Source organism: Limnohabitans planktonicus II-D5, from assembly GCF_001270065.2.
Lineage (GTDB): Bacteria > Pseudomonadota > Gammaproteobacteria > Burkholderiales > Burkholderiaceae_C > Limnohabitans_A > Limnohabitans_A planktonicus.
The window spans coordinates 1-57,380 of sequence record NZ_LFYT02000002.1 but is presented as its reverse complement, the minus strand read 5'-3'; the positions used below and the strand labels follow the sequence as shown (position 1 = coordinate 57,380).

Sequence of the window (57,380 nt, the reverse complement as noted above, 5' to 3'; positions counted from 1 at the left end):
CATGATGGGCGTGCTCAACTTTGCGCACGCCAGTTTTTACATGATCGGGGCCTATTTCGGCTACACCCTCACCGGGTGGATCGGCTTTTGGCCTGCATTGGTCGTGGCCCCCCTTTTGGTCGGGGCATGCGGTGCCCTGTTTGAGCGCCTGACGCTGCGCAAAGTCCATCCTTTTGGCCATGTGCCTGAATTGCTGGTCACTTTTGGTTTGTCTTATGTGGTGCTGGAGTTGGTGCAACTGGTATGGGGTCGCACGGCAGTGGAGTTTCCGCCGCCCGAGATCTTGCGCAGCTCGGCGTTCACGCTGATCAACCACTCGGTCAATGGCCTGAGCGTGGTCTGGGGGGCGGCACCTGCAGAGATGTGCAGTGCAGCCGATGCGGCCATCCGTGTGGTGTGCTCGCCGTTTCCGGCCACACGCGGCTTCATGATGCTGGTGGCGCTTCTGATGCTGATGTCTTTGTGGCTTTTGCTCACCCGCACCCGCATCGGTTTGGTCATTCAGGCTGCGCTGACCCACCCCGAAATGGTGGAGTCACTCGGCCACAACGTGCCACGCGTGTTCATGCTGGTGTTTGGTGCGGGCACGGGCCTCGCCGGGCTGGCGGGCGTGATTGGCGGCAGCACCTTCGTGACAGAACCTGCCATGGCTGCCACCGTGGGCTCGGTCATCTTCGTGGTCGTGGTGGTGGGGGGCATGGGTTCGCTGTCGGGGGCCTTTTTGGCGTCCATCCTGATCGGCGTCATCCAGACTTTTGCTGTGGCCATTGACTATTCCTTCTTGACGCTGGCCAAAGACATGGGCTGGGCCTTGTCGGCTGCCACACAGGAAAACTCCTTTGCCAAGCTCACGCTGTCGCAGGTCGCGCCCATCTTGCCCTACCTGTTTTTGGTACTGATCCTGATCTTCCGGCCCAAGGGTCTTTTGGGCACACGCGAGGGTTAAGACATGGCTGCTGTTTACAAATTCAAACCTTACAACGTGGGCCGCTGGGTCATCTGGAGCCTGTTCGCCCTGGTCTTGCTGGCTGCGCCGCTGGTCTTTACCAGCAACCTGTCCGTGACCATGCTGGCTCAAATGGGCATCGCCATCATTGCCTGCTTGTCTTACAACATCTTGTTGGGGCAAGGCGGCATGTTGAGCTTTGGCCATGCGGTCTACACCGGCCTGGGCTCTTACATGGCCATCCACGCGCTCAATGCCGTGAGCGGCGGCAAGCTGCACATTCCGGTCAGCCTGCTGCCCATCGTGGGCGGCGTGGCGGGCATGGGCTTTGCCATCTTGCTGGGCTGGGTGACCACGCGCAAATCGGGCACCCCGTTTGCCATGATCACGCTGGGCGTGGCCGAGCTGGTGTTTGCCATGTCGCTCATGTTCTCCGAGTTTTTTGGCGGCGAGGCAGGCGTGTCGGGCAACCGGGTGGCGGGCGAGGCCTTTTTTGGCCTCACTTACGGCCCTCAAATTCAGGTGTACTACCTGATCGCCATCTACACCTTTGTGTGTGTGGCGCTCATGTATGCCTTCACGCAAACGCCGCTGGGCCGCATTTTGAACGCCGTGCGCGACAACCCCGAGCGCGTGGAATTCATTGGCTACAACACCCAACGCGTGCGCTACATGGCCTTCATCATTGCAGGCTTTTTTGCAGGCATTGCCGGGGGCTTGGGCGCACTCAACTTCGAGATCGTGACCGCAGAAGTGGTGGGGGCAGGGCGCTCGGGCGCTTATTTGCTCTTCACCTTTTTGGGCGGAGCCACCTTCTTTTTTGGTCCCATCATCGGCGCGATTTTGATGATCATTGCCTTTGTGCTGCTGTCCGAGCTGACCAAGGCCTGGCTTTTGTACCTGGGTCTGGTGTTCTTGTTCATGGTCATGTACGCACCTGGCGGCATTGCCAGCTTGATCATGATGAACCTGCGGGTGGCCAAGTTTGGCAAGCTTCGCCAAATTTGGGCCAGTTACCTGGGCCTGGGCTTGACGGCGATCGTCATGCTGGCGGGTGCCGGGGCCATGATCGAGATGGTCTACCACCTGCAGCTCAATTCGGCCTTGGGAGACACGGTCAAGTTCATGGGGGCCACGCTGAACGCCAAAAGCCTGGACAGCTGGTTCGGTTCGGCGTTTGTCATGCTGACAGGCTTGGGCTTGTTTGAGTTGGCCCGCCGTCAGTTTGCGCGTGACTGGGGCGAGATTCAGACCGACATCGAAAAAGAAATCAAGCGCCGGGAGAACGCAGCATGAGCACCTATGCACTTGAACTCAAAGACCTTCGCAAGAACTTCGGCAAGACCGAAATCATCCGGGGTGTGAACCTGGCGGTTTCGCCTGGCGAGCGTGTGGCCGTGATTGGCCCCAACGGCGCGGGCAAGTCCACCCTGTTCAACCTGATCAGCGGCCGCTTTGGGCCGACGAGCGGCGAGATTTTGCTGGGTGGCCAAGCTATTCAGCACAAAACGCCTTACGAGATCAACCGCATGGGGCTGTCGCGCAGCTTTCAGATCACCAACATCTTTCCCAAGCTGAGTGTGTTCGAGAACCTGCGCTGCGCGGTCCTCTGGAGTCTGGGCTACAAATACACCTTCTTCAAGTTCCTGTCGGGTCTGAAAGACGCCAACGAACGCACCGACCAGCTGTTGGAGATGATTCGCTTGAACAAAAAACGCGATGTGCTCGCCATTAATCTGACCTATGCCGAGCAAAGGGCGCTGGAGATTGGTGTGACCATTGCCGGAGGCTCGGATGTGATCTTGCTGGACGAACCGACGGCGGGCATGAGCAAGAGCGAGACCTCGCGTTTCATTCAGCTCATCAAGGAGGTCACGGTGGGCAAAACCTTGCTCACGGTGGAGCACGACATGGGTGTGGTGTTCGGTTTGGCCGACAAAATTGCGGTGGTGGTGTATGGTGAGGTGATTGCTTTTGACACGCCCCAAGCCGTGCGAGCCAACGCCAAAGTTCAAGAGGCTTATCTGGGCTCCAGTGTGGCCGACAGCCAGGTAGGAGGCCACTGACATGCTTAAAGTAGACAACCTGCACGCCTATTACGGCAAGAGCCATGTGCTGCATGGCGTGAATTTTGAGGTGGGCCAGGGCGAGATCGTGGCTTTGCTCGGGCGCAACGGCTCGGGCCGTTCGACCACGGCCAAAGCCATCATGGGCCTGGTCGACTGCGAGGGCCAGATTGAGTGGCAAGGGCAGCCGATTCAAGGCAAAAAAGCTTACGAAGTGGCGCACTTGGGTCTGGGCTATGTGCCCGAAAACCGCGACATCTTTCCCAAATTGACGGTTTCACAAAACCTGCAACTGGGGCAGAAATCGGGTGCCAAAAACAGCCGTTGGTCATTTGATGACATGTATGCCCTGTTTCCCCGCCTCAAAGAGCGAGAGCACACAGAAGCGGGGGTTTTGTCGGGAGGCGAACAGCAAATGTTGACGCTTTGCCGCACCCTCATGGGCGATCCTCAACTCATCATCATTGACGAGCCCACCGAAGGCCTTGCCCCCAAAATTGTCGAACTGGTGGGGCAGTACCTTCAGGAACTCAAAAATCGCGGCATTTCTGTACTCTTGATCGAGCAAAAGCTCACCATTGCCATGAACATTTCTGACCGAACATTGGTCATGGGCCACGGCAGCATCGTCTTTGATGGCACCCCCGCTGAGTTGCGGCAAAACGCCTACATTCGCAAGGAATGGCTGGAAGTCTGAAATTCGTCCCGATTGAGACAAAGGGCTCGCCATTTTGATCGTTCAGCCCCTACAATCACAGTCAAAATAGAACGACCGTTCTTTTTTGTCCAAAGCTTTACTTTACGCAAAGGAAATCCAGCATGACAGCTGAATACAAAGTCCACGGCGATGTCGCGGTCATCACACTGACGAACCCGCCGGTCAACGGTTTGGGTCTGTCCACCCGCATCGGCATCACGGAGGGACTGGAAAAAGCCAACAACGACACCACCGTCAAAGCCATCGTCATCACCGGCGGCGGCAAAGCTTTTTCGGGCGGTGCGGACATCCGTGAGTTTGGCTCGCCTAAAGCCATTCAGGAACCGAATTTGCTGAGCGTGATCCGCGCTTGCGAAAACTCGGCCAAGCCGGTTGTGGCGGCCATCCACTCTGTCGCCATGGGCGGCGGGCTGGAGCTGGCCCTGGGTTGCCACTACCGCATCGCAGCGCCCGGCACCTCCATTGCCTTGCCCGAAGTCAAGCTGGGTCTCATCCCCGGCGCGGGCGGCACGCAGCGCCTGCCCCGTGTGATCGGTGTCGAGCCCGCGCTCAACATGATCGTCAGCGGCGAAGCCATCAAAAGCGAAATGCTGGCCATGTTGCCCGGCCAAAAGCTATTTGATGCCATGGCCCAATCGGCCGAGAGCCTGCCTGAAGAAGCCTTGGGCCTGGCACGCAAAGTGGCCGCAGCCCACGCCGATGGCAGCCCGTTGCCGCTGGTGCGCAACCTGCCTTGCAAGCACCCACAAGGTGATGCGTACTTCCAGTTCACCCGCAACATGGTCAAAGGCATGGCCAAAAACCTGCCCGCACCCGTCAAGTGCGTGGACGCCGTTGAGGCCGCCACGAAGAAGAAGTTTGAAGACGGCATGCTCGTTGAGCGTGACATCTTCATGAACCTGATGCTCACCCCTGAAAGCCGTGCTTTGCGTCACATCTTCATGGCCGACCGTGCAGCCAGCAAGATCCCCGATGTGCCCGCCGACACCCCCAAGCGAGACATCCAGAGCATCGCCGTCATTGGTGCAGGCACCATGGGTGGCGGCATTTCGATGAACTTCCTGAACGCGGGCATCCCGGTCAAGATTCTGGAAATGAAACAAGACGCGTTGGACCGTGGCGTGGCCACCATCCGCAAGAACTACGAAGCTCAGGTCAAAAAAGGCAAGCTCAAACAAGAAAAATACGACGAGCGCATGGCGCTGTTGTCGACCACGCTGAGCTACGACGACATCGGCCAGGCTGATTTGGTGATCGAAGCCGTGTTCGAAGAAATGGGCGTGAAAGAAGCCGTCTTCAAGAAGCTCGACGAAGTGATGAAGCCTGGCGCGATTTTGGCGTCCAACACCTCCACCTTGGATGTGAACAAGATCGCCAGCTTCACCAAGCGTCCACAAGACGTGATCGGCATGCACTTCTTCAGCCCGGCCAATGTGATGAAGCTGCTCGAAGTGGTGCGCGGTGCCCAAACCGGCAAAGACGTGCTGGCCACCGTGATGGCCATTGGCAAGAAGATCAGGAAGACCTCGGTGGTCTCGGGCGTGTGCGATGGCTTCATCGGCAACCGCATGATCGAGCAATACAGTCGCCAAGCTGGCTTTTTGATCGAAGAAGGCTGCACCCCCGCGCAGGTCGACAAGGCGGTCGAGAAATTCGGCTTTGCCATGGGACCATTTCGCATGGGCGACTTGGCGGGCAACGACATTGGCTGGGCGATCCGCAAGCGTCGCTACACAGAAAAGCCCGACCTCAAGTACAGCAAAACCGCTGACTTGCTCTGCGAGATGGGCCGTTACGGCCAAAAAACCGGTGCAGGCTGGTACGACTACCAAGCCGGCAAACGCGACGCGATCCCCAGCCCCGTGGTGGTCGAGATGATCGAAAAGCACCGCGCCGCTTTGGGCATCACGGCCCGCAAGATTTCCGACGAAGAAATTGTGCAGCGCCTGGTGTTCTCGCTGGTCAACGAAGCTGCCCACATTCTGGAAGAGGGCATTGCCAGCAAGGCCAGCGACATCGACATGGTCTACATCACCGGTTATGGCTTCCCGTTCTGGCGCGGTGGCCCCATGAACTACGCCGATACCGTGGGCCTGTTCAACGTGGCCGAAGCCATGAAGCGCTTTGCCAAGAACCCGCACGACGACGCCCAATTCTGGCAGCCCGCGCCCCTGTTGGCACGCTTGGTGGCCGAAGGCAAGACATTCAACTGACCGTTTTGAGTTCAGCGTTGGGCGTTGAGCGTTGAGCGTGAAAAGACTTGAAACAGCTGTTCACCGCACATCGCTCCACGCACATGAGCGGACGCTCATCCACATCCCCCAACGCTCAACGCTCAACGCTCAACGCTCAACGCTCAACGCTCAACGAGCCAATACAAGGATTCAAAATGACCAATGCCGTTATCGTATCGACCGCCCGCACCCCTCTGGCCAAGAGCTGGAAGGGCGCTTTCAACATGACCCACGGTGCCACTTTGGGTGGCCACGCGGTGCAACACGCCGTGGCCCGCGCTGGCATTGATGCCGCCGAAGTCGAAGACGTGATCATGGGCTGCGCCAACCCCGAAGGGGCCACAGGCGCCAACATCGCACGCCAGATCGCCCTCAAGGCCGGTTTGCCCATCTCGGTCTCGGGCATGACGGTCAACCGTTTTTGTTCCTCTGGCCTGCAAACCATTGCCTTGGCTGCGCAACGCATCATCGCGGGCGAAGGCCAGGTCTATGTGGCCGGTGGCGTGGAAAGCATTTCTTGCGTGCAGCAAGAGATGAACACCCACATGCTGCAAGACTTGGCCCTGGCCAAGATGAAGCCCGAGATTTACTGGAACATGCTGCAAACCGCCGAGCAAGTGGCCAAGCGCTACAAAATCGGTCGCGATGTGATGGACGCATATGGCGCGGCCAGCCAGCAAAAAGCTTGCGCTGCCCAAGCCGCTGGTTTGTTCAACGATGAAATCGCTCCCATCACCGTCACGCAAGGCGTGATCGACAAGGTCATGGGCATGACCACCAAGCAAGTGACCGTGAGCGTGGACGAAGGCCTGCGCGAAGGCACCACCGTAGAAGCCATCAGCGGCCTGCGTTCTGCGCTGCCAGGTGGTCTGGTGTCGGCAGGCAATGCCAGCCAGTTCTCGGACGGCGCTGGCGCTTGCGTGCTGATGGACGAAAAGCTGGCCGAACAACGTGGCCTGAAGCCCCTGGGCCGGTTCCTCGGTTTTGCCGTGGCCGGTTGCGAGCCCGACGAAATGGGTATTGGCCCCGTCTACGCCGTGCCCAAAGCCTTGGCGCGTTTGGGCCTCACAGTGCAAGACATTGACCTGTGGGAACTGAACGAAGCCTTTGCCGTGCAGGTGCTGTACTGCCGCGACAAACTGGGCATCCCGGCTGACCGCCTGAACGTCAACGGTGGCGCGATTGCCGTGGGTCACCCCTACGGTGTGTCGGGCCAGCGCCTGACAGGCCATGCCTTGATTGAAGGCAAACGCCGTGGTGCCAAGCGCGTGGCGGTGACCATGTGCATCGGTGGCGGCATGGGCGCATGCGGTATTTTTGAAGTGCTGTGATTGGGCGTTGAGCGTTGAGCGTTGGGCGTTGGGCGTTGGGCGTTGGGCGTTGGGCGTTGGGCGTTGAGCGTTGGGCGTTGGGCGTTGAGCGTTTGATGGTCTGCCTTGTGCCCATGGCACTGCATTCACGCTGAACGCTCAACGCCAAACTCTCAACTCGATAACTTAACCTCAACGTTCAACCCCATATGTCACTTCGTCCCACCGTTGATTTCCTGCTGCACGACTGGCTGAAGGTCGAAAACCTGCAGTCCCGCGAACGCTTTGCCGACCACTCGCGCGAAACCTTTGACGCCGTGCTCGACACCTGCGAGCGCATCGCCCGCGAAAAATACGCCCCCTTCAACCGTCTGGTAGACACCCAGGAGCCGCACTTTGACGGCGAAAAAGTCATCTTGCCCCAGGCCACGCACGATGCGTACAAGGCCTATGCCGAGTCGGGCATGCTGAGCGCCGCGCAAGACTACGACATCGGCGGCATGCAGCTGCCCTACACGGTCGAAGCGGCTGCCAATGCCTTTTTTGCGATGGCCTCCGTCAGCATCGGCTCGGGCATGCTCACCAGTGGTAACGCCAATTTGCTCATGGTGCACGGCACCGATCTGCAAAAGCAGGTGTTTGCCGCCAACGAATTTTCAGGGCGCTTTTCAGGCACCATGTGCCTGTCCGAGCCGCAAGCGGGCTCGTCGCTCAGCGATGTCACGACCCGCGCCACGCCCGACGGCGATGGTTTTGAGGCCGATGCTTTAGGCGCACGCTACCGCCTCAAGGGCAACAAGATGTGGATCTCTTCGGGCGAGCACGAACTCTCCGAGAACATCATCCATCTGGTGTTGGCCAAAATTCCCGATGCAAATGGCCAGCTGGTGCCGGGCGTCAAAGGCATCTCGCTGTTCATCGTCCCCAAAAAGATGGTGGACACAAATGGACAGCTGACGGGCGAACGCAACGATGTGGCGTTGGCGGGCCTGAATCACAAATGCGGCTGGCGCGGCACGACCAATACGCTGCTGAACTTTGGCGAGGGCAAGTACCCGGTGAGGGGCCATACAGGTGCCGTGGGCTATTTGGTCGGCAAGCCCGGCGAAGGCCTGCGCTGCATGTTCCACATGATGAATGAGGCCCGCATTGGCGTGGGCATGGCCGCCACCATGCTCGGCATGGCCGGTTATTACGCCAGCCTCGACTACGCCAAAAACCGCCCACAAGGCAGACCGACTGGGGCAGGGGGCAAGGACGCGAGCCAGCCCCAGGTGCGCATCATTGAGCACGCCGACATCAAGCGCATGCTGCTGGCGCAAAAGGCCTACAGCGAAGGTGCTTTGGCCCTGGCCTTGTACTGCGCCCGTCTGGTGGACGAGCAACACACGGGCACATCTGACGATGCCGATGTGGCGCGTTTGCTGCTCGAAGTGCTCACGCCCATCGTTAAAAGTTTCCCCAGTGAATGGTGCCTGGAGGCCAACAGCCTGGCGATCCAGATCCACGGCGGCTATGGTTACACACGCGACTTTCCGGTGGAGCAGTACTGGCGTGACAACCGCTTGAACATGATCCACGAAGGCACCCACGGCATCCAGGCCATGGACTTGCTGGGCCGCAAGGTGCTGATGGAAAACGGCCGCGGCCTGCAACTGCTGGCCGACCGCATGTTGGCCACGGCGGCCAAGGCCGAAGGCAGCTGGGGGCCTGAAGCTGCGGCTTTGCGCGATGCTCTGCAGCAAGTCGGCCAAGCCACACAGCAAGCCTGGGACGGTGCACAACCCGCCCAGGCCCTGGCCAATGCCGTGCCGTATTTGCAGGCCTTTGGCCATACCGTGATCGCCTGGATCTGGCTCGATGTCGCGGCCAGCCTGGGCCAGGACGACACACCGGCAGCGCAGGGTCGCCGTGCGGCCTGCCGTTATTTCTACCGTTATGAATTGCCCAAGATCGGGGCCTGGCTGAACGTGGTCAGCAGCCGCGACCCGACTTGTGCCGAACTGCCTGAGGAGGCTTTTTGATGATCCGACACATTGTGATGTGGAACCTGCACGAGCAGGCCGAAGGAGCTGACAAGGCCGCCAACCTGGAAAAAGCCAAAGCCCTGTTGCTGTCGTGTGCGCAAGTGGTGCCCGGCATCCGCGCCTTTGAAGTGGCCACCGCCACCCCCGGCATGGACTGCACGAACGATTTGGTGCTGCACATGCTGCTGGATGACGCGAAGGTGCTAGCGGATTACCAGAATCACCCGCAACATGTGGCCATCAAACCTTTCATGAAGTCGGTCGTCAAAGAACGCCGCTGCATGGATTACACCGTCTGAATTCACATTGATTTTCCAGGAGACCCGCACATGGCACGCACTGTTCAACAACTTTTTGACTTGACCGGCCAGGTGGCCCTGGTCACCGGTGGCTCGCGCGGCCTGGGCCTGCAAATGGCCCATGCGCTGGGTGAAGCCGGCGCCAAGATCATGCTCAGCTCGCGCAAGGCGGCTGACCTGGAAGAAGCGGCCGCCGAGTTGCAGGCCGCAGGCATCGACGCCCGCTGGATTGCCGCCGACTGCGGCAAGGAAGAAGACATCCGCCGCCTGGCCACTGAAACCATGGAGCGCATGGGCCCCATCGACATCCTGGTCAACAACGCTGGTGCCACATGGGGAGCCCCGGCCGAAGACCACCCCGTGGCCGCCTGGGACAAGGTCATGAACCTGAATGTGCGCGGCTATTTTCTGCTGTCACAAGAGGTGGCCAAACAAAGCTTCATCCCGCGTGGCAAGGGCCGCATTTTGAATGTGGCATCCATCGCCGGTCTGGCCGGCAACCCGTCCGAGATGAAGACCATCGCCTACAACACCTCCAAGGGCGCGGTCATCAACTTCACCCGCGCCTTGGCGGGCGAGTGGGGCGAGCACGGCATCACCGTCAACGCCATTTGCCCAGGGTTCTTTCCCAGCAAAATGAGCCAAGGCCTTTTGGACACCATCGGGGCCGACAATATGGCGCAAGCCGCCCCGCTGCGCCGCTTGGGTGACGACGAAGACCTCAAAGGTCTGGCACTTTTGTTCGCCTCCGACGCAGGCAAGCACATCACCGGTCAATGGCTGGCGGTCGACGGTGGCGTCAGCGCCATCATCGGCGGATGAGCTCCAAGGCCTGACATGAGCATTCCTTTTGGCGTTCCGATTCCGTTTGTGGACCACTTGGGCATCACGCTGGAAAAATTTGAAGACGGCCAATCCGAACTGTACTTCCCGATGCGCCCTGAAATACTCAACTCTTTTGATGTGGTTCATGGGGGCGCCATCATGACTTTTTTGGACGTCGTCCTGGCAGCAGCCGCCCGCAGCGTGGAGCCCAGCAACGGCGTGTTCACGATTGAAATGAAGACCAGTTTCATGCAAGCCGCATCAGCCCCCCTGGGGGGCCGACTGATTGGCCGCGGCCGCTTGCTGCACCGCACGCGCAAACTCGCCTTCACTGAAGGTGGGGTTTATGACCCACAGGGGCGTTTGTGTGCACATGCCACCGGCACATTCAAATATGTTCCCCGCCGTGGCATCGAAGATCTTCAAACCGATTGATTTTTTTAGTTTTTTCAACGACCACACTGCAAAGAACGGAAACACAGATGACTCTCAACCACCAAATCGTGCTCGACAACCGCCCCCAAGGCGAAGCCACTGTGGCCAACTTCAAACTGATTGAAACCCCCATTGCCGCTTTGCAAGACGGTCAAGTACTGGTCAAGCACCACTTCATGAGTCTGGACCCTTACATGCGCGGTCGCATGAACGAGAGCAAGAGCTACGCTGTGCCTCAACCCTTGGGCCAAGTCATGCTTGGTGGCACGGTGGGTGAGGTGGTGGACAGCCAGCACCCCAAGTTCAAAGTGGGTGACCAAGTGGTCGGCATGGGCGGCTGGCAAGAATACAGCGTGGTCGATGCCAACGTGTTGGGCGCACTGCGCAAGGTCGACACCACCCATGTGCCGCTGTCGCATTACCTGGGCGCTGTGGGCATGCCCGGCGTGACTGCCTGGTATGGCCTGTGCAAAATCATCGCCCCCAAAGCGGGCGAAACCGTGACCGTGAGCGCTGCCAGTGGCGCGGTGGGCAGTGCCTATGGCGCTTTGGCCAAGGCCCGGGGTTGCCGCGTGGTCGGCATTGCCGGTGGCAAAGACAAGTGCGACTACGTGGTCAACGAGTTGGGCTTTGACGCCTGCATTGACTACAAAGAGCACAAGGACTACCTGAGCCTGTCCAAAGCACTGCGCGAAGCCTGTCCGAACGGCATCGACGGCCACTTTGAAAACGTGGGCGGCATGGTGTTGGATGCGGTGATGCTGCGCACCAACGCGTTTGCACGCATTGCGGTGTGCGGCATGATCGCCGGCTACGACGGCGCGCCGCTGCCCATGGCCAACCCGGCGCTGATCCTGATCAACCGCATGAAGATCGAAGGCTTCATCGTCAGCGAACACATGGAAATCTGGCCCGAAGCCCTGCAAGAACTCGGCACCTTGGTAGGCACCGGCAAGCTGCGCCCCCGCGAATCGGTGGCTCAGGGCCTGGCCGCTGCGCCCGAGGCCTTCCTCGGTCTGCTCAAAGGCAAGAACTTTGGCAAGCAATTGGTCAAACTGATCTGAGCATCGTCATGTCTGATCTGATCTTGCACCACTACCCGACTTCGCCGTTCGCTGAAAAGGTCCGGCTGATCCTGGGCTACAAACAGCTGGCCTGGAAAAGCGTGTTCATTCCGATGATCATGCCCAAGCCCGATCTGACAGCGCTCACGGGCGGTTACCGCAAAACGCCGGTGTTGCAGATCGGCGCTGACATTTACTGCGACACCGCCTTGATCTGCGATGTTCTGGAGCAATTGGCCCCAACACCCACGCTGTTCCCCGACGCCGTCAAAGGCGCAGCGCGCATCGTGGCGCAGTGGGCCGACAGTGCCTTGTTCACCGCGGCCATGGCCTACAACTTCCAGCCTGCGGGCGTGGCGCAGGTCTTTGCGGGCGCGCCCGCTGAAGGCGTGCAGGCATTTGTGGCCGATCGCACGGCCATGCGCGGCGGCGCAGGCCGAATGGCGTCCGCAGACGCCACCGCCACTTACAAAAGCTACCTGCGCCGCATTGCCAGCATGCTGCACGGGCAAGACTTTGTGTTCGGCACCCAGCCTTGCGTGGCCGATTTTGCGGCCTACCACCCGCTGTGGTTCACCCAAGAGCGCACGCCCGCATTGGCGGGCATTCTGGACGCCACGCCCGAAGTCAAAACCTGGATGGCCCGCATGAAGGCCATCGGCCACGGCACGCCGGGCAAGGTCAGTGCCCCAGAAGCCTTGGAGGTGGCCCACAGTTCAACGCCTGCCGCAGTGCAGGGCGATGTCTTCCAGGATGAGCACGGCATTGCGCTGGGCAGCCATGTGGTGATTGCAGCCGACAACTTTGGTCTGGAGCCCACCGAAGGTGAGCTGATCGCCGCTACCCGCACCCGATACACCTTGCGCCGCTCGGATGACCGAGCGGGCACCATCCATGTCCATTTCCCGCGTGTCGGGTTCACACTCAAAAAGGCATCTGCATGATCAACAACTTCAAAGGCAAAACCGCTGTCCTGACGGGCGCTGGTTCGGGCTTTGGTCTGGAATGCGCCCGCATCGGTGCCAAGCTGGGCATGAACCTGGTGCTGGTGGACGTGCAGCAAGACGCACTGGACAAAGCCGAGGCCGAAATGACCGCCCAAGGCGTGCAGGTACTTTCGCGCAAAGTCGACGTGTCGAACGCGCAGGCCATGGAACAACTGGCCATGGACGTGAAAGCACGCTTTGGTGCACCGCACTTGGTGTTCAACAACGCGGGCGTGGGGGCAGGGGGCTTGGTTTGGGAAAACTCGGTGGCTGATTGGGAATGGGTGCTGGGCGTCAACCTCTGGGGCGTGGTGCATGGCGTGCGCCTGTTCACGCCCATGATGCTCGAGGCCGCCCAGGCCGACCCGAGTTACCAAGGTCACATCGTCAACACCGCCAGCATGGCCGGTTTGCTCACCCCCCCCAACATGGGCATTTACAACGTGAGCAAACACGCGGTGGTGTCACTGACCGAAACCCTGTACCAGGACCTGCATCTGGTGTCTGACCAGGTCAGCGCCAGCGTGCTGTGCCCTTATTTTGTGGCCACGGGCATCAGCCACAGCGAACGCAACAGACCTTCAACGCTGGCGGCAAATCAGCCCACGGCCAGCCAGCTGATCGGTCAGGCGCAGACCGACAAAGCGGTCGGCAGCGGCAAAGTGTCGGCAGCCGATGTGGCGCAAAAGGTGTTTGATGCGGTCGCGGCCGACCAGTTTTATATCTTCAGCCACCCGCACGCCTTGGGCAACGTGCAAAGCCGCATGGAAGCAATTGTTCAGGGTATCAACCCGCCTGACCCATTTGCGGCGCGCCCCGAAGTGGGTGAAGGTTTGCGCAAAGCCTTGCGCGAGGCCAGCGCCTGAGCGAAGCGGGCGAAAAGCCCGCGGCGCTCATTCACCGGTGAAAGTGCCCCTCAAAGCAGTGGCGCACTTCATGGCCCAGCAAGGCATGGGAGACTTTCTTGCTGGTGATCACCGTGCATTCCTTGCCCGGCACATACCAGATCGCGCAAGCCATGGGCGGTGTGGTGAACGCCAGTTCTCGACCGGGTTGTAGAGAGCGCACCCGCATGCTTTTGGCACAAAACTCTGCCGCATCCTCGCGCACGTCCCATTTGATGGTCACCGTGTTCATGATTCGTTGTTCTGGACTCAGTGGGGTGAACGTGGGGTGCTGGGCTTGGTCACTTTGTTCCACGGTCATGGTTTGACATGCGCTCAGAAAAAGAGCGACCAAGAGCAGCAGCGAACCCTTGATGAATGTCAGGACACCTTGATGCCCCTCGCTTTGAATTTTCATTTTTAGTGACCTTTCTTGCGAATTTTGTGAAAATCGCTTTATGTCAATATTATTTGTTAATTCAAATTCATTGTCAATATTGTTGATTTGGCTTTTTAAGAAAATTTAACTTTGCGGGATGACCACTTTATAAATCAAAACCGATGCATTTGTAAAATAAATTTAAGAAATAGACGCTTGCCAGCGGGTCTGAACAGGCCTATGCCTTGTGGCAAACTCGCCCGTCTCGCTCCGTACACGATCAAAAGCATGCAAAAAATCCTGGCCCAACTGGCCGCAGAAATCCGTATCCGCCCCGAGCAAGTCAAGACCGCCGTGGAATTGCTCGACGGTGGTGCCACCGTCCCCTTCATCGCCCGTTACCGCAAAGAAGTGACCGGCGGCCTGGACGACATCCAGCTGCGCGAGCTGGAGTCGCGTCTGGGTTATTTGCGCGAACTCGAAGACCGCCGTGCCGCCGTGATCAAGAGCATCACCGAGCAGGGCAAGATGACGCCCGACTTGCTGGCCGCCATCGACGCTGCGCCCACCAAACAAGAGCTGGAAGACCTGTATTTGCCCTTCAAGCCCAAGCGCCGCACCAAAGGCATGATTGCCCGCGAAGCCGGGCTGGAACCCTTGGCAGACAAGCTGTTTGCAGACCCGAGGCTCGACCCGCACGCCGAGGCGCAAGCCTTTGTGCTGCCTGCAGGCGCGATTGAAGGCGCGGACTTCACCACCATCGCCGCTGTGCTGGACAGCGTGCGTGATTTGCTGAGCGAGCGCTGGGCTGAAGACGCGTCTTTGGTACAAGCCCTGCGCGAATGGCTGTGGAACGAAGGCCTTTTCAAAAGCAAGCTGGCCGACGGCAAAGACGAGAACAACGCCGATGTGTCCAAGTTCCGTGACTACTTTGACTACGACGAGCCGATTGGCCGCGTGCCCAGCCACCGCGCTTTGGCCGTGTTCCGTGGCCGTGCACTTGAAATGCTGGATGCCAAACTGGTTCTTCCTGTTGAGCCCGAGCCCGGCAAACCCAGCATCGCCGAAGGCAAGATCGCCATGCACCTGGGCTGGAGCCATGCGGCGCGCCCATCGGACGACCTGATCCGCAAATGCGTGGCCTGGACTTGGCGGGTGAAACTGAGCCTCTCGACCGAGCGTGATTTGTTCACCCGCCTGCGCGAAGAAGCCGAAAAAGTCGCCATCAAGGTCTTCAGCGACAACCTGCGCGACCTGCTGCTGGCCGCACCCGCAGGCCCGCGCGTGGTCATGGGCCTGGACCCGGGCATCCGCACCGGCGTGAAAGTGGCTGTGGTGGATGCCACCGGCAAATTGGTCGACACGTCAACGGTGTATCCGCACGAGCCCCGCAAAGACTGGGAAGGATCGCTTTTCACCCTGGCCAAGCTCTGTGAAAAGCACAACGTGAACCTGATCGCGATTGGCAACGGCACCGCCAGCCGCGAGACCGACAAGTTGGCGGGGGACCTGATCAAGCAGCTGGCACGCCTGCGGGATGGCGTGGAAATTCAGAAAGTGGTGGTCAGCGAGGCGGGCGCTTCGGTGTATTCGGCCAGCGAATTTGCATCACAAGAAATGCCCGATGTGGACGTCAGCCTGCGCGGCGCGGCATCCATTGCCCGCCGCCTGCAAGACCCCTTGTCTGAATTGGTCAAGATCGACCCCAAAGCCATTGGCGTGGGCCAGTACCAGCACGACGTGAACCAAAGCGAGTTGGCCAAAACGCTGGACGCGGTGGTCGAAGACTGCGTGAACTCCGTGGGTGTGGACCTGAACACAGCCAGCGTGCCTCTGCTCACCCGCGTGTCGGGTTTGTCGGCCAGCGTGGCCAAGTCGGTCGTGCGCTGGCGCGATGCCAATGGTGTGTTCAAAACCCGCCAGGATTTGCTGAAAGTGACCGGCTTGGGTGCCAAGACCTTCGAGCAAAGCGCTGGCTTTTTGCGCATTCGCGGTGGCGACAACCCGCTGGACATGACGGGCGTGCACCCCGAAACCTACCCGGTGGTTGAGCAGATCATTGTCAAAACCGCCAAGCCCATTCAAGAGATCATGGGCCGCTCGGATGTGCTCAAAACGCTCAAGCCCGAACTGTTTGCCAACGACAAATTTGGCGCGATCACCATCAAGGACATCTTGGGCGAGCTGGAAAAACCCGGCCGCGATCCGCGCCCCGACTTCAAGGTGGCGCGTCTGGCCGATGGTGTGGAAGACATCAAGGACCTGAAAGAAGGCATGACCCTGGAAGGCACCGTGAGCAACGTGGCCCAGTTTGGCGCTTTTGTCGATTTGGGCGTGCACCAGGACGGCTTGGTCCATGTGAGTCAGCTGGCCAACAAATTCGTGACCGACGCCCGCGAAGTGGTCAAGACCGGCGACATCGTCAAAGTGAAGGTGCTCGAAGTCGATGTGGCCCGCAAGCGCATCAGCTTGACCATGAAGCTCGACGCCGCGCCTGCCAGACGTGATGGCCCCCGTGACAACAAGTTTGAAGGGGCAGGGCGCGACAACCGCCAGCGCGGCGGCGGTGGCTACACCTCCCCCCCCGCAGCCGGTGCAGGTTCTGCCATGGCCAGCGCCTTTGCCAAACTGCAGGGCTTGAAGAAATAAGCGCCTTCACTCTGATCCCACCAAGTCATCCACCAAGATGCATAATTGCACCTTGTTTGATGCTTGGAGCCTGTGATGCGAACCACCGTGACCATTGACGACCAGCTCTACCAAAGGGCTTTGGAAGTGGCCGACCCGTCCATGGACAAGGCCGATTTGTTTCGCGAGGCCATCAAGGCCTTTGTCCGCACGCAAGCGGCCAAACGCTTGGCCGCACTGGGCGGCACCCAAGTCGATATGCCCGACATTCCCCGACGTGCGCAGGACTTGCCCGCATGACGCCGGTTTTGGTGGACACCTCGGTGTGGGTGGACCACTTCAGGCGCGGCAATGAGGCCTTGGTGCAGTTGCTCGTGCAGGATCGCGTGTTGATCCATCCCTGCATTCTGGGCGAAATCGCTTGCGGCACGCCGCCTCGGCGTGCGCAAACGCTGGCCGATCTGGCATCGCTGCAAGCAGCCCAACAAGCCAGCTTGCCGGAGATGCTGGATTTTTTAGAGCGCGAACAGCTTTTTGGGCGCGGTTGCGGCTGGGTTGACTTGCAACTGTTGGCCGCCACCTGCCTGAGTCAAGGGGCCGTGCTGTGGTCGCTTGACTTGCGTCTGCAAACCTTGGCTGAGCGCTTGGGCCGCGCCTACCGCAGCCCCGTGCACTGAACACCACCGTGAGCCACTGACCCCACCATGCAAGCCCTTCACATTCACGCCGGCCCCAAGGCCTTGGCCCACATCCGCGAACACGGCCTGCGGCCCGAGCACATCGGCGTCATTCCGGGCGCTGCCGGTGGCCCCAAAGGCCTGATCCTGGGGCCACTGGACCGCTTCATCTTTGGCGAGTGGTTGAGCCAAAGCCAGCAGCCGGTGGACCTGGTTGGCGCATCCATTGGCGCTTGGCGCATGGCCACCGCTTGCCTGAATGAGCCGGTGGCCGCGTTTGAGCGGCTGGAGCACGACTACATCCACCAGCACTACGAACCGCTGCCCGGTCAAAAGCGCGTGAGCGCCGAGCAAGTGAGCGAAGCGTTTGGACACAGCCTGCAAGCCTTTTACGGTGGCCGTATCTCAGAGGTGCTGAGCCACCCACGTTACCGCCTGCACATCGTCACCTCACGCGGGCGGCACATCCTGCACCGCGAACACCCTCTGGCCACGCCACTGGGCTATGCGGGGGCATTTTTGAGCAACGCCGTGCACCGCCGGGCCTTGGGCGGCTGGCTGGAGCGGGTGGTGTTTTCAGGGCAGGGCGCGGCTTTGCCGTTTGACGCCCAAGACTTTCGCACCCGCGCCGTGGGCCTGACCGAAGGCAACTTCATGCCCGTACTGCAAGCCAGCTGCTCGATTCCGTTTGCCCTGAAAGCCGTGCACGACATCCCCGGCGCACCGGCTGGCGCGTACTGGGACGGTGGCATCACCGACTACCACCTGCACCTGAACTGGACCGCGCCCACCCAAGGCCCCGAACGCGCCATCGCGCTGTACCCGCACTTCCAGCAAAACGTGGTGCCCGGCTGGCTCGACAAAGCGCTCAAGTGGCGGCACGGCGCAACGCCGTTTCTGGAAAGCACCATCGTTCTGGCCCCCAACCCCGAATGGGTCAAAACCCTGCCGAACGGCAAATTGCCCGACCGCAAGGACTTCATGACCTACGACCGCGATTTGGCGGGGCGGGTGAAGGTGTGGAATGCGGGTGCGCGTGCAAGCCAGCAATTGGCGGATGAGTTCAGCCACTGGTTGCAAAACCCCAACTCTTCCATGGTTCAGCCCTTGTAAGGATTTCTCATGTCTCAAGCCTATGTCGTCGGTCAAATGACCGTGAAACACTCCGAAAAATGGGGCCAATACCGATCGCAAGTATTGGCGACCTTGCTGCCTTTTGGAGGGGAGCTGGTTTTTCGGGGGGAGCAGGTCAAGGCCTTTTCGGGTGTTTGCCCACACCCCGACATCGTGGTGATTCGTTTCCCCTCACTGCAAGAGGCCGAGGGCTGGCATGGGTCTGCAGCCTACCAAGCCCTGATTCCTTTGCGCCAAGAGGCGGCTGACGTTGTTTTGGTCACTTATGAGGCATGACCCTTCTCACAAACTCGGGTGAGAACGAGCAAGTCAATCATTTTCTACCTGTTCGGCTGACGCAGCGCTGGTTTGCCGAGAACTCGGGCGTCCGAGGAGTTCGCCCATATGGGGTGATTGGCAGGCGGTGAAAATGCTGTTGACGACTATAGCTTACATGTGGCGGCACGAGCCGTGTTGCAAAGCCAATTCAAAGCTTGAAGCGGAATAATTGATTACCCAAGTCAACACATCCACCATGAAGCTATTTCTTTTTGCATTTTCTGCCGCTGCACTGGCAGGATGCTCGGTGCCCCCGACTCGCCCGGCCAACGTCGCTCGCGACGATCTTGTATCCACCCAAGCCTATGTCACACGCTTGGTGCAGCACGAAATGGCCCTCAACAAAGTGCCCGGCCTGAGTCTTGCCTTGGTGGATGACCAGCGCATCGTTTGGGCGCAAGGTTTTGGTTTTGCCGACGTTGAGCGCGGTATTCCTGCAAGTGCCGAAACGCTTTACCGGGTTGGTTCCATCTCCAAATTGTTCACCGCGACCGGTGCCATGCAATTGGCAGAACGTGGCAGGCTCGACATCGATACACCGATTCAACGCTACTTACCGACTCTTCTATCCAAGACACAGCAGTTGCCAGCCACGATCACGCCTCGCCAGCTCATGAGTCACCATTCTGGCTTGCCGCGTGACCTGCTCAAAGGTTTTCAAACTCCAACGCCCCAGCCGTTTTCTTCGTTGGTGGAGGACCTCGCGGGGCAGCCTTTGGCTTATGAGCCTGATGTTGTTTTTTCCTATTCCAATGTTGGCGTTTCGCTGCTCGGAACGGTGGTGCAGACTCTCAGTGCGCAACCTTTTGCAGAATATATGCAGCAAAGCGTTTTGGCTCCATTGGGCATGGCGCATTCCGCATTCGAAACCGGTGTTTCAAACTCGCCCCTGATGGCCAAGGGTTACCGTGGGCGTGAGGCCATCCCAGAAATACCTTTACGTGACGTTCCAGCCGGAGGGCTCAATTCGAGTGTCATGGACATGAGTCGATTCATGTCCATGGTGTTTGCCAAAGGAAGTTATGGCGCACACCAAGTTGTTAAGCCTGAGACGCTTCATGAAATGTTGCGGTCACAAAACAACGTCGTACCGCTTGACTTCAATTTTCGGGTCGGTCTAGGCTGGATGCTGAGCACCTTAGGCAAGTCAACGATCGAGAACGCTGGCACAGTTGCCCATCATGGAGGTGGCATCGGTATGTTTCGCAGTCAGATGTACCTATTGCCCCAGCACAAACTCGGGGTTGTCGTACTGGCCAATTCTGGTTCCGCAACCCATGTTGTTGACCACATTGCCACCGAAACACTGGCGCTGGCACTCGAAGCCAAAACCGGCATTCAGCAACCGATACGCAGCAAATCCGCATGGGCAGACACGCCACTTTCAGAAGATGTGCGAAATGCCTATGCAGGAGACTACACCACCATGGTCGGCCCGGTCCACATCAACGCTGATGGCAATGGTTTGCATGTGAATGCATTGGGGCATGACTTCAAGCTGCGCCCGCGTAAAGACGGTTTACTCGGACTTGACTACAAACTGTTGGGTATCGTGTCTGTACAGATGGGCACTTTGAGTGATATTGGTTTTTCGCTCCGAACGGTGGATGGCCGCAAGCTATTGGTTGCTCAAGCGGGCAAGCAAGCCATGCTGGTTGGTCAGCGCATCGAAGCACCCGTCAGCTTGGGTGCCTGGCAACAACGACTGGGTGACTATGAAATCAGTAACCTGGGTGATGATCCTAAATTGGTAAAACGCATTCGCCTGATTAAAGAACGGGGTTTTCTGGTTCTTGAAACAACCATGCTCGACGAGCCAGATCAAACCGCTCGCGCTGTGCTCAGGCCTAGGTCTGACACACAGGCGTTGTTATTGGGGCCACTGGCTGATAGTGGCGAAACGGTGCGCAGCGTCATCGTTGATGGTGTAGAGCATCTGGAATACTCCGGTTATCAGGCGAAAAAAATTGTCAACCGCAATCCATGACGCCTGTGAAACATGTGTCTCCAAGTAGCTCGTGTGATCGGTATCTGCTTGTTTTTGCGCCGGACAATGGCACAGCAGAACCTGATTGGGGCGGTGGTCGCGTCCGTCGCTGTACATGTTGTGTTGCTGTGTCTGCTTTTATTGGGAAGTCGGCACCGACCACAAGCAGATGTTGCGCCTGCTGTTTTGGTGGTCAAACTGTGGATGCCCGCGCCGTTATTGAAGCCACCGTCACCGGTCATACCCATCACAAGCGCTGAGCCCGCTACTGCCCATAAAAGCTACGAGCGTAGCGCAGTACGTCAGCCACATGTCAGCGTGGCTAATCTACCGTCCGACGTCGCGACGCCAGCGGATACACAGAACCGTGAGCCGATTGATCTCCCGCCAGCTTCTGCCCAGACCAATTTTCATGCAGATCGCCCGTTGGACCTGTCACCGCAGGCGATCATTCAGGCTAAGCGTCACAACGCCAATCCCAGCCTGGCACAAGCTGTCAGAGAACAGCTGGGTATTAAGCCAGTTAATGCGGATGTCAAATTAGGTCAATACATCGCATCCGGGGCCGTGCCTGACTGCCTTCACAATGCCCCCGATGGGGAGGTCAAATCCAGCCAAGGGGGTCTCGGCGGGTTGCTGGCTTTACCTTTTGTGGCCTACGCCGCCATGACGGGCAAGTGCAAATAGGTCATGTGGCCGTTGACCTCATTAGGGCTAAAAATCAAATCATGAAAATATTGCTCATTGAAGATGACTTGGACTTGGGAGCTGCTTTGCAGCGAGCGCTGGATCAAGCTAACCTTCCGACGAAGTGGGTGCGTCGCCTGTCCGAAGGTGTGGCGCACTTGCAAAGCAATGATTTGAGCTGCGTGTTACTTGACATCAACCTGCCCGACGGAGAGGGATTTACTTTGCTGGAGCAGCTACGCCGCAAGAACAATTCTGTACCGGTCTTGGTCATGACCGCTCGCGACGCGCTGGATGATCGATTGCGGGCGCTCAACGGTGGCGCGGACGACTACGTTATCAAACCATTCATGCTGCCGGAACTGATTGCCCGTATCAACGTGGCTATTCGACGCTCTGCCGGGCAGACCACCAACGCCTGGCAAGTTGGCACCCTGGTGATTGACCCACAGCAGCAAAGCGTCTCGCTGGGAGACCGTGTTTTGGCCGTGACACCACGCGAGTTCAGCATCCTGTGTGAGCTTGCCCGCCAGGCTGGACGTGTGGTGCGGCGTGAACAACTGTTGCAACGGGTTTGGTCTGGAGACGAGCTGCCCAGTGCCGGAGCGCTGGAATTCCAAATTCATGCCCTGCGGCGCAAGCTCGGGGTCGAGACCATCCGCACCGTGCGGGGTGTCGGTTACCTGATGCCGCGATCATGATCAGCCTTCGAAAGTTGCGACAACCTTCCTTGTTCAAGCGCTTATTGGTCTGGCAAACGCTGGTGATGTTGTTGGCCGTTGGTGCCAGTTTTGGCTGGAGCATCTGGCTTGCCTACCAACCCAAAACAGGAAGTATTGACCGTAACATGTACCTGCTGGCTGAGGCGGTGGCACGTTTTTCGGCGCTCAACCTGAGTACGGAACATGCTGGGGCCGTGGCACGCGTGGTGCAACAACTCGACAAGGACAACGCCACATTACCGACCAAAGACACCGATTTTGCTTGGCAAGTTTGGAGCACAACAGGGCTATTGCTGTCGAGCGACGGGATGATTAATACGTTTGCCATGACCCCTCCGGGAAGTCTGGAGATCGGCATACGACATGACCAAGGTGACTGGCGACTGATGGCAGCCCTTAGTCCGGATGAAAAAGTGTGGGCCGTTGTGGGGCAGACGCGCGCCTTTTACAGCCAACTCGATGTTCTGGTGCTGCGGCAGATGGTCACCACCCCACTCGTTTATATGACGGTGTTGGTCATTGCTTTGTGGCTGGCCACATGGCGTGGTCTGAAACCTCTGCAGCAGTTGGGTCAACGCATTGCAATGCGTGACGCTGGTAGCCGTGAGCCCCTTACAGATGTCGTACATGACCCACTGGAGCTGCAACCCCTCACGACCGCACTGGATGCCTATGCGGTGCGCGAGGCAGAACTTCGCGCAAACGAAAAGCGCTTCTTTGCCGATGCTGCTCATGAGTTGCGCACACCGCTGGCCGTCATCGGTGCCCAAGCGCATGTGTTGTTGCAGGAGCCAGATTCGGCTCGGCAACCTGACATGCTGCACTCCTTGCAAAGAGGGGTGCAGCGTGCCGGCGACGTGCTCTCAAAGGTGTTGACCCTATCGCGACTGGATGCTTCACCGGTTGGCGACGCCATGGACACTGCCACGACCGTCGACCTCGGCGAGATGCTACGTGAACGCATCGCAGAACATACACAACGGGCGATAGAACGCGAAATTGACCTCGGTTTGTTGGAAAGCGCGAGCGTGCTGGTTAGCGGCAATGTCTCGCTAATCAGCGTGGCCATGGACAACCTGATCGACAACGCCCTGCTGTACTGCCCCCAGGGGAGTCATATCGACGTGTCCTTTGGAAAGAAGGGCGGCTACGCCTGGTGGGCAGTGGAAGACGATGGGCCCGGCATTGATCCAGAACAACAGGCTTTGGTGTTTGATCGTTTTGAACGGGGCACGACATCACAAGATATTGCAGGTAGTGGCCTGGGCCTATCCATTGCCAGAGAAGTGGCACACAAGCATGGCGGTAAGCTGCGCCTTGAGGCGCCTGCTGCACGGCACGGCTGCCGGTTTGTGATGACGCTGCCTGTCAATCCCCGATGGCCAATGACCGGTCTGGCGCAGGTAGATATCAACAGGCGATTTCCGGTTTAAGCCTCGTTTCACTTTTCAACATATAGATGCCAATCCGTTTTTGGCATTGAGGAGCCTGTGCTTGGCCTTGTCGAAGTAGAGCGCAAAACGTGTTGCCGCTCTGAAGAACGTCTTTGTACAAAAAGAGTAAGGCCAACAGTGCCTGCTCGTGCGTGCTGCTAGACACCCGCCCGGCGGCGGCCAGCATGGTCAAAAATGCCATGACCTCAGCCGCCCACACGTCCCTTGGGTGACGCTTTTGCCCCCTTCATGAGCTGACCAATCAAAAAAATAGCATTCAATAAAATTAACATTTCCAGTCTCGCAGCTATAGTGGTGGGGGCTCAAAAACTTCCGCAACGGATCAAGCAGGCGGGTGGGCTGCCAAAAAGGGCAGGAGGGTTTGATGGCAAATTTTTTTGGATTTTTTTCCAGCGTTTGTACAAGTAAACCAGTTCGCTAGAGGCTTGCCGATGATTGGCCGGGCTAATGTTTCAGACTGCTCCGGTTTTATTCCGCAGGTTTTGCCGGATTCATGACGTTAGACCGCAAAAAATTTGCGCGAGAAATTGGAGACGTACATGCTTCCGATATGCGTTCAGACCATCTTCGTATCCGATCTGGACCGGGCAATCCGCTTTTATAGCGACGGCTTGGGCTATGAGGTCAAGGCACGCTATGGGCCGTGCATTGCCCAGCTCAAGACAGGATCAACGACGCTCATCCTCGAGCAAATTGAGGGTCTGCATCCTGGGGTGCCCACAACCGTTCTTTCGTTTCAAACCACCGACATACGAGCAGCCATGCGCAGTGTTGTTGACGCGGGGGGCGAGTTGGTCGACGCAGAGCCTCAAAGATGTCCGGTTGGTGTTGTGGTGAAGTTCCGCGATCCATCAGGCGTGCTGCATGACCTTCTCCAGTTCGATGCGCTCTGATATGTCATTCGATCTGACGGCTTTTGGCACCGCTGAATTCCGACGTTAATCACCAACAACGAGGACATCAGGTGCTCCATCCTCCGAAATACACGGTTCGAAGATTCCAACCCACTGACGCGCCTTCCTTTTACGCAGCAGTTCGGGAGTCCATCGACGATCTGACCTACTGGATGCCATGGTGCTCGAAAGAATACGCATTGTCCGACGCCCAAGCATGGATGGAAACGACCCGCGACATGTGGGCCACTGGTGCCGAGTACCCAATGGGAATCTTCGATGCCAATACCGGGGAAGTCGTCGGCGGGACGGGCGTGAATCACATCAACCGTGCCTACCGCATCGGAAACATCGGGTACTGGGTCAGCTCAAGGCACACAGGGCAAGGCGTCGCAAGGTTCGCGGCTCATCAGGCTGCAGTACACGGCTTCAAGGAACTGGGCCTGACGCGCTTAGAAATCGTCGTTCTCACGCACAACAAGGCAAGTCAACGTGTTGCCGAGAGAATTGGCGCAAAGTTTGAATGCGAAGCGAGAAACCGCGTGTACTTTCAGGGGGCGCCCCACAACGCCTTCGTTTACTCACTCCTGCCTGACGACCTCAAATGATGCCTATCCCCTCGGTAAAGTTGAGCACCAACGGCAGGCCAGCAGGCCCAAGCCATAAGTACGGTGTACATATTCTGCGGCTTGGGCTTAGCGTCCTGCCTTTCGTGCCAGCTTGCCACAAGCGTTAGGCCTTGCAAATGAGCCCCCCAATGAACTACCAACTCCGAACTCCCCAATCCGAAGACGCCGAAGCCCTCGCGAACATTCGCGTTCAAGCGATGAGGCCAAGCCTTGAAGCAATCGGTCGCTTCGATGAAGATCGAGCAAGACGTCGCATCCTCGTTACGTTCGACCCAACCGCAACTCGAGAGATTCTGGTGAATGAGGAGCGTGTCGGATTTTTTGTTGTCCGTCGCCTTCCAGATCATTTCTATCTCGACCACCTCTACATAGCACCAGCGCATCAGGGCGCTGGACTAGGGTCGGCAGTATTACGTGAGTTGATTCACGAGGCCAGGGTCGCCGGAAAGCCTATGCGACTCGGAGCCCTCAAGTTCAGCCCATCCAATAACTTCTACGTCTCTCACGGCTTTCGTTTGGAACGAGAAGAAGAGTGGGACAACTACTATGTGTCGCCATACAGCGAGGCCTAACGAGTAAGGATGGTCGCGCGGAGCCGAGACCTGAACCGATTTTGTGGTGTCTGCCGTGCAGGCAGCCGCACATCAGGCCATCGAACAAGCGGATGTCATTCGTCTGTCGCAGGCCGATCAAGCCTGTTTTGCGCAGGCGCTGCTGTCGCCACCCAAACCGGCTCCGGCTTTGGAGCGTGCTTTCAGTCGCCGCAGCAAGCTGCTGCGTTCTGAATGAGCCGCGCCCCGTTCCTGCTGGCCCCGCTGGATGGGGCGCATGACCGCGCCAAGTTCCATTGCGATTCGCAGCCGCTCAATCGCTACCTGCGTGAGCAAGCCACCCAGGACATTCGACGTCGCGTCGCCGCCTGCTTTGTGGCCTTGGCAGAAGAGCAGCGCATTGCAGGGTACTACACCTTGGCCTCGGCCAGCCTGTATCTGGCCGATCTGCCGGCAAGCAACCGCAAGAAGCTGCCGCGCTACCCGACGGTGCCCGCCGTGCGCATGGATCGCCTGTCCGTCGATCATGAATTCAAGGGCCAAGGTCTGGGTGGTGCTTTGCTGGCCGATGCGCTCCACCGATCTGCTCGCTCCGAGATTGCCGCCTTCGCCCTGGTCGTGAACGCCAAGGACGAGGCGGCAGCTGCTTTTTACGGTCATCATGGTTTCATCGCCTTGCCTGACTCGCCCCTGACCCTGTTCTTGCCACTGGCCACTGTTCAGCACTCCTGACGCTTGTCGTTCACGAAAAACCTGCCCTTGTTGCCATGGATAATCCCGCCATGCCTTCCAACGCCCTTTTCCTCACCGCCGCCCTCTACAAATTTGTCGATTTGCCCGATTTCGAGGCTCTCCAAGCCCCTTTGCAAGCCTGTTGCGAGGCCAACGAGGTCAAGGGCACTTTGCTGCTGGCGCACGAAGGCATCAATGGCACGATTGCCGGGCCTGAAGTTGGCATCCGCGCCGTGCTGGCTTTTTTGCGCGCCGATCCTCGATTGGCCACGCTGCAGCACAAAGAGTCCTGGAGCCCCAAGCCGCCGTTCACCCGCATGAAGGTCAAGCTCAAAAAAGAGATCGTCACCCTGCGCGTGCCCGAGTTGGACCCGAACAAGACGGTGGGCCAATATGTGAAACCCGCCGACTGGAACGCCTTGCTGGCCGACCCGGATGTGCTGGTCATCGACACGCGCAACGACTACGAGGTGGCCATCGGCACCTTCAAGGGCGCGGTCAACCCGAACCTCAAGAACTTTGTGCAGCTGCCCGCCTGGCTGGACGCGCAGCCCCATTTGCAAGGCGAAGCCGCCAAAAAGACCAAGGTGGCCATGTTCTGCACGGGTGGCATCCGCTGCGAAAAATCCACCGCCCTCATGAAAATGCGCGGCTTTGACGAGGTCTACCACCTCGAAGGCGGCATCCTCAAGTACTTGGAAGAAATTCCCCCCGAGCAAAGCACTTGGGAAGGCGAGTGCTTTGTGTTTGACGAGCGCGTGAGTGTGGGCCACGGCCTGGGCTTGGGGCACCATGAGCTGTGCCGCTCCTGCCGCTGGCCGCTGAGTGAGCAAGACAAGCAGTCGCCGAACTATGTGTTGGGTGTGAGCTGCGACCATTGCCACGACCAGCGCACGCCCGAGCAAAAAGAAAAATTGGCCGAGCGCCAGCGCCAGGTCGAGCTGGCCGAAGCCCGGGGCGAGATCCATGTGGGGGCCAAGATGCCCCACCACGACGCCCCCTGAGACCGACCCGGCCCATGAGCGACTTCATTCCCTTTGTGCAGGAGTTGCTGGAAGATTGGGCTACCGTGTCGGCCCGCCGCATGTTTGGCGGCCACGGCCTGTACCACGAGGGCCTGATGTTCGCCATCGTGATGGACCAACGCCTGTACCTCAAGGCCGATGAAGTCAATCGGCATGAATTTGAAGCGCTGGGCCTGACACCTTTCACTTACGCCATGAAGGGCAAGGACGTGGCCCTGTCGTATTGGGCCGCGCCAGATTCAATTTTTGATGCGCCAGAGGACGCCGTGCACTGGGCCAAGTCAGCCTGGGATGCGGCTTTGCGGGGCCATTTGGCCAAGGCGCATGCCAGCGCAAGGGCCAAGGCCAAGGCCAAGGCCAAGTTGGCAGACAAAAAGGCAGCCCGATCCCCTCGGGCGTAAGCTCACGAAATTCACCAAGCTCACAGGCTGGTCAGCAACATGTCGCGGTATTCGTCGGCCGAGGCGATGCGCGGATTGGTTTTGTGGCAATGGTCGGCCAATGCGCCTGTAATCACCGCCTCAAACAGGCTTTCGGTCACGCCCATGGCACCCAGCCCGGTGGGCAGGCCCAGACGGGCGTTCATGTCCTGAATGGCCGCAGGGATGTCGCTGCCGCTTTGCAAGCCCATGGCCTGGGCCATGCGGTTCAGGCGGTTTTCTTTTTGCACGCTTTCAGCCACCGCGTTGAACTTCACCACAGCGGGCAAAAACATGGCGTTCAAAGTGCCGTGGTGCAGACGCGGATTCACGCCGCCCAAGCTGTGGCTGAGCGAGTGAACGCAGCCCAAGCCTTTTTGAAAAGCCATGGCACCTTGCATGCTGGCGCTCATCATATTCAGACGTGCTTCGCGGTCTTGGCCGTTGTGGGTAGCACGCTCGATGTGCGCCCAGCCACGCGCCAGGCCATCGAGCGCAATGCCGTCGGCAGGCGGGTTGAACGCCGCTGCCATGAAGGTTTCCATGCAGTGCGCAATCGCGTCCATGCCTGTGGCCGCCGTCAGCACGGGTGGCAAACCAAAGGTCAGTTCAGGGTCACAAATGGCAGCCTTGGGCACGATGAACCAGCTGTGAAAACCCAGTTTGCGACCGTCGTCAACGATCAGGATGGCACCCCGGGCCACTTCGGAACCGGTGCCGGCTGTGGTGGGCACAGCGATCAGCGGGGCCACCCGGTCGGTGATCTTGAGCGAGCCGCCTTCTATGGTGGCGTAGGTCTTGAGCGGCCCTTCGTGCGTGGCGGCAATGGCCACGCCCTTGGCGCAGTCGATGGACGAGCCGCCGCCCAGCGCAATCAGGCCGTCGCAGTGGTTTTGCTTGTAAACGGCGGCTGCGGCGCGCACGGCGGCCTCAGTCGGGTTGGAGGGCGTTTGGTCGAACACACAGACCTCAAGGCCGGGCAGGGCGGCCAGCGCCTTGTCCAAAATGCCCACGGCCTTCACGCCCGCGTCGGTCACGATCAGGGGGCGGGTGATGCCCACGCGCTCGCATTCGGCCTTGAGCAGGCTGATGGCACCAAAGTCGATCTGGATCTGGGTGACGTAATTGATGAATGACATGCCAAGTTCTCCGGTGTGTGCAGGTGACAGACCCCGTGCGCGGGGCGTTGTACGATTTACGTTCATTTTGATTCAGGAACCGCCTTTGTCCATCAGGCCCAACGCCCAAGCCCGTCACGTTGGCAACACCCGGATGACACGATAACCAGCCTTCATGAGCAGCCACCACACCAACGCCCGATCCCTCTTGAACCCGGCCGCACGCACTTTGCTGGACCGGGTTCAACGCGCAGGCCGCCCGCCCATGCACGCCATGACCGCCACTCAGGCCCGCGAGTTCTACGACACCGGCGGCCCGATCCTGGATCTGCAGCCCGCCCCCCATGTGGACCGCGTGCAAGACATCACGGTGCCGGCCCGCGATGGCCACGCCATGCCCGCCCGGCTTTATGCCCCGCGCAGCAACACCGCCTTGCCCGTGCTGCTGTACCTGCACGGCGGCGGCTTCACGGTGGGGAGCCTCACCACGCACGACGTGCTGTGCCGCCAGCTCAGCCGTCAAGGCCACTGCGCCGTGGTGTCTCTGGACTACCGGCTCGCGCCCGAACACCGGTTCCCCACGGCCGTGCACGACGCCTGGGACGCCCTGAACTGGTTACAGCTCCACGGCCAAACCTTGGGCCTGGACAGCTCCCGCCTGGCCATAGGCGGTGACAGCGCTGGCGGCACTTTGTCTGCCGTGTGCGCGCTGATGGCCCGCGATGCGGGTCTGAAACTCGCGTTGCAGCTGCTGTTCTACCCGGGCTGCGGCTCACGGCAAGATACCGCCTCACACCACAGCTTTGCCGAGGGCTTCATGCTCGATAAAGACACCATCGCCTGGTTCTTTGACAACTACATCGACGCCCCAGACCGTGAGGATTGGCGCTTTGCCCCCGGCAATGCCCCCGACCACAGCGGCCTGGCCCCGTGCTGGATGGGCCTGGCCGAATGCGACCCTTTGGTGGACGAGGGCGTGCGCTACGCCGACACGCTGCGCATGGCGGGCGTGCCCGTCGATCTGGAGATTTACCGGGGTGTGATCCATGGCTTCATCACCATGGGCCGCGCCATTCCCGATGCCCTCAAAGCCCATGCCGATGCGGGCCGGGCCTTGAAACACGCTTTTGAAAGTTGAACCCATGAAACGCCAAGACTTCCGTTTATCCCACCGACTGCGCGTGCGCTGGGTAGAGGTAGACATGCAAAAAATCGTCTTCAACGGTCACTACCTCATGTACTTCGACACCGCCGTCACCGAATATTGGCGGCAACTGGCCATGCCTTACGCGCAGACCATGCAGCAGCTGGGCGGCGATTTGTTTGTCAAAAAAGCCAGCTTGGAGTACCACGCCAGCGCCGAGATGGACGATTTTCTGGACGTGTGCATGCGCTGCGACCGCATCGGCAACTCATCCATGACCTTTGTGGGCGCGATTTTTCGGGGCGAAGAGCTGCTGATCACCAGCGAAATGGTCTATGTCTACGCCGACCCGGTGGCCAAAAAAAGCCAGCCCATCCCTGCGCCCTTGCGCGACCTGCTCGAAAGCTTTGAGCGCGCCGAAGACATGGTGCAACTGCACCTGGGCTCGTGGCACGACTTTCAAAAGCTGGCCAGCCCGCTGCGCACCGAAGTGTTTGTGCATGAGCAAAAAGTACCGGCCGAGCTGGAATGGGACCATGAAGACGACACCGCCTTGCACGCAGTGGCCCTGAACCGCATGGGCCTGTGCCTGGCCACAGGCCGCCTGATTCAACACGCACCGGGCGTGGCCCGCATTGGCCGCATGGCGGTCAAAAAGCAGATGCGTGGCAGCGATCTGGGGCGTCGGGTACTGCACGCTTTGATGGACGCTGCAAAGCATCGGGGTGACACCCAGGTGATCCTGCACGCCCAATGCAGCGCCGAAGGCTTTTACAAACGATTGGGCTTTGAGCCGCATGGCGCGGTGTTTGAAGAGGCGGGGATTGCGCACATCGAGATGGTGCGGTCCCTTTAGACGCTTGCTCGAAGACCTCCATCACTCAAATCGTTGACAGGGCTGACACTGCAGGAGCATCTTCGTAGGTCGGCACTCGAAGAGTCCGACATCTTCCCTGATTAAAGCCAAACATTCAATGGCCTACAGACTCAGAATCTCAATGTCGGGGTCTTTGACCACCGACCTACAGGGGGTACTCAAATGTCTTCGAGTAAAGGGTAAGGCAGGGTCAGCAACTCCAGCGCCGCACCCTCAGCACTGCCCACCCGCCAACCGGTTTGCTGGCTCTCCAGCGTGCCGCTGACCAGCGCATCAAAGCCCTGCCCGTCTGGTCGTGCAGCACTCAGCACCACGGTGGCGCAAGGCTGCTCGGGGTCGGCTGGGGTGAAGATGTCTTGCCCGGCCGCCAGGGCCACCGGGCTGTGCACGAGTGCTGTGCGGCGCTTCAAGGTGCCGCGAAACTGACTGCGGGCCACGACCTCTTGCCCGGGGTAGCAGCCTTTTTTGAAGTTGACGCCGCCCACGGATTCGTAATTGAGCATTTGCGGCACGAAGGCTTCAAACAACGGCTGGCTGACCAGCGTCACGCCGCTCATGACCTCAGACCAGACCCAAACTTCGGGCGCGACTTCCGGGTCTGCTGGCAGCGTCGATCCGGCCGGAGCCAAGCACAGAGCGCGTGGCACCTGCACGTCACCTGCCAGGGCCGGGTACAGCGCCACGGCGTGCACGCCATCCACCGTGACGGTCTGCCAGGGTGCGGCACCGCCCACCACAGCCCGGGCGGTATCGCCCAGCAAACCGCGCAACTGCCATTGGCCCGTGGCGTCGCTCATTTTGACTTTGGCCCGCAGCACAAACATGGACAAGCGCTTCAGGGTCTGGGCCAGCAAGTCCAGGCTCAAGACCAGCAGCACGGTGTCGGGCGCGGTTTTGACCAAGATGAAACTGGCCTGCATGCGCCCCTTGGCCGAGCAAAAAGCGGCCAATCGCGCTTGGCCCACGGGCAAGAGCAGCACGTCGTTGCTCAGCTGGTTGTGCAAGAAGTTCGCCGCGTCTTCGCCTTGGGCCTGGATCACGCCCAGGTGGGGCAGGGCGCTGATGCCATTCAAAACGGTGTTCATGGGTGGGCTCAATTCTGGGCGGGTGTTCATGGGGTGACTCGGTCTGGGGGCAAGGCCTGAATTATCATGCCCTCCACATTTTCAACACCCGAACAAAGGACATGGCCGTGCTCAAAGGCTTGATGAAGTTACTGCTCAGTGTGATGTTGCTCGCCCTGGGCCTCGCGGCGGCGGGGGTTTGGTGGCTGAATCAGCCCATGGACACCCGCCAAGCCACCCTGGACTTGTCGATTGAGCCCGGCACTTCGCCCAAGTCCATTGCCCAAGCGGTGGTGGACGCCGGGGCGCAAACGTCGCCTACGCTCTTGTATGCGTGGTTTCGCGTCTCGGGCCAATCGCGCCTGATGCGGGCGGGCAGTTACGAAATGGCGCCAGGCACCACGCCGCACCGCCTGCTCAGCATGCTGGTGCGGGGCGAAGAAAGCCTGCGCACGGTGACGATTGTCGAGGGCTGGAACTGGCGGCAGGTGCGTCAGGCCTTGGCCAAGGCCGAAAGCCTCAAGCCTGACAGCCGCGTTTTGAGCGACGACGCCTTGATGGCGCAATTGGGCCGACCCGGTGTGGCGCCCGAGGGGCGTTTTTACCCGGACACTTATGCTTATGCCAAAGGATCGAGCGATCTGGCCGTCTTGCAGCGGGCCATGAAGGCCATGGACAAGCATGTGCAGCAGGCTTGGTCGTTGCGGCAGCCAGATGCGTCGATCAAGTCGCCCGAAGAGGCCTTGATCTTGGCCAGCATTGTCGAAAAGGAAACCGGCAAGGGCTCGGACCGGCCCTTGATTTCAGGTGTTTTCAACAACCGGCTGCGCATCGGCATGCGCTTGCAGACCGACCCGACGGTGATTTATGGTCTGGGCGAAGCCTTTGATGGCAATTTGCGCCGCGTGCACCTGAGCACCGACACACCATGGAACACCTACACCCGGGCCGGCCTGCCACCCACGCCCATTGCCATGCCCGGCAAATCGGCACTCATGGCCGCTGTGAAGCCGGCCAAAACGGCCGCCATCTACTTTGTGGCCAAAGGCGATGGCAGCAGCCATTTCAGTGCCACCCTGGACGAGCACAACCGGGCCGTGAACCGTTACCAGCGCGGTCAGTGAGCTTTGTGGGCCTTGGGGGAAGTTCGCCACCAGGGCTTACACCGCCATCGGCGACAATCGACGATCAACTCCAGACGCTCATGACACACGGCACATTCATCAGTTTTGAAGGCATCGACGGTGCGGGCAAGTCCACGCACATCGCCCGCGTGGCCGAGCTTTTTCGCCAGGCGGGCAGGGCGGTGGTGCTGACCCGCGAGCCCGGCGGCACGCCGCTGTCGGAAAAGCTGCGCGAATTGGTGCTGCACGAGCCCATGGACCCGCTGACCGAGGCGCTGTTGATGTTTGCGGCCCGCCGTGAGCACTTGGTGCAGGTGATCGAGCCAGCCCTGGGTCGGGGCGATGTGGTTTTGTGCGACCGTTTCACCGACGCCACCTTTGCCTACCAAGGCGGTGGCCGGGGCTTTGATTGGCAGGTGTTGGGTCAGCTGGAGCGCATGGTGCAGGCCTTGCCAGACGGTACTTTGCGCCAACCTGACCTGACCGTTTGGTTTGACCTGGACCCTTTGATTGCGGCTGAACGCCTGGCTTCGGCCCGAGTGCCGGACAAGTTTGAGTCCCAACCGGCTCACTTTTTTGCCGCAGTGCGTGCTGGTTACGCCCGTCGCCAAGCCGAGAAGCCCAGCCGTTTTGCCCGCATCGACGCGGCTCAAAGCATGGACGCCGTGGGTGCGTATGTGTCACGCATCGTGAGCGATTGGCTGCAAAGGAGCGCCGCATGAGCGCCGTTTCATACGCCCCCTGGATCGCCCGCCAAGCCACCGATTTGCTGGCCCAGCGCGGCCACGCCTGGCTGCTGCAAGGCCCGTCTGGCCTGGGCCAGTACGAGCTGGCTTTGGCCTTGGCTTCGGCCTGGCTGTGCGAAAAACCCACCGAGCAGGGCGCTTGCGGCGACTGCCCCAGCTGCCACGCGATTGCCGTGCACACCCACGCTGACCTGGAAGTGCTGATGCCCGAGACGGTGATGATCGAGCTGGGCTGGCCTTTGCCTGAAAAGGCCCAGGACGAGATCGACAAGAAAACCCGCAAGCCCAGCAAAGAGATCCGGGTGGACGCGATGCGCGATGCGGTGGAGTTTTCGCAGCGCACCGACGCACGCGGGCGCGGCAAGGCGGTGCTGGTGTTTCCGGCCGAGCGCATGAACACCATCACAGCCAATGCGCTGCTCAAAACTCTGGAAGAGCCTCCGGGCGATGTGCGTTTTGTTCTGGCCACAGAGGCCAGCCACATGCTGCTGCCCACCATCCGCAGCCGCTGCTTGGCCCACACGATGAAGTGGCCCGAAGCCGACGAGGCGCTGCCCTGGCTCACGGGGCAGGGCGTGCCCGCCGCTGTGGCGCAAGACTTGCTGCGCAGTGCGGGCGGACGTCCCGCCGATGTGCTGCGCCAAGCGGAATCGGGTTTGTCGCCCGACTGGTGGGCGCATTTGCCCAAAGCGATGCGCCAGGGCGATGCCCGGCACTTGGCCGAACTCAGCCCCGCCCAAGCCATTGACGCCTTGCAAAAGCTTTGCCACGACTTGGTGCTGCGCCAATCTGGGGCGGTACCGAGGTTTTTTGAGGCGTCGCATTTGCCAGCCAGCGCGGCATCTGTGGCAGCTCTGACCGACTGGTTCAAGCGCCTGATGCAATCTGCCCGCACAGCCGAGCACCCTTTCAATGCCGGTCTGATGCTCGAAGCCCTGACCGCCGACGCCCAACAAACCCTGCTGTCCAAGGGCTGATTCACATGTACACCGATTCCCATTGCCACCTGAATTTCCCCGAACTGATGAGCGAGTTGGACAACATTCAGCAAGCCATGCAAGCCGCCCAAGTGACCCGAGCGCTGGTGATCTGCACCACGATGGAGAAATTTGACGAAGTGCACGGCCTGGCCATGGCGCACAACAACATGTGGGCCACCGTGGGTGTGCACCCTGACAACGAAGGCGTGCGCGAGCCCAGCTTGCAGGATCTGCTGGATGGTGCCGCTCGCCCCAAAGTGGTGGCCATTGGCGAGACCGGGCTGGATTACTACCAAATGGACGAGCGCAAAGGCGGGCGCACCGTGGCTGACATGGAATGGCAGCGTGAGCGTTTTCGCACCCACATCCGGGCAGCCCGCCAGACCGCTTTACCTTTGGTCATTCACACCCGTCAGGCTTCAGAAGACACCATTGCCATCTTGAAAGAAGAGGGCGAAACGGGGGGGGCAGGGTGTGCGGGTGGCGTATTTCATTGCTTCACCGAAAGCCAGCAGGTGGCCCGGGCCGCGTTGGACCTGGGTTTTTACATCTCGTTCTCAGGCATCTTGACCTTCAAAACAGCCGCTGATCTGCGCGAAGTGGCCAAGTTTGTGCCCGATGACCGCTTGCTCATCGAGACCGATAGCCCTTATTTGGCCCCGGTGCCTTACCGCGGCAAGACCAATAATCCCTCTTATGTGCCCTTTGTGGCGAAACAGCTTGCCGAGTTGCGCGGCACGACTTCTGAAGCGATTGGGGCGCTGACCAGCACGAACTTTGACCAGCTTTTTCGTCGTGTGATCACGGGTTGATGTTCATGATTTACTTTAAAAGTTTAAAAAAGTCTGTTGTTTTAGCTGGATTTTTATTTTCCGGTCTGTCTTTTGCGGGCGCCTACGAAGACTTTTTCAGAGCTGTGACTTTTGATGATGCGCGCACCGTGCAGGCTTTGCTGGAACGGGGTTTTGACCCCAATTCCGTGAACGTCAATGCGGCACCAGCGCTTGTTTTGGCCATCCAGGAGCCATCGCCCAAAGTCGCCGAACTGCTGATCCGCTGGCCACAGACACGTATCGACATCTTCAACACCGCTGGCGAAAGCCCCTTGATGATGGCGGCCTTGCGTGGTCATATGTCCTTGGTCGAACCCTTGCTCGAACGTGGGGCTGAGGTCAACAAGCCTGGCTGGACAGCTTTGCATTACGCGGCCGCCGGTGGACACACGGCCATCGTGAATCTGCTGCTCAAGCACGGCGCTCAGGTCAATGCTGAATCGCCCAACGGCACCACGCCGCTGATGATGGCTGCTCGCTACGGCAGCGCTTTGTCCGTCAAGTCGCTCATCCAGGCGCCGGGCTCTGATTTGCTCAAACAAAACCAGCAAGGCTTGACCGCCTTCGATTTTGCCGTCCAGGGCCGTCGCCCGGATGCCGAGTCCTTGATGCGTCAAGGGCTGGCACGTTTGTACGTTTTTCCACCGGTAATCAAGGACTGAACAGGCTCAGGGTCATCAAGGCTTGATTTTCAAGTCTCTGGGCTCTTGTACTTATTGATCCTGCATGCCGAAGTTTGCAATGTGTGATGCGGCCGTCTCGTAGGCGTTCACACAAGTAAATTTGATGCTACTAACAGCTGGATCTTCCCTCTGGAGGGTGTCTCTTTCCAAGTAAAGTTGATGCTACGAATTCCAAGTAAAGTTGACGTTAAGTGATTCTTCCTTTTTAATGAGTCTTGAATAGACCTTTAACTAGGAGGTTCTATGGCTTTATCGGGACGAATTGGATATCGCTCAACGCCGAATTCTGAGCTATCGAGCCAGAGCATTGACCTTAGCAGCTGGCCTATGGTGGATGAGAACAGCTTGTCAGCTGCTCGCAAAACTAAATTTTTAGCCCGAAAAAAAGCCATTGAGCTGTATCTCAAGGGCGCTACCGATGCAGTTTTGCAGAAGAAAACGGGTGAAAAACGATCCAATATCTACCGAATCATCACAAACCGATGCCTTCAAAGGCACTCAGATGGGGATATTTTTGGTTGGCGAGGAGCACTTCCACATTTTCGTGTGACCGCTTACGAGCGTCAAACTGCACCTGTTGTTCACGAAAATGGGGCTGGAGCAACCGGCGCGTTGAAGTGGCTACTTGAACGTCCACAGTTCAAAGATTTGAAAGATCGTTTTCACAAACGAATCCTCAATAACGCCGATTCTCTTGCACACCCTAAGATCAATGTTCAAACGATCTTTCGATGGTTCATTGACGAGCTAAGAAAAGCTGGCTTGGAAGATCAGAAAGCCTGGCCATTCAATTCAGAGTCGCTCGGGTATGAGTCACTTCGTCTGTACATCAAGAAGGTTTTGGCAGAGCATCCTTTTTTAGCCATGTCAAAAATGGGGGGGCCTGACGCAATTGCAAAAGCCAAAGCCTCCGATGGAACCCGACGACCTGATTTCAAGCTGTTTGATCGGGTCGAGTGTGATGCCCACAAATTGGACTGCCGAATGGTGGTCATGGTGCCGTCTCCTCACGGCGGTTATGAACCCAGAAAAATCCGCCGCATCTGGATCATCGTGATCATTGACGTCAGATCCCGTGCAGTTCTGGGGTATCACATCAGCTTGCGACGCGAATGCAGTGCGCTCGACGTTCTGATCACCATCAAAAATGCTTTATCCAAGTGGGCCCCAAGAACCTTGACGTTTTGTGAGGATGGGTACGCAGAAGGCGCGGCCTTGCCATCCGCACACTCTGAAGTCTATTTGTCAGCTTGCTGGAATGAATTCAGCGTTGATGGCGCATTGGCCAACGTTTGCCCCAGAGTCGAGGAGCCATTGCTGCATATTGTTGGCGCCAAGGTCATCAAACCCCAAGACCCTACGTCTTACAGTTCAAGGCGCAGCAAAGATGATCGGCCATTTATCGAGTCGTTTTTCAGGGTTTTGGCCTCTGGCACCATGCACCGACTCTCTCCGAGCACAGGCAGCAGTCACGAAGATAAGAAAGGACGAGATCCAGAAAAAATTGCTGCGGAGGTCCAGTTCCAACTTGACTATGCTGAGGAGTTGCTGGATGTCACCATCGCGAACTACAACGCCACGCCACATACAGGTCTGGGCTATCGCAGTCCTCTAGCTCAAATGGACTTCTTGTCTTCCAAAACAAAAAATTGCATTCGTCACGCTGACCCAGAGCTCGTTAAAAGAATGGCGGGAACCAGAAAGGTCTGCACATTGCTTGGCGGTGAATACACGGGCAAAAGACCGTATTTCAACTTTGAGAACGCCAAATACACCTCCGAGTGGCTGGTTCAACGTCCGGATCTTCTCGGTAAAAAACTATGGCTTCAACTGGATGACGAAACAGACGCACGCTGGGCCACAGTCTCCGATTCAAATGGTCTGATCTACGGAACCGTCCATGTTCAACCGCCGTGGCACCGATCACCCCACACCCTTTACATGCGGCAAGCCATTCGGGCACTTGCGACAAAGCGATTGTTATTTCTGACCGGCAATAGGGATCCCGTCCAGGCGTTAATTGAATACGCTGAGATACATGCCAATAAAAAGCTACCTGTTCATCCGGCCTATCTGCAGGCGCGACGAATCATGATGACAAGCACTCAAGCGCTGGATGAAATGAAAGAGCCGAACTTTTCGGTGCCAGACGTCATGGGTGAAATCAACCGTCAGGCCATGCCCGAAGAGCTGACCAAGGTCTCCGGAGTATCCAAGAAAACGAAGGGCACCTCACCGCCACCTGAGCCGAAACCCAAATCTGCAAGCCAGAGCGCTCCACTTCCCAAGATGCGCATGGCAAAGACCTGGTGATGGAAAACTCAGACTTTCAGCTCGTTCCAGAGCACATCCCCAAAGACCATCCCCTGGTCACGAGAGATTACTCGTTGTTCACCCCCGCCATTGAAAAAATGGTGAGCACCATCGGACGGTGGCTAGACGATCAATTTGATGGTGCCACCATTTATGGGGCCTCTCGACTGGGTAAATCCAGCGCTGTTGATAACTGGCTAGAAGGCTTGCTCGCTGCCAGGTATGGAGGATTCATACCGATGGTGATCTGGAGTCATACCGAATCGGGCGGTGCCAGCGCATCCGGGCGGTTCTATGCAAATTTGCTGGAAGCAGCCAAGCATCGGTTGGCCAGATCAACACGTAGCCCAACGGAACGCTTGGGAATGCTCGTGGACCGTTTTGAACAATTGTCAGCACAGGCGGGCGGACGTTTTGTTGTACTTGTGATTGACGAAGCACAAGGCATGACGATGCGCGAGTGGTTGTGGCTTGTCGAGCTGCACAGCATGCTGGAGAAAAAGAGGATTCGGTTGTGTGTGATTTCCATCGCTTCTGTTCAGTTTCGGGATGACCCGATCAATCTCGCCATGGCGGGCGGTGCACATGTCGCTGCGAGGTTTTTGCTCACCGCTGCAAGGTTTCATGGTATTTGCGATGAGGCGCAATTGGGGTACGTGATGTCCGGGTATGACGAAGGCTCTGAATGGCCTGAGGGGTCGGGTGTATCTTTTACTGCCAGCATCGTCCCTGAGCTTTGGAGCAATGGATTTCGCATTGCCAGTTATGCGGCACCACTTTGGGAAGAGTTCATTAACCAATTGCCGCATCGCTATGACGGGCCGCATGAAATTCCAATGAAAACCATCTCTGTGGTGTGCAGACGGATTCTCCTTTTGCTGGCGTCTGGACGAGCGGTGTCTGATGTGTTGTCAAAAAAATCCATCAGTGAAATCGTCGAGCATTCTGGCCATGGTGCCCTGATGGCGATTATTTCAGCGGGGGCACCAAGGGGACGAACACCAAAGGGGTAAGCGCATGACAACTCTGACATGGAAGCCAGGCACGCTGTTGCCTTACACGTCACTTTGGCTGACCTTAAGAAAACTGGCCCACTTGAACAAACTCAGAATTTCTGACTTTCCACTGAGTGAAGATTTTTCACCCAGGGCGAAACGTGCGCAGAGTCAAAGCCGTTCGGTTCAAAATGTTGATCTTCGGGTTTTGGCTCGACTGATGGGTGAGCCAGTTCAATTGTTTTCATTTTGTGATCATCGATTCATTCCATACTGCTGGCAATTCTTGTTCACACCCCAAAACGGCTACTGCCCAAAGTGCTTGGAGTTGGGATATCACACCAGGCTCTTTTCACTGAAATTGCTTACTCAGTGCCCGATCCACGAGGAGCCTCTGCACGTCGAATGTTCGTGCATGAAGAACGATGGAGAGCGTGTTAATGCCATGTCTCTTGCCTATCCAAATACTTGCCAATGTTCAAGCCTGAAGTATTTCGATCCAGCGCGCTTGAACGGAAACGATCATCGTTTGATCAACACCGAAAAACTCAAGCCTCTTGCCGATTGGTTGACGTCGTTGAGCGCCATTTATGTGGCCTCGTACATGAACAGAAAATTTGATGCTTTGCACGAGGAAGAATGGGTCATTCGACTCAAAGAATTGTGTGAAATCCAAGCTATCGCATATCCGAATGCATTGATCAAATATGAAACACCTAATTACCGTTACGCCTACAGAACTAAGAGTATTGAATTTCGAGAGCTACCAAATAAACCTCGGCTGGGATTCGAGCAGGGTGGTCACACTGATTTTTGGAGAATGAGTTTTGTACCAACAGATGTCTACAAATCTGTAGCGCGGTATTTGCGTCGGCACGTGGTTCCGCGATCTGATTATTGGGTGTGGCAATTCAGAAAGTGCATAACGCCAGAGGCGATTGCAGCACTGCTGCGATCCAACCGGCAAGCTCGTCTGGCATTCATAGAGCTGATTTGGGCCAGAACCGTTGAGCCGACGGTGGACATAAGGCGTTGGGATGAGCGTAAGAAATTCCCCCCAGAAGGAGGGTGGTACAGATGCAAATTTTCAGAGTTCTTGGGCGAGGCGTCCGTTGGATTTGAGCAGTACCTTCAGAGAGCATCAAAAACCGAATATTCATCATGGGTCCAAAGTCACGTCTTTGGCCTTTACTGCCTGGCAGTTTGGAAAGAAGCAGAGCGATTTGTTGAATACAAGATCGGACAGGGACGATGCACTTGGTCAACCGATGACATTCGTCAATTGAACCTTTTCCAGATCACAGTGACCCGGCCTACTGCACGAAGTCTGGAGTTCACAAGCTATGTGGATGAGCCATTGGCATTGACACGAAAAATCGGACGAAGCAAATCACAAAGAGTTTTGGATCATGACAACCTTGCCCAAGCGATGAAAGAAAAGTGTGGGTCAGGTCTTTGTTTGACTTGGTCCGAGCGTGATGGTTGGCACACAGCGCCAAGTGTTGAACTCTGTGATGGTTGGAAAATCCACCATGTGTCCATCGCTCCCAGACGACGAATTAAATCAATCCTGGTCTACTCAGGAGGGTACTTTTACCTACGGTTGGTTGACTACAAAATTCAAGTCTTTTCAGTCCGAACATCCGACCTGTTCGGTTTTATGCGCCTGCAATTTGCTCAATTTTGCAAGATGAACAACCTCTCGCTCTCCAACGATGAGCATAATTTTGCTCACCCTTTGAAGGCTATTTCGAGTCCGGTATGTAGGAGTTTTGATCAATATAAATATTTATGTGAACGTGAAATTGATCGGCATGGATTTTGCGCATCAGATCGTCGTATCGAAGCCTTTCGGTTGAATGGGTTGGTCTCATAGCGAAATGATTTCGTTGAAATATGGCCAATTCAGACCCGGTCATCTATCACTGCCTTGAGGGTGAGGTAGAGGCCATAAGCGGACGATAAGGATATTGCATCAACCTGAGCTTCAGGCTGATTGCAGGCGTTTGTGAAACCAAGCGTGTTGAGTGTTTGCGCCATGAACGTCACTGCCACTCCCACCGCCAATGACAAACAGTCATGGCGGGGGCCCCAGAACATCAAAGCAAAGTGATGTCTTTGATCAAACGGGAACGCAGTGCGCGCCGTTTGAGTTGATCAACTGAGTCATCTGTCCACCAATGTGAAGAGTTGCCCCAGATCCAATCGGTACCCGTAATCCCTAGTAACTGAACTTCCCCCTTCGTACCTGAAATTGTTCGATCAAAGGTCTTGCCTCCAACATTGAAGGTGATTTGATGAGTCCCCTCTTTTAATCGCAGGCGAATCATGGAGTTTGGAACAGTCTCCATCGCTGCGCCACCATCCACAGAAATGTCCAACGGATGATGTCCGTCGCCCCAATAACGCACGACGTAAACCGTCAGAGCTTCAGGCACTGAGGCAAACAACTTTGCTTCATCATCTTTGGCAATGCTGGGTGCAGGATCTTTGGTGCAGTAAGCATTTCTTCCTCGATCCGTATGGCAATGCGGCTTCTCAGCGATTCGATCAACCGGTGAAGCGCAGCCCGCGATTCCAAGTACGCAAGCTGAGACGACGATTGTTTTAGTAATCCAAGTTTTCATAATATTTTCCCAAAATTGATCCACCATTTGTGGCAAAAACAAGTAAGTTGTAAACGCCTCATTTCAGAACAAAACGTGCAGAAGTGGTTTTCCCAGCTGAACTGAATTGAGCAACAACCTTTGTCCCAGGAGCTACCTTGAAGCTACCTTTGGCTTCAAGCTTGTCGCCTGTTGGTTTCAACTCAACTTCTTGCTTGTCAGCGCCAGAAAGCAGTGTGACTTTTGCCGTCGTTTTACTCACGTCAACGGGTTTGCCATGGTCACGCACGAACAACTGCAGCACATCAGGTTTGGCGACCAGTTCGTAGTCAACATCCTTGACGGTGGTCAAAACACCACCTTGCATGGGTTTGTGATCCGCATCGTGTGGCCCTGCCCATGCGAGTCCGCTGAGAAAAAGCGACGATGTGATCAAGAGCGTATGGAATTTCATGAGATGTCCTTTTGAGGTTTTGGTTGAGGTTGAAGAAACGAATGAATGGTCAGAATGCTTCAGCATCTTTGTCTTGCAAAAGCGCCTCGGCAGGTTTGCGGCCAAAGAGCCAAAACATGGCAGGCGTCAGAAAGGTGTCGAGCAGCGTCGAGCTGATCAAGCCCGAGAAAATCACCACGGCGACCGGGTGCAAAATTTCGGTGCCGGGGCGTTCGGCCTCGAAGAGCAAGGGTGCCAATGCGAAGGCAGTCACCAAGGCTGTCATCAACACCGGGCTCAAACGTTCCATCGAACCGCGCAAGATCATGGGCTTGGTGAAGGACTCTCCCTCAAAGCGCATCAGGTTGATGTAATGACTGACCTTCAAAATGCCGTTGCGCACCGAAATGCCCGCCAGCGTGATGAACCCGACCAGGGCGGCCACCGACAAGGGCTGACCTGACAGCCAAAGACCCAACACGGCACCCACGAGCGCCAAGGGAATGTTCACCATGATCAAGGCCGACAAAACGGCAGACTTGTAGCGGCTGTAAAGCACCACAAACATCAACACCACAGAGACCACCGAGAGCAAAGAGATCAGGCGCGAGGCTTCTTCTTGCGCCTGAAACTGTCCTCCAAGGGTGATGAAGTAGCCCTCTGGCAATCGAGAATCCGCCGTCACTTTGCGTATGTCGGCCACAACTTCTGACAATGGGCGGCCCGAAGCGTTGGCAGAAATCACGATACGCCGCTTGCCGTTGTCCCGACTGATTTGGTTGGGACCATCGGCGTCTTCAATCGTTGCGATTTTGGACAGCGGAATTCTGCCCGAGGGTGTTTCGATCAACACCTGGCCCAAGCCTTCCAGCGATCGTGCGGATTCTGGTAAACGCACAACCAACGCAAAGCGGCGACCTCCCTCCATGATTTGCGTGACACGTTCACCTTCCACCAGGGTCTGCAGTGTGGCAAGCACTTGCGCGCCAGACAGGCCGTATTGCGCCGCTGCCGCATAGTCCAACCGTACCTTGATCTGGGGTGCAAGAACTTGTTTTTCGATTTGCAGGTCAGCTATGCCCTCGATACCTGACAGCCGTGAGCGCAGCGCATCGGCTTGCCCGCGCAGCACGTCCAGGTCTTCGCCAAAAATCTTGATGGCGATTTGGGAGCGCACCCCAGACAGCATGTGGTCGATGCGGTGTGAGATGGGTTGCCCCACCTCAATCGAAGCAGGCAGGTTGACCAAGCGTGCACGGATGTCGGCACGGACCTCATCCATTGAGCGCGTCAACTCGCCTGAGGGTTTGATGCCCACGTCCAATTCGCTGACATGAACACCTTCGGCATGCTCATCCAGTTCAGCACGTCCGCTGCGCCTGCCCACATGCAGCACTTCGGGCACCTGCTTGACCAGCACTTCGGCCTGGCGCGCCAGGTCAGAGGACTCGGTCAAGGTCACGCCCGGGTTCAGCCGTATGCCCACCAGCAAGGTGCCTTCATTAAAAGGAGGCAAGAAGGTGGTCGGAAAAAACGGAACAGCCGCCGCAGCCAACACCACCGCCACACATGCACTGGTTATCGCCACGCGTGGCTTGTCCAGCACTTTTTGCAAACTGCCTTTGTAGCCTTGCTTGAGCCATGCCAGCACTTTGGTGTCGCCATGGTCCAGGTTTTTCATGCCCGGCAAGAGGTAGTAGCTCAGCACCGGCGTCATCGTTACCGACACCAACAAAGAGGCCAGTGTCGAGATGATGAAGGCAATGCCCAGCGGCACAAACAACTTGCCTTCCAGGCCCGGCAAAGCAAAAAGCGGCAGGAAGACCAGCACGATGATCACCGTCGCATAGAGGATCGCCGAGCGGACTTCCATGGACGCCTTGGCCACGAGCGCGAGCAGCGACAGGCGCTGACTGGGGTCCTTGGCACGGTCTTCTTTCATGCGCCGCAAGATGTTTTCCACATCCACCACGGCATCGTCCACCAGTCCGCCAATGGCAATCGCCAGCCCCCCCAGCGTCATGGTGTTGATCGACAAGCCAAAATACTTGAACACCAGTGCCGTGATGAAGATGGACACTGGGATGGCGGTGAGCGCGATGATGGTGGGTCGAACTGTGCCCAAGAAGAAGAAAAGGATCGCGGCCACAAACAGCGACGCACCGATCAACTTGCCTTGCAGCGTCGAGATCGACGCCTCAATGAAGCTGGCCTGGCGGAAGGTCACACGGGGTGCCTCCATCCCCTCAGGAAGGGATGCCTTGAGATCCGTAATCGCTTCTTCAATCGACTGTGTCAAACGGGTCGTGTCAGCGGTGGGTTGCTTTTGAACGCCCAGAATCACGGCGGGCTTGCCCTCAAAGCCGGCATCCCCACGTTTGATGGCTGCGGCAAAAGTGACCTCAGCGATCTGGCGCAACAAGATGGGCTGACCGTTCTTGGCGGTGATGGCCAGATTGCGCAAGTCCTCCAGGCGTGAAGTGCGACCAAGATTTCGAATCAGGTACTCGCGCCCGTTGAGTTCCAGAAACCCCCCCGAGGTGTTGGCCGAAAACCCGCGCAACGCCGACTCCAACTGGTCCAAGGAGATACCCAAGTCCGACAGGCGCGCTGTGTTGGGCTGCACCTGAAACTGACGCACTTCGCCGCCAATGGGAATGATCTGTGCGACACCCGGTATGGACAAGAGTCGCGGCCGGAGCACCCAGTCGGCGTACTCACGCACCGCCATAGGGGAGATTTTCTGCGGATCGACAGGAATAGCGATCTGCATGATCTCACCCATGATGGAGCTGATCGGTCCCATGCGGGGTATCACCCCGGCAGCCAAACCTTCTTCCATGGACGAGAGACGTTCAGACACCAGTTGGCGTGCCCGAAAAATCTCTGTGTCCCAGTTGAAGGTGACATACAAAAAGGACAGGCCAGCAGAGGAAGTAGAACGAACCGATTCGACCCCAGGCAAGCCATTCATGGCCGTCTCCAGAGGAAAGGTAATCAGTTGCTCGACCTCTTCGGGCGCCATGCCACCCGCCTCGGTCATGATCGTCACAGTAGGTTTGTTGAGGTCGGGAAAGACATCGACTGGCGTTCGAGACAATGTGAATGCCCCGTAAGCCATCAATACGGCACCCGCTATCAACACCAGAAGCCGGTTGGTCAGGCTATTTTCGAGAAGCCACTTGAACATATCGTGACCCCTTTACCGGACTTGATTGATGAGCGTGGCACCTTGGGTCGCCACACGATCGCCAGACTTCAAGCCCGAGATCACCGTGACACGCGCTCCATCCAGGGGCTCGAACGTCACCGTGCGGGGTTCAAACTGCTCAGCTGCAGACTTGACCCACACAACGTTCTGATTAGCAGCGTTTTTCATCAGTGCCGACTGGGGGACCGCAATACCCTGTGTCTTTTGCTTGGACTGCACATAGACTTTGACGGGCTGTCCAACGGCCAGACCTAGTAGTTCCGGGCTTTGCACTTGGAAGTTCAGCGGCAGCGCTTGCTCGCGCAAACTGCGCGCTGCACCCATGAAAACCAGTGGCGTGCGCTGGTCGCCGACAGCCAATGTGGCACCGCCGATGTTGTTGGCCACTGAGATATCAAAAGCCAAGGCTTCAATGCGCAGCCGCTTCGGGTCGACAATTTCAAAAATCAATTCCCGCGTGTCCACCACTTGGCCTGCCACGACATGCGCCGAGGCAATCACGCCAGAAACGGGCGCGACCAGTGCTTCTTTGCTGCTGAGGCCGCCACCAACGGCCGACATGCGGTCGGTCAGGCTGAGCACATCACTCTCTGCGGCTTCCACTTCCTTGCGCGGTACGGTATCTGATAACTCGCGCAAACGTGCCAAACGCTTTTCAGCAAGCGCTTTGGCAGCGCGAAATTCGGCCAATTGAGTCAACTGGCTGGCCCGCTCCAGGGGGGCGACCGCAGGGACCACGTAGGCCAATACCTGACCCTTCTTGACGGTTTGCCCTGCGTTGGGCAAGCCATTGGGGCCGGGTTCTATGCGTCCGGCGTTGATGGGCTGGACTTTGCCCCCAGCGTTGGGGTCCATCAGTACCTGACCATTGAGTTCAAAGGCGCGTGGCACCTCAGCGGTTTCCACCACCATCGTGCGCACATTCAGTTGGCGTTGGGCTGGTTTGGGCAGAAACACGCTGCCATCGGCCATGCGCTGTGGACCATTGGCATTGGCCGTCGCAGGCGCAGCGCCGTGGTCATGGCCTTCGCCCGCGTACGTAGGCAGCGCAGCACCTGCAAGGGTCAAAGCAGTGGCCAGTGCCATCCAGTGGCGTTTTTTTGAAGTGTTGATTGTTTTCATGCTGAGGCTCCTTAGGCCGTACGAGCTTGTTGACGAAAGCGAACGATCGCGCCTAATGCCATCAGGGCCAATAACCCCCCGCCGATCCACAGGGCGATGCCTTTCCAAGAAGAACCACTGACAGGTTCATCTTCGTCCTCGTGCAAATCGAGTTCGCCAGTCAGCAGGTCGTTCAGTTCACCGGCCTGAATGGTTGCGGTGATGGCAATGACGCCAGGTTTGAGCGTGTCCTTGAGGATGACTTCGTATTCACCTACGCCGTGTTTTTCAGCTTTGTATTTGCGGCCTTCGATGTCAATGTCAATTTGAGCGTCATTAACCGGACTGTTGTCTGTAAAACGGTCCAGGAAAATCGTCAGCTGCTTGCCATTGACGATGCCAACCATTTCCAGATCCTCTGAAACCGCGACGAAACGCGGCAGTGCTGTCCCATGCGCTTGTGGAGCAGCTTCTCCATGGTCGTGACCCGCACCGGCAATGGCCATAGGACTGAGTAATGTGAATATCAGCGCCATAAAGGTGGCGACTGTTGAATGAATGATCTTCATGATGTTCCTTGAATTTTTGAGGGGTGTCAGCATCACTGAGGCAGCAGGCCCAAGGACTGCCGCAATGCCGAAATGGCGGAGGCCAGGTCAATTCGGCTTCGAGCGGCTTGTCTCGCGGCCTCTGCAGCCTCTGCTTCAATGCGCAAGCGGGTGGGCAGATCCGACTCGCCCAGCCTGAACGACTTGTCAAAAAAGCTGCGGGACTCGTTGGCCAGCTGGGCTCGTCGCTGCGCAGCATCAAGTTGAGTGCGTGCGGCCTCCAGACGAGCAGCAGCGCCTTGTTTGTCGGCTTGAATGCGCGCCTGCTCGAGGACCAGTTGTGACTGCACTTCTATCGCTTCGGCTTGTGCAGTCGCAAGACGGGCGTCATGCCTAGGGCCTGCACCCAAGGGCACGCGAATGCCAATCAGCACAGTCTGGCCATAGCGTTCTCCAAATGCCCCACGGCCGCGCGTGGTGGCCACCGTGAGTTCCGGGTTGGATCGCCTCTGGGCGCTGATCAGCTGAGCCGTCCGCTCGGCCATCGTGATGCGATCCTCCAGTTCAGCCAACAAGGGATGCCCCACTGACGCACCCGTATGTGGGGTCGAATCTGGCGTTGGCTCCACCGCCGCGTTGACTTTCAAGTCTGCCGGTGCCGTCCTGCCTGTTAGCGCCATCACTTGTGCCAAGGCTGCGGCAGATGCAGCTTGAGCTTGGGCGGCATGCGCTTGGGCCGCAGCGACAGCGCCTTCGGCTTGATGCTGGTCGGACTTTGCCAGATCACCCGCGTTGGTCCGTTTGGCTACATCAGCGGCGATACGTTGTGCATTGGCCAGTTGTTCGCTCGCCAGTTCAGCATCGACGCGAGCTCGCAACCAGCCCCACCAAGCATCCCTGACGGAAGAAGCGAGCCGCAGTTGTGAGGCGAGCAGCTTGCGCTCAACCAACGAGATTTCAGCTTGCGCCAGATCGGCACTGGCTGTGCGTTGCCCGGGTAGCCAAATGGGAACGGCGATACCCACCTCAGCTTCCCGCGCACCGCTGTTGCCTGTCATCCGGTCTGATCGCTGACTTATCTCCAGCGAGGGCGGCTCGGGGGACAGCATCGACGCGGCTTTGGCCTGGGCCAGGGCGGCATCGCGACGCGATTGAAGCGCGTGCGCCTCGGGTTGCCTTTGCCACGCCGTTTCGAAAACATCTTTCAAGGACACCGAGCCACTCAACGCGGCGGCGGATGTGCCTTGTGCTTGGGCCGTCAGCACCAAGCCACTCAGGGTCATGACCGACAGCGCGATTCGAATCGGTGCCGATCTTTTTTTGTACAAACTCATAGCTCATCTCCAATGGTGAAAACATCCAAGGAGATCAGCGAGCAGCGACAACACGTCGCTAGGCGATGACGCACAACGCGCAAAGCGTCATGTGCATCCGCACACAGGGGATTCGAAAAGAGGGAAAGGTAAAGAAACCCGAGGCTCGCCGATCAGGCAAGCACGGGCCATTGAGGCCGTTCAGGACGTTCACTAGACATATGCGAAGCAATGACCTGAAGGTGAAGTGGGTGATCGTCAGAGGCCGCTAATGTGGATTTGCTCAGATCGCTGACCAGGGCAGCGGCACAACCCATATGACAAGTGGCACAGTCATGGTCCATGCCCGCCGATTGAGGTGCATTTTTGCTGGAATCTTGCTGGTCAATTGCCGCATGGTCATGTGTGTGGTGACCAGGGTGCTTGGCAGTCGCACTGGTTTCGTGCTCGCAATAGCTTGCCATTGCTGCCCAGCTGTATTGCAAGGGCAACAGAACCAGCAAGAAAATTGCCAAGAACTTTTTCATAAGTTGATATTTTAGTCGCTTCAGGCTTGCTTGATCACGGGACGAGGCGTTGGCCTCAGTAATCCTGAGGAAATGGAAGAGGTTTACAGCTGCCAAGGAGCCATCACTTGACTGCCTTGAGAAGCCGAAGCCCGTTGAAAACCACCAACAAGCTTGCGCCCATGTCGGCAAAGACCGCCATCCACATAGACGCGTCATCAAAGATGGCCATGAGCAGGAATACCGCCTTGATGCCCAGAGCCAGGGTGATGTTCTGCCACAAAATGACATGGGTACGTTTGGAGAGGCGAATCGTCTCGGGCAAGCGGCGCAGGTCGTCGTTCATGACGACGACGTCGGCCGCTTCCATGGCCGTGTGAGTGCCCGCAGCGCCCATCGCAAAGCCAATGTTCGCCTTTGCAAGTGCCGGGGCATCATTGATGCCGTCACCGGTCATGGCCGTCACACCGTATCTTCCTTGTAACTCTTCAATCGCCTTGAGCTTGTCCTCAGGCAGCAGGTTGCCTCGGATTTCTGAAATGCCTGCCAAGTGTCCGACGGTGCGCGCCGTTGCGGCGTTATCACCGGTCAACATGATGGGAACGACCCCCAGCGCCTTCATCTCGGAAATGGCCTCGATCGATGACGGTTTGATCGTGTCCGCTACAGCGAAGAGCGCGATTACCCGGTCCCGATTGGCCAAAATGGTCACAGTTCGTCCTGCCTCTTCATGAACTGCGAGGCGTGCTTCCAATGGCGCAGAACACTGGCCGCGCTCTTCGATCCAGCGGTGATTGGCCAGGATGTAGGGGTGGCCATCGATCACCCCCTGGACGCCACGACCTGCGACAGCTTCAAATGCTTCGACTTCTTGGGCTTGTACCGCTAGGCCTTGAGCAATCGCTTTCGAGACCGGGTGGTCTGAACGCGCAGCCAGGCTCTTTGCGAGCAGTTCTACCCCTTGCTCAGGCTCGTCGGGCGCGATGGGCTCGAACGCCACCAATTTGGGCTTCCCTTCGGTGATGGTGCCGGTTTTGTCCAAAGCGACGGCTTTGATCTTTCGGGCTTCCTCCAGGTAAACGCCTCCCTTGATCAAGATACCCCGCCGTGCCCCTGCGGCCAGACCACTCACCACCGTGACGGGTGTGGAGATGACCAAGGCGCAAGGGCATGCAATCACAAGCAGGACCAAAGCCTTGTAGACCGCTTCGAGCCACGTGATCCCGGCCACCCAGGGCATCAGGACGGCAACCAGCACCGCAAGGGCAAAGACCGCAGGTGTGTAGACGGCGGCGAACTGGTCAACAAAACGCTGCGTTGGTGCGCGAGAGGCCTGCGCTTCCTCGACGGCTTTGATGATCCGGCTGAGCGTGCTGTCTGAGGCGGGCGATGTGACCCGGATTTCCAAAGCAGAGGCCTGGTTGATGGTTCCGGCAAACACCTCATCACCAGGTCCTTTGTCCACGGGCAGGCTCTCGCCTGTCAAAGGCGATTGATCCACCGCGCTCTGACCCGCCAGCACGGTGCCATCAAGCGGAACACGCTCACCCGGAGAGATACGTACCACCGAGTTCAATGCAACAGACTTGACGTCAATCCGAAGCCAGCCGCCGTCCTCCTGGCGTACCTCGGCTTGCTCTGGTGACAAGGCAAGAAGGCTTTTGATGGCACCTCGAGCGCGGTCGACCGCCCGCGCTTCGATGGCCTCTGCAATGGCATAGAGCGCCATCACCATGGCGGCCTCAGGCCACTGGCCGATCAAGAAGGCGCCTGTGACGGCTACTGCCATGAGGGCGTTGATGTTCAATCGTCCTTGCCGCAGCGCAGCCAGGCCTTTTCCGTAGACGCCGAAGCCTGAAAGGACGATGGCACCCAAAGCGATGGCCATGCCCAGGGCTTTGATCCAGGTCGTCGCAGGGAAGGCGTACGCGATCGCCTCTGCTGCCAATGCCAAGCCGAGCGCCGCCAGAAGCTTTCCCCACATGTCCCAAAACGTCGCAGACGCATTAGTTGTACCGGAAGGTTTTTTGTCGGCTTCGTCGATGGGCTCAGGCTTAAACCCTGCCTTTCGAATCGCCTGTAGTGCGTTTGGCAATGCAGCTTGGCTCGCAGAAATGGTCAGTACGCTTGCCCCCAGATCGAATCGCAAGGCTTCAATTTCCGGGATGCCATCCACAGCGCGCCGAATCTCGGACTCCTCTGAGGCGCAGTCCATGTTGGAGATACGGAACCTTTTCTGTGACTGGTCTGTGTTCATATGCGCCACGTCCTGCTCAGATTGCACCAAGGGTACGCAGGAAGCGGCTGAACATCCGTTCTCAGTCGGGCGGACCTGTGGCTTTGCGCCTTCGCAAGATGTACTTGTACTCATGATTTCTTCCTCGTTACAGCGATTAGAAACCCTGTAGCCACTTTAGAGTCAAGCGCCTAAAATATGGTCAACCGCTGATGGAGGACACCATGAGGATTGGAGAGCTCGCCAAGGCCACCGATACACAGGTGGAGACGATTCGCTACTACGAGCGTGAGGCCTTGTTGCCACAGCCGGGGCGAACAGAAGGCAACTACCGCGTCTATGGACCGGAGCACGTTGAACGACTTTCGTTCATTCGGTACTGCCGAAGCTTGGACATGGCCCTGGATGAGATTCGAGCGCTGTTGCGCATGAAAGATTCCCCCCCACAGGACTGTTCTGACATCAACGCCTTGGTTGATGAGCACATCAAGCATGTGGCGGTTCGAATCAGAGAGCTGAAGGTCTTGCAAAGGCAACTTGTTGAGTTGCGAACCGGTTGTGCCGGAAACGGCTCTGTCAGTGAGTGCGGTGTGCTTTCCGGAATTGCTCAGGCCTCTAAGGAAGTGGGGCCGGTGGGCAAGCGAGGCGCGCGCCATGTGCATGGGGCGCACTGATTTGCGTCAAAGGAGTACGAGTCCCTTTGAGCGCCCGTAAACACTGTTCCGAGATCCGCAAGCAAGGCGCTTTTTTCAAAGCATTCTCCAAATTGAGGATCTGTTCCTAGCGCGGTTGAAAGGCAATGATGCTCATACCCAGCAGGGCCACGGCAACACCCGCGACATCCCAATTCGATGGTCGGATGCCGTCGACGGCCCATAGCCAAAGAATAGCTGCAAAGATGTAGACACCCCCGTAAGCAGCGTAGACGCGTCCGGTGGCAGCTTCGTGCAGTGTCAGTAGCCACGCGAAGGCCGCCAGACTGACTCCGGCGGGTATCAGCAACCATGGAGATCCGTTTTGCTTGAGCCAGAGCCAGGGCAGGTAGCACCCCACGATTTCAGCGATTGCGGTTGCGAAATAGAGCGTGATGGTCTTCATTTGATCTCCTGTGCCTGATTTTCCATACAAGTTCATACCCCAGTTGAGCTTCAAGTGTTGGGGCGCGCATCTCTCATAAGGTCTGTCACCTCAGCCGCTTGTGTGATGCGGAAATAACCCAACACGGTGGAGACGCTGTGGTGCCCCGTCATGGCCATGGCCTGAGCGAGGGGAACGTTTTGCAAGCCTGCCTCTGTCACGAACCCTGAGCGCAGGGAGTGGGCGGCATAGTTGCCGTCAATGCCTGCCAACAAGCATCGCTTTTTAACGATATCTTTGACAGCGGCAGGGGAGAGCGCTTCAGCGATGTGACCGCCTTTGCGCACTCTTCGGAAAATCGCCCCGCTGGTGATGTGGCTGACGGTGAGCCATGCCGAGAGGGCTTGCGCTGCGAGCCCGAAAATGGGTTTGTGGTTTTCAGCGCGTTCTGCGCCGGCTTGGTTCGTTTTGGAGAACGCCAAGTTGTAGAGATAGGCATCGGGGCCGGTGCGTTTTAAAAACTGCATGTCTGCGCTGGCCACCTCGGATCTCCTGCGCCCGCCACTGGACCAGGCGAACAAGATCAGTGCTCTATCGCGGATGCCGATGACTGAGTCATCGCACGTTTGCAAGATGGCTTGAAGAGGCTCTTTGGTGAGGGCGTCTTTTTTGCGGGGGAGGGCACCCCGCTTGGCGTAGGCCTTGCGGGTGCGGGAGAGAAGCTCGCGCACTTTGGGGTCGTGGCAAGGGTTTTTGAACTCGCCAATTTGGTGGGCTTTGGACAGGACCGCAATTCGGTGAATCAGGGTGTTGTGTGCGAGTGCGCCGAGTTTGCCTTTGAAGCCGGATTTCACCAGGGCTTGATCGATCTCGATGGGCAGCTCGTGCGCCAGGCCTTTGTCGGTGGTTCGATCCGCGTGGTCGACGACAAACTGGAGCACACAGGCGGTGGGCACGGGCAGCTGTATTTGTCGGCCGTAGCGTGCACCAAACCATGCGGCCCAGTAGCGCAAGGCGCTGCGGTAGCTGATGAGGGTGTTTTTTGATTCACCTTCGCGCAGCAGATCTTCGACGGCGCGTTGGGTGACTTCGCTCAGAGCCTCTGGCTCCAGGGCGGGTGTATTTTTGAGCGTGGGCAGGCGCAAGTTCATGGGCGGCTTATTTCTTTGAAGAAATCTTACATAGCATGTAAGATTATTTATCTTTTTATCCTTTAAATCACGATAAATATCTCTTATCGTCGGTAAATTTACAGCAAGGAGCAGGGCGATGCAAGTTAATAGTCCAAGGGGTGTTCAGCAAACCGATGTCAACGGCGCAGCCGACGAATTGCTCAGTGAGCAACTCAAACCGACCATTGAACGTGTTCGCATGAAATTGGGCCGTGGATCGCCCAACACCGTGGGCCCGATGCTGGAGGTCTGGTTTTCTTCATTGGGAGAGCGTTTGAGAGGACCAACGGGTGAATCCGATAAAACAAGCGAATTGCCAGCTACTGTGCAAGTAGCCATGAAAACCCTCTGGAAAAGCGCTTTGCAGGAGGCTCACAGTACTTTTGAAGCATCAAAAGCAGATTTCGCGAACACAGCAAGTCAGCAAGAACAGCAAATGACGACGGTGCTTGCTGAAATTGAAGCTGAGCGTGGAGCGTTCACGCAGAAGGCATCAGAATTAAAGCAAGCCCTTGATGCGCTTGAACTGAAGCATGCCGAAACACAAGGTCAAGCGCATAAGCTTCAAATGCTTGTGAACAAGAAGGATGAGGAACTCACATCATCGCGTCTGGCGCTTCAACAGCAAGTTGCCGAAGGCAATGAGGAGCGTCGCCGTCACGATGCGCAACTGCGGTCTCACAGCGCTGAAATCCAAGCGCTTCAGGCACAGTTTGTGTCTTCAGAACGAAGACTGATGGCGGAGATTGATCGCGAGCGCCAACAAGTAAAAAAATTACAGGCAGAGGTGGAGATTGAAAAAAAGAAGCAGATACGACATCAAAGTGAGGCTCTGGAAGTGGCAGGAAATTTGACCAAGCAACTGCACGAGCTGAGGATGCAAAACACGCAGCTATCAGAGCGCGCATCAGGTTATCTTGCACGCATCAACGACATGCAACCCAAAAAACTCAAATCTGCAGCAAAGAACAAAGCCGTACGAAGCGTAATCGGATAGAAGTTACGCACATCAACGTTTTGGTCTTGCCAAATCACCAGTCCTTGATAGCGTTAACTTTACTTGGAATATGTGAGTAGCTATAACTTTACTTGGAAAGTAGCGTCAACTTTACTTGTGTGACCGGTAGGTCTGGGGTTTTACCCCTACTTGATGTCTTTAAAACTTCGTACGATGCATATTATGTTAAGTCATTAAGATGATCAATCGGGCGTCTAAACGAAATCACGCAGGTTCAAAAAACAAAGAAGAAAAAGCGAGACGCTGTCCTATTGATCCGGCACGCTGAAGTTTGAAATGCGTGAGATATGTCATCTCGTAGGTCGGCACTCGCAGAGTCCGACGTTATTGGTTTCGGCACAGGCCCATGTCAGGGTCTTCGACCGCCGACCTACAACAGCTTTGCGCATTGAAAACTTCACAGGGCCGAATCAATAACGAGGACGTTGGCATGTTTCTTTGACTGCGATGAATGGCAATCCTGCGATCAGGCATTCAGGCCACTTCGAAAAATCGCATGACCACACGGTCAGGGTGACGCGCACCGGTGCCCACAAACAAGCGCTCGTTGATCCAACTCAAGGCGTTGGACGCTGTTTCGAAACTTGGGCTGCATCTGAAATACACCGATTCCGGCTCAACGGGTTCGCCGCGCACCAGCTTGGCCATGACTTCGGGCGTAGCCGTGCGCACGGCCCGGTTTTGCACAAAAATCAAATCGCCGCCATCGGTCTCGATCACATAGCGCGCATCCAGCTCGGCCATGCGCGGGTTCAGGATCAATTGAAAGTCAGCACCGCCTGGCAAAACGCGTGCACTCCAGCCCTGCCCTTGCACTTCACCGCCCAAAATCGGGATCACCCGCCGCATGCCATGCAAGGCCTGTCCGACCTCAAGCGGCTTGTCGACTCGGACCGACAAATCGGCGAAAAAATTCAGTTCAGGCGTGGGTAAATTCAGCATGAGTCAAGGTTATGGCCAAACATCCAAAGCAACTGTCCTGCTTTGGACAGTTGGGGCATTTCGCGCTCGGCATGTGTACATCTCGGGGACTTATTCATTCGGCCCAGTGAAGTATTCAATGCTCAAAAATAATGCTGTAGGTCGGCGGTCGCAGACCCCGACATGGGGCCTGTGCTGAATCCAACAATGTCGGACTCTTCGTGTACCGACCTACGAGATCAATGTTCAAAGATCTTGTATGGGCCTGCGCTGAAAACCCATCATGTCGGATTGTGCGAGTGCCGACGAGATCAATGCTCAAAGCTGTTGTAGGTCGGCGGTCGAAGACCCCGACATGGCTCTATGCCGTTTAGTGTGGAACTTGACATCAAAGGCAGCGGTGGATTAACACGTTGCTCTTGGGCACAGCCCGCTCCAGCGGGTTGCTTGGCAAATGCTTGAGCTTGGACATCCGCAAATACGCAATGGCGATAAAGTTTCTTGCAGTTCTAAAGCCACGCGCGGCGCGTTTAGCCTGTTGGAGCAAACCATTCATGGCCTCCACATAAGCATTGCTGCGGTTGTCCAGCATGCCGCGCACCACACCGACCAAGCGCTGCTTTAACGTGCGGGCCAACTTCTTAAAGGGTGCCAGACGACAGCGCGTGGCCCAACTCAGCCACGCCTTCAATTCAGACTTGGCTTGTGTCGCGTTGTTGTGCCTGGCCGCATTGGCATAAACCGTACGCAGCGCCATCTTCAGCCGCCACGCGCGGGCACTCCTCAAGGTCGAATGCTGCAGCCAGTGCATCGCGTTGGTCTGATTGACGCTCCAGCCATCAGGATTGCGGCGCATGCCCCAGGTCAGACTCTTGAGTAATTTGCGGTCGTTGTCACCCAATGCAGCCTTGATCGCTTGGGGCTGGGTGCTTGTCTCGTGGCGTCGCACCTCGTCCATGGCCTCATTGGCCATCGCCACCACATGAAACCGGTCATAACTGATTTGCGCTTGCGTCAAGGCTTGCGCAACCCCTTTGGCGTAGGCTGCGCTCATGTCCTGACAAACGTGCGCGACTTTCCCTGGTTCGCCCCCGTGCGCTTGAAGGTCTTGCGCAAAGTTGACGACCGTTTGATGGTCTCTTCCTTCACAGGCAAACAGTAGGCGCTTCTTGTCAAGGTCATGCACCACGGTGATGTAATCTTGACCCTTGCGCAAGCTGGTCTCATCGATGCCGATGACGCGCACCGCCGACATATCGTCGAGTGAGCGGGCCTCATCCACGTAGTGTTCAATGCGCCGCCACAGCTGTTTGTCGGTGCAGCGCAGCAGTG

55 protein-coding genes and 2 pseudogenes (1 of these 57 running past the window's edge) are annotated in these 57,380 nt (G+C 57.6%); 41 read left to right on the top strand and 16 right to left on the bottom strand.

What is annotated here, in order from left to right; translation table 11 throughout:
* The 13 genes from H663_RS22210 to H663_RS22150 form a co-directional block, all read left to right on the top strand.
* A protein-coding gene (locus H663_RS22210) for a branched-chain amino acid ABC transporter permease (RefSeq protein ID WP_053176134.1) crosses the window boundary here: on the top strand, positions 1-946 show its 3' portion. It extends 89 nt beyond the left edge of the window; 946 of the gene's 1,035 nt are visible here — the last part of the coding sequence; its start codon lies beyond the left edge, outside the window; its stop codon occupies positions 944-946.
* 3 nt (positions 947-949) lie between these two features.
* Positions 950-2,242, top strand: a complete 1,293-nt coding sequence (locus H663_RS22205; protein WP_053176136.1) for a branched-chain amino acid ABC transporter permease — start codon at positions 950-952, stop codon at positions 2,240-2,242.
* Positions 2,239-3,012, top strand: coding sequence for an ABC transporter ATP-binding protein (locus tag H663_RS22200; protein ID WP_053176138.1), 774 nt, complete (start codon positions 2,239-2,241; stop codon positions 3,010-3,012). The genes H663_RS22205 and H663_RS22200 overlap by 4 nt, the downstream gene beginning before the upstream one ends.
* 1 nt (position 3,013) lies before the next feature.
* The gene (locus tag H663_RS22195) at positions 3,014-3,709 is read left to right on the top strand and encodes an ABC transporter ATP-binding protein (RefSeq protein WP_053176140.1); all 696 of its coding nucleotides are present in this window, start codon (positions 3,014-3,016) and stop codon (positions 3,707-3,709) included.
* Positions 3,710-3,831: 122 nt separating this feature from the next.
* A complete protein-coding gene (locus H663_RS22190; protein ID WP_053176142.1) occupies positions 3,832-5,943 on the top strand; it encodes a 3-hydroxyacyl-CoA dehydrogenase NAD-binding domain-containing protein in 2,112 nt (703 codons plus the stop codon).
* 176 nt (positions 5,944-6,119) lie between these two features.
* Positions 6,120-7,295, top strand: a complete 1,176-nt coding sequence (locus H663_RS22185) for an acetyl-CoA C-acyltransferase (protein WP_053176144.1) — start codon at positions 6,120-6,122, stop codon at positions 7,293-7,295.
* A 188-nt stretch (positions 7,296-7,483) separates the two neighbouring features.
* Positions 7,484-9,298, top strand: coding sequence for an acyl-CoA dehydrogenase (locus H663_RS22180; RefSeq protein ID WP_053176146.1), 1,815 nt, complete (start codon positions 7,484-7,486; stop codon positions 9,296-9,298).
* Complete coding sequence (locus H663_RS22175) at positions 9,298-9,600, top strand: Dabb family protein (RefSeq protein WP_053176148.1); 303 nt, start codon at positions 9,298-9,300, stop codon at positions 9,598-9,600. Before H663_RS22180 ends, H663_RS22175 begins: the two co-directional genes overlap by 1 nt.
* Positions 9,601-9,630: 30 nt before the next feature.
* Positions 9,631-10,422: an SDR family oxidoreductase gene (locus H663_RS22170; RefSeq protein WP_053176150.1), complete on the top strand. Its 792-nt coding sequence runs from the start codon at positions 9,631-9,633 to the stop codon at positions 10,420-10,422.
* A gap of 15 nt (positions 10,423-10,437) precedes the next feature.
* Positions 10,438-10,860, top strand: a complete 423-nt coding sequence (locus H663_RS22165) for a PaaI family thioesterase (RefSeq protein ID WP_053176151.1) — start codon at positions 10,438-10,440, stop codon at positions 10,858-10,860.
* 47 nt (positions 10,861-10,907) lie between these two features.
* Entirely contained in the window at positions 10,908-11,924 is a 1,017-nt protein-coding gene (locus H663_RS22160; protein ID WP_053176153.1) for an NADP-dependent oxidoreductase, read from the top strand.
* Between the two features lie 8 nt (positions 11,925-11,932).
* The gene (locus tag H663_RS22155) at positions 11,933-12,868 is read left to right on the top strand and encodes a glutathione S-transferase family protein (RefSeq protein ID WP_053176155.1); all 936 of its coding nucleotides are present in this window, start codon (positions 11,933-11,935) and stop codon (positions 12,866-12,868) included.
* Positions 12,865-13,776: an SDR family oxidoreductase gene (locus H663_RS22150; RefSeq protein ID WP_053176158.1), complete on the top strand. Its 912-nt coding sequence runs from the start codon at positions 12,865-12,867 to the stop codon at positions 13,774-13,776. The genes H663_RS22155 and H663_RS22150 overlap by 4 nt, the downstream gene beginning before the upstream one ends.
* 31 nt (positions 13,777-13,807) lie before the next feature.
* Here the strand turns inward: H663_RS22150 and H663_RS22145 are convergent, their stop codons facing one another.
* The gene (locus H663_RS22145) at positions 13,808-14,212 is read right to left on the bottom strand and encodes a hypothetical protein (protein ID WP_053176159.1); all 405 of its coding nucleotides are present in this window, start codon (positions 14,210-14,212) and stop codon (positions 13,808-13,810) included.
* A 249-nt stretch (positions 14,213-14,461) separates the two neighbouring features.
* Here H663_RS22145 and H663_RS22140 point away from each other — a divergent pair, with 249 nt between their 5' ends.
* The 9 genes from H663_RS22140 to H663_RS22100 all read left to right on the top strand — a co-directional run bounded on the left by H663_RS22140 (position 14,462) and on the right by H663_RS22100 (position 23,759).
* A complete protein-coding gene (locus H663_RS22140) occupies positions 14,462-16,822 on the top strand; it encodes a Tex family protein (RefSeq protein ID WP_053176970.1) in 2,361 nt (786 codons plus the stop codon).
* Between the two features lie 75 nt (positions 16,823-16,897).
* Positions 16,898-17,101: a type II toxin-antitoxin system VapB family antitoxin gene (locus tag H663_RS22135; RefSeq protein WP_053176160.1), complete on the top strand. Its 204-nt coding sequence runs from the start codon at positions 16,898-16,900 to the stop codon at positions 17,099-17,101.
* Positions 17,098-17,478: a type II toxin-antitoxin system VapC family toxin gene (locus tag H663_RS22130; RefSeq protein ID WP_053176161.1), complete on the top strand. Its 381-nt coding sequence runs from the start codon at positions 17,098-17,100 to the stop codon at positions 17,476-17,478. The genes H663_RS22135 and H663_RS22130 overlap by 4 nt, the downstream gene beginning before the upstream one ends.
* 27 nt (positions 17,479-17,505) lie before the next feature.
* Positions 17,506-18,591 (top strand): patatin-like phospholipase domain-containing protein, encoded by a 1,086-nt coding sequence (locus tag H663_RS22125; RefSeq protein WP_053176162.1) that lies wholly within the window; start codon positions 17,506-17,508, stop codon positions 18,589-18,591.
* 9 nt (positions 18,592-18,600) lie between these two features.
* Positions 18,601-18,888, top strand: coding sequence for a DUF1330 domain-containing protein (locus H663_RS22120; RefSeq protein WP_053176165.1), 288 nt, complete (start codon positions 18,601-18,603; stop codon positions 18,886-18,888).
* 238 nt (positions 18,889-19,126) lie between these two features.
* The gene (locus tag H663_RS22115; RefSeq protein ID WP_053176167.1) at positions 19,127-20,917 is read left to right on the top strand and encodes a serine hydrolase domain-containing protein; all 1,791 of its coding nucleotides are present in this window, start codon (positions 19,127-19,129) and stop codon (positions 20,915-20,917) included.
* Between the two features lie 66 nt (positions 20,918-20,983).
* Positions 20,984-21,604 carry a hypothetical protein gene (locus H663_RS22110; RefSeq protein ID WP_116695788.1) on the top strand — a complete coding sequence of 207 codons (621 nt, stop codon included), beginning with the start codon at positions 20,984-20,986 and terminating at the stop codon, positions 21,602-21,604.
* A 5-nt stretch (positions 21,605-21,609) separates the two neighbouring features.
* Positions 21,610-22,305 carry a response regulator gene (locus tag H663_RS22105; RefSeq protein ID WP_338067165.1) on the top strand — a complete coding sequence of 232 codons (696 nt, stop codon included), beginning with the start codon at positions 21,610-21,612 and terminating at the stop codon, positions 22,303-22,305.
* Positions 22,302-23,759: a sensor histidine kinase gene (locus H663_RS22100; RefSeq protein ID WP_053176173.1), complete on the top strand. Its 1,458-nt coding sequence runs from the start codon at positions 22,302-22,304 to the stop codon at positions 23,757-23,759. Before H663_RS22105 ends, H663_RS22100 begins: the two co-directional genes overlap by 4 nt.
* On the opposite strand, the pseudogene H663_RS22095 reads toward H663_RS22100, so the two are convergent.
* Positions 23,737-23,988 (bottom strand): annotated as a pseudogene (locus H663_RS22095) (phage integrase N-terminal SAM-like domain-containing protein); the annotation flags it as partial. The gene H663_RS22100 and the pseudogene H663_RS22095 overlap by 23 nt on opposite strands.
* 331 nt (positions 23,989-24,319) lie before the next feature.
* On the opposite strand from H663_RS22095, the gene H663_RS22090 reads away from it, so the two are divergent.
* The 7 genes and pseudogenes from H663_RS22090 (at position 24,320) to H663_RS22060 (ending at position 28,011) form a co-directional block, all read left to right on the top strand.
* A complete protein-coding gene (locus tag H663_RS22090) occupies positions 24,320-24,673 on the top strand; it encodes a VOC family protein (protein WP_133239947.1) in 354 nt (117 codons plus the stop codon).
* A 23-nt stretch (positions 24,674-24,696) separates the two neighbouring features.
* Complete coding sequence (locus tag H663_RS22085; protein ID WP_205872663.1) at positions 24,697-25,281, top strand: GNAT family N-acetyltransferase; 585 nt, start codon at positions 24,697-24,699, stop codon at positions 25,279-25,281.
* A 149-nt stretch (positions 25,282-25,430) separates the two neighbouring features.
* Positions 25,431-25,874, top strand: coding sequence for a GNAT family N-acetyltransferase (locus H663_RS22080; protein WP_240620309.1), 444 nt, complete (start codon positions 25,431-25,433; stop codon positions 25,872-25,874).
* Between the two features lie 34 nt (positions 25,875-25,908).
* A pseudogene (locus H663_RS22075) lies at positions 25,909-26,091 on the top strand (type II toxin-antitoxin system TacA family antitoxin); the annotation flags it as partial.
* Positions 26,088-26,585: a GNAT family N-acetyltransferase gene (locus H663_RS22070; protein ID WP_053176181.1), complete on the top strand. Its 498-nt coding sequence runs from the start codon at positions 26,088-26,090 to the stop codon at positions 26,583-26,585. The pseudogene H663_RS22075 and the gene H663_RS22070, both read left to right, overlap by 4 nt.
* Positions 26,586-26,620: 35 nt before the next feature.
* Positions 26,621-27,589, top strand: coding sequence for an oxygen-dependent tRNA uridine(34) hydroxylase TrhO (gene trhO, locus H663_RS22065; RefSeq protein WP_240620307.1), 969 nt, complete (start codon positions 26,621-26,623; stop codon positions 27,587-27,589).
* Between the two features lie 14 nt (positions 27,590-27,603).
* Positions 27,604-28,011 carry a TfoX/Sxy family protein gene (locus H663_RS22060; protein ID WP_053176182.1) on the top strand — a complete coding sequence of 136 codons (408 nt, stop codon included), beginning with the start codon at positions 27,604-27,606 and terminating at the stop codon, positions 28,009-28,011.
* Positions 28,012-28,031: 20 nt separating this feature from the next.
* Here H663_RS22060 and H663_RS22055 read toward each other — a convergent pair whose 3' ends face one another.
* Positions 28,032-29,168 carry an iron-containing alcohol dehydrogenase gene (locus H663_RS22055; protein ID WP_053176184.1) on the bottom strand — a complete coding sequence of 379 codons (1,137 nt, stop codon included), beginning with the start codon at positions 29,166-29,168 and terminating at the stop codon, positions 28,032-28,034.
* Positions 29,169-29,322: 154 nt separating this feature from the next.
* On the opposite strand from H663_RS22055, the gene H663_RS22050 reads away from it, so the two are divergent.
* Together H663_RS22050 and H663_RS22045 are read left to right on the top strand one after the other, a co-directional pair.
* Positions 29,323-30,285: an alpha/beta hydrolase gene (locus tag H663_RS22050; RefSeq protein ID WP_116695787.1), complete on the top strand. Its 963-nt coding sequence runs from the start codon at positions 29,323-29,325 to the stop codon at positions 30,283-30,285.
* 4 nt (positions 30,286-30,289) lie between these two features.
* Positions 30,290-31,147, top strand: coding sequence for a YbgC/FadM family acyl-CoA thioesterase (locus H663_RS22045; protein ID WP_053176186.1), 858 nt, complete (start codon positions 30,290-30,292; stop codon positions 31,145-31,147).
* A gap of 179 nt (positions 31,148-31,326) precedes the next feature.
* Here H663_RS22045 and ygfZ read toward each other — a convergent pair whose 3' ends face one another.
* Positions 31,327-32,283, bottom strand: a complete 957-nt coding sequence (ygfZ, locus tag H663_RS22040) for a CAF17-like 4Fe-4S cluster assembly/insertion protein YgfZ (protein WP_420844028.1) — start codon at positions 32,281-32,283, stop codon at positions 31,327-31,329.
* Positions 32,284-32,354: 71 nt separating this feature from the next.
* Here ygfZ and mltG point away from each other — a divergent pair, with 71 nt between their 5' ends.
* From mltG to H663_RS41230, 8 genes are all read left to right on the top strand, one after another.
* A complete protein-coding gene (gene mltG / locus H663_RS22035; RefSeq protein WP_053176188.1) occupies positions 32,355-33,356 on the top strand; it encodes an endolytic transglycosylase MltG in 1,002 nt (333 codons plus the stop codon).
* Between the two features lie 80 nt (positions 33,357-33,436).
* Positions 33,437-34,078 carry a dTMP kinase gene (gene tmk / locus H663_RS22030; protein WP_053176190.1) on the top strand — a complete coding sequence of 214 codons (642 nt, stop codon included), beginning with the start codon at positions 33,437-33,439 and terminating at the stop codon, positions 34,076-34,078.
* Positions 34,075-35,079, top strand: a complete 1,005-nt coding sequence (locus tag H663_RS22025) for a DNA polymerase (protein WP_053176192.1) — start codon at positions 34,075-34,077, stop codon at positions 35,077-35,079. Before tmk ends, H663_RS22025 begins: the two co-directional genes overlap by 4 nt.
* A 5-nt stretch (positions 35,080-35,084) precedes the next feature.
* Positions 35,085-35,894: a TatD family hydrolase gene (locus H663_RS22020; RefSeq protein ID WP_053176194.1), complete on the top strand. Its 810-nt coding sequence runs from the start codon at positions 35,085-35,087 to the stop codon at positions 35,892-35,894.
* A gap of 104 nt (positions 35,895-35,998) precedes the next feature.
* Positions 35,999-36,577, top strand: coding sequence for an ankyrin repeat domain-containing protein (locus H663_RS22015; RefSeq protein ID WP_240620306.1), 579 nt, complete (start codon positions 35,999-36,001; stop codon positions 36,575-36,577).
* A gap of 264 nt (positions 36,578-36,841) precedes the next feature.
* The gene (locus H663_RS22010) at positions 36,842-38,911 is read left to right on the top strand and encodes an integrase core domain-containing protein (RefSeq protein WP_133239946.1); all 2,070 of its coding nucleotides are present in this window, start codon (positions 36,842-36,844) and stop codon (positions 38,909-38,911) included.
* A complete protein-coding gene (locus H663_RS22005) occupies positions 38,911-39,924 on the top strand; it encodes an ATP-binding protein (protein WP_053176200.1) in 1,014 nt (337 codons plus the stop codon). The genes H663_RS22010 and H663_RS22005 overlap by 1 nt, the downstream gene beginning before the upstream one ends.
* Positions 39,925-39,928: 4 nt before the next feature.
* Positions 39,929-41,782 (top strand): hypothetical protein, encoded by a 1,854-nt coding sequence (locus H663_RS41230; protein ID WP_133239945.1) that lies wholly within the window; start codon positions 39,929-39,931, stop codon positions 41,780-41,782.
* A gap of 223 nt (positions 41,783-42,005) precedes the next feature.
* Here the strand turns inward: H663_RS41230 and H663_RS21990 are convergent, their stop codons facing one another.
* From H663_RS21990 to H663_RS21955, 8 genes are all read right to left on the bottom strand, one after another.
* On the bottom strand, positions 42,006-42,533 hold the full coding sequence (locus H663_RS21990) for a hypothetical protein (RefSeq protein WP_133239944.1): 528 nt from the start codon (positions 42,531-42,533) through the stop codon (positions 42,006-42,008).
* 58 nt (positions 42,534-42,591) lie between these two features.
* Positions 42,592-42,966 carry a hypothetical protein gene (locus H663_RS21985; protein WP_053176209.1) on the bottom strand — a complete coding sequence of 125 codons (375 nt, stop codon included), beginning with the start codon at positions 42,964-42,966 and terminating at the stop codon, positions 42,592-42,594.
* Between the two features lie 49 nt (positions 42,967-43,015).
* Positions 43,016-46,135, bottom strand: a complete 3,120-nt coding sequence (locus tag H663_RS21980; RefSeq protein ID WP_053176211.1) for an efflux RND transporter permease subunit — start codon at positions 46,133-46,135, stop codon at positions 43,016-43,018.
* 12 nt (positions 46,136-46,147) lie between these two features.
* The gene (locus H663_RS21975; RefSeq protein ID WP_089957655.1) at positions 46,148-47,278 is read right to left on the bottom strand and encodes an efflux RND transporter periplasmic adaptor subunit; all 1,131 of its coding nucleotides are present in this window, start codon (positions 47,276-47,278) and stop codon (positions 46,148-46,150) included.
* Between the two features lie 11 nt (positions 47,279-47,289).
* Positions 47,290-47,826, bottom strand: a complete 537-nt coding sequence (locus H663_RS21970) for a hypothetical protein (protein WP_053176212.1) — start codon at positions 47,824-47,826, stop codon at positions 47,290-47,292.
* 32 nt (positions 47,827-47,858) lie between these two features.
* A complete protein-coding gene (locus H663_RS21965; protein WP_053176214.1) occupies positions 47,859-49,139 on the bottom strand; it encodes a TolC family protein in 1,281 nt (426 codons plus the stop codon).
* 152 nt (positions 49,140-49,291) lie between these two features.
* A complete protein-coding gene (czcI, locus tag H663_RS21960; RefSeq protein ID WP_053176215.1) occupies positions 49,292-49,645 on the bottom strand; it encodes a cation efflux protein, CzcI family in 354 nt (117 codons plus the stop codon).
* A 103-nt stretch (positions 49,646-49,748) separates the two neighbouring features.
* Positions 49,749-51,881, bottom strand: a complete 2,133-nt coding sequence (locus tag H663_RS21955) for a heavy metal translocating P-type ATPase (RefSeq protein WP_240620303.1) — start codon at positions 51,879-51,881, stop codon at positions 49,749-49,751.
* 203 nt (positions 51,882-52,084) lie between these two features.
* Here H663_RS21955 and cadR point away from each other — a divergent pair, with 203 nt between their 5' ends.
* Positions 52,085-52,534, top strand: a complete 450-nt coding sequence (gene cadR, locus H663_RS21950; RefSeq protein WP_053176982.1) for a Cd(II)/Pb(II)-responsive transcriptional regulator — start codon at positions 52,085-52,087, stop codon at positions 52,532-52,534.
* A 106-nt stretch (positions 52,535-52,640) separates the two neighbouring features.
* On the opposite strand, the gene H663_RS21945 is transcribed toward cadR, so the two are convergent.
* Positions 52,641-52,958, bottom strand: coding sequence for a YnfA family protein (locus H663_RS21945; protein ID WP_053176984.1), 318 nt, complete (start codon positions 52,956-52,958; stop codon positions 52,641-52,643).
* 50 nt (positions 52,959-53,008) lie between these two features.
* Positions 53,009-54,082 (bottom strand): tyrosine-type recombinase/integrase, encoded by a 1,074-nt coding sequence (locus tag H663_RS21940; protein ID WP_053176986.1) that lies wholly within the window; start codon positions 54,080-54,082, stop codon positions 53,009-53,011.
* Between the two features lie 124 nt (positions 54,083-54,206).
* On the opposite strand from H663_RS21940, the gene H663_RS21935 reads away from it, so the two are divergent.
* Positions 54,207-55,106, top strand: a complete 900-nt coding sequence (locus tag H663_RS21935; RefSeq protein WP_053176218.1) for a DNA-binding protein — start codon at positions 54,207-54,209, stop codon at positions 55,104-55,106.
* Positions 55,107-55,601: 495 nt separating this feature from the next.
* Here H663_RS21935 and H663_RS21930 read toward each other — a convergent pair whose 3' ends face one another.
* On the bottom strand, positions 55,602-56,069 hold the full coding sequence (locus H663_RS21930; RefSeq protein WP_116695785.1) for a DUF3237 domain-containing protein: 468 nt from the start codon (positions 56,067-56,069) through the stop codon (positions 55,602-55,604).
* A gap of 367 nt (positions 56,070-56,436) precedes the next feature.
* On the bottom strand, positions 56,437-57,380 hold a 944-nt coding region (locus H663_RS21925), incomplete at its 5' end, for an ISL3 family transposase (RefSeq protein WP_116695784.1).

Bases quoted from the DNA above. Each gene is read 5' to 3' on its own strand.
- H663_RS22110 (WP_116695788.1), top strand. From the start codon at position 20,984: ATGGCACAGCAGAACCTGATTGGGGCGGTGGTCGCGTCCGTCGCTGTA.
- H663_RS22175 (WP_053176148.1), top strand. From the start codon at position 9,298: ATGATCCGACACATTGTGATGTGGAACCTGCACGAGCAGGCCGAAGGA.
- H663_RS22115 (WP_053176167.1), top strand. From the start codon at position 19,127: ATGAAGCTATTTCTTTTTGCATTTTCTGCCGCTGCACTGGCAGGATGC.
- H663_RS22010 (WP_133239946.1), top strand. From the start codon at position 36,842: ATGGCTTTATCGGGACGAATTGGATATCGCTCAACGCCGAATTCTGAG.
- ygfZ (WP_420844028.1), bottom strand. From the start codon at position 32,283: ATGAACACCCGCCCAGAATTGAGCCCACCCATGAACACCGTTTTGAAT.
- H663_RS22090 (WP_133239947.1), top strand. From the start codon at position 24,320: ATGCTTCCGATATGCGTTCAGACCATCTTCGTATCCGATCTGGACCGG.
- H663_RS22195 (WP_053176140.1), top strand. From the start codon at position 3,014: ATGCTTAAAGTAGACAACCTGCACGCCTATTACGGCAAGAGCCATGTG.
- mltG (WP_053176188.1), top strand. From the start codon at position 32,355: ATGGCCGTGCTCAAAGGCTTGATGAAGTTACTGCTCAGTGTGATGTTG.
- H663_RS22060 (WP_053176182.1), top strand. From the start codon at position 27,604: ATGAGCGACTTCATTCCCTTTGTGCAGGAGTTGCTGGAAGATTGGGCT.
- H663_RS22120 (WP_053176165.1), top strand. From the start codon at position 18,601: ATGTCTCAAGCCTATGTCGTCGGTCAAATGACCGTGAAACACTCCGAA.
- H663_RS22200 (WP_053176138.1), top strand. From the start codon at position 2,239: ATGAGCACCTATGCACTTGAACTCAAAGACCTTCGCAAGAACTTCGGC.
- H663_RS22125 (WP_053176162.1), top strand. From the start codon at position 17,506: ATGCAAGCCCTTCACATTCACGCCGGCCCCAAGGCCTTGGCCCACATC.
- H663_RS21975 (WP_089957655.1), bottom strand. From the start codon at position 47,278: ATGAAAACAATCAACACTTCAAAAAAACGCCACTGGATGGCACTGGCC.
- H663_RS22135 (WP_053176160.1), top strand. From the start codon at position 16,898: ATGCGAACCACCGTGACCATTGACGACCAGCTCTACCAAAGGGCTTTG.
- H663_RS22165 (WP_053176151.1), top strand. From the start codon at position 10,438: ATGAGCATTCCTTTTGGCGTTCCGATTCCGTTTGTGGACCACTTGGGC.
- H663_RS21930 (WP_116695785.1), bottom strand. From the start codon at position 56,069: ATGCTGAATTTACCCACGCCTGAACTGAATTTTTTCGCCGATTTGTCG.
- czcI (WP_053176215.1), bottom strand. From the start codon at position 49,645: ATGAAAAAGTTCTTGGCAATTTTCTTGCTGGTTCTGTTGCCCTTGCAA.
- H663_RS21970 (WP_053176212.1), bottom strand. From the start codon at position 47,826: ATGAAGATCATTCATTCAACAGTCGCCACCTTTATGGCGCTGATATTC.
- H663_RS22205 (WP_053176136.1), top strand. From the start codon at position 950: ATGGCTGCTGTTTACAAATTCAAACCTTACAACGTGGGCCGCTGGGTC.
- H663_RS22160 (WP_053176153.1), top strand. From the start codon at position 10,908: ATGACTCTCAACCACCAAATCGTGCTCGACAACCGCCCCCAAGGCGAA.
- H663_RS22050 (WP_116695787.1), top strand. From the start codon at position 29,323: ATGAGCAGCCACCACACCAACGCCCGATCCCTCTTGAACCCGGCCGCA.
- H663_RS22170 (WP_053176150.1), top strand. From the start codon at position 9,631: ATGGCACGCACTGTTCAACAACTTTTTGACTTGACCGGCCAGGTGGCC.
- H663_RS21965 (WP_053176214.1), bottom strand. From the start codon at position 49,139: ATGAGTTTGTACAAAAAAAGATCGGCACCGATTCGAATCGCGCTGTCG.
- H663_RS22145 (WP_053176159.1), bottom strand. From the start codon at position 14,212: ATGAAAATTCAAAGCGAGGGGCATCAAGGTGTCCTGACATTCATCAAG.
- H663_RS21990 (WP_133239944.1), bottom strand. From the start codon at position 42,533: ATGAAAACTTGGATTACTAAAACAATCGTCGTCTCAGCTTGCGTACTT.
- H663_RS22045 (WP_053176186.1), top strand. From the start codon at position 30,290: ATGAAACGCCAAGACTTCCGTTTATCCCACCGACTGCGCGTGCGCTGG.
- H663_RS21955 (WP_240620303.1), bottom strand. From the start codon at position 51,881: ATGAACACAGACCAGTCACAGAAAAGGTTCCGTATCTCCAACATGGAC.
- H663_RS22190 (WP_053176142.1), top strand. From the start codon at position 3,832: ATGACAGCTGAATACAAAGTCCACGGCGATGTCGCGGTCATCACACTG.
- cadR (WP_053176982.1), top strand. From the start codon at position 52,085: ATGAGGATTGGAGAGCTCGCCAAGGCCACCGATACACAGGTGGAGACG.
- trhO (WP_240620307.1), top strand. From the start codon at position 26,621: ATGGATAATCCCGCCATGCCTTCCAACGCCCTTTTCCTCACCGCCGCC.
- tmk (WP_053176190.1), top strand. From the start codon at position 33,437: ATGACACACGGCACATTCATCAGTTTTGAAGGCATCGACGGTGCGGGC.
- H663_RS22100 (WP_053176173.1), top strand. From the start codon at position 22,302: ATGATCAGCCTTCGAAAGTTGCGACAACCTTCCTTGTTCAAGCGCTTA.
- H663_RS22140 (WP_053176970.1), top strand. From the start codon at position 14,462: ATGCAAAAAATCCTGGCCCAACTGGCCGCAGAAATCCGTATCCGCCCC.
- H663_RS22080 (WP_240620309.1), top strand. From the start codon at position 25,431: ATGAACTACCAACTCCGAACTCCCCAATCCGAAGACGCCGAAGCCCTC.
- H663_RS22130 (WP_053176161.1), top strand. From the start codon at position 17,098: ATGACGCCGGTTTTGGTGGACACCTCGGTGTGGGTGGACCACTTCAGG.
- H663_RS21945 (WP_053176984.1), bottom strand. From the start codon at position 52,958: ATGAAGACCATCACGCTCTATTTCGCAACCGCAATCGCTGAAATCGTG.
- H663_RS22150 (WP_053176158.1), top strand. From the start codon at position 12,865: ATGATCAACAACTTCAAAGGCAAAACCGCTGTCCTGACGGGCGCTGGT.
- H663_RS22155 (WP_053176155.1), top strand. From the start codon at position 11,933: ATGTCTGATCTGATCTTGCACCACTACCCGACTTCGCCGTTCGCTGAA.
- H663_RS21935 (WP_053176218.1), top strand. From the start codon at position 54,207: ATGCAAGTTAATAGTCCAAGGGGTGTTCAGCAAACCGATGTCAACGGC.
- H663_RS21980 (WP_053176211.1), bottom strand. From the start codon at position 46,135: ATGTTCAAGTGGCTTCTCGAAAATAGCCTGACCAACCGGCTTCTGGTG.
- H663_RS22180 (WP_053176146.1), top strand. From the start codon at position 7,484: ATGTCACTTCGTCCCACCGTTGATTTCCTGCTGCACGACTGGCTGAAG.
- H663_RS21985 (WP_053176209.1), bottom strand. From the start codon at position 42,966: ATGAAATTCCATACGCTCTTGATCACATCGTCGCTTTTTCTCAGCGGA.
- H663_RS22070 (WP_053176181.1), top strand. From the start codon at position 26,088: ATGAGCCGCGCCCCGTTCCTGCTGGCCCCGCTGGATGGGGCGCATGAC.
- H663_RS22005 (WP_053176200.1), top strand. From the start codon at position 38,911: ATGGAAAACTCAGACTTTCAGCTCGTTCCAGAGCACATCCCCAAAGAC.
- H663_RS22185 (WP_053176144.1), top strand. From the start codon at position 6,120: ATGACCAATGCCGTTATCGTATCGACCGCCCGCACCCCTCTGGCCAAG.
- H663_RS22020 (WP_053176194.1), top strand. From the start codon at position 35,085: ATGTACACCGATTCCCATTGCCACCTGAATTTCCCCGAACTGATGAGC.
- H663_RS22055 (WP_053176184.1), bottom strand. From the start codon at position 29,168: ATGTCATTCATCAATTACGTCACCCAGATCCAGATCGACTTTGGTGCC.
- H663_RS41230 (WP_133239945.1), top strand. From the start codon at position 39,929: ATGACAACTCTGACATGGAAGCCAGGCACGCTGTTGCCTTACACGTCA.
- H663_RS22025 (WP_053176192.1), top strand. From the start codon at position 34,075: ATGAGCGCCGTTTCATACGCCCCCTGGATCGCCCGCCAAGCCACCGAT.